Genomic DNA, 44,445 nt, shown 5'->3' with positions numbered 1-44,445 from the left:
ACTGGCGCAGCCAGTTGGACAGACCGCGAACGCAGTAAGCGGGCTGCCCCGCAGGGGCGAGCGAAGCGAGTCAATCCCCCCCTCACCGCCATATTTTAAGAAGAGCTCGTACGAAAGTACGGGCTTTTTTTTCGCATGTGGCACCGCCCCCCTTCCCGGGGTCGGCATAAATGCCTCGCCCGGGCTACCCATCCCACAGGCCGCACCATTAGCCAGTAGCCCGGCCAAGCGCAGCGCCGCCGGGAATCACGCAAGCCGCACCACCAGTACCCCGTCCAGGCGCAGCGTCGCCGGGAAAAAACGAAGCTAATCCTCTTCCATCCGCTGATACTCTTCGCTGAGATAATCCACCAGCGCTCTGACGGAAGGTAATAAACCGCGCCGCGAGGCGAACACCGCATGAATGACTTCCCGACGCGGTTGCCACTCATCAAGCACGATTTCCAGCTCCCCTGATGCCAACTGATCGCGCACCATTAATAAAGGAAGTTGAACCACGCCAACGCCCGCCATGGCCGCCTCGCGCAGCGCCAGCATATCGCTGGTCACCATCCGCGGGGTGAAATAAACCTCGGCTCGCGCCCCCTCCGGACCGGTCAGCTGCCATTTATGCTGATGTTTTCCGGCGCCAATACTTAGCCCCGGCCAGGTACTCAATTCCGCCGGCGCCTGTGGGCGCCCAAGCCGAGCGATCAGCGCCGGACTCGCCACCAGGCGATGACCGCGATCGGCCAACACCCGCATGACCAGGTCGCTATCTTCAAATGGCCTTGGCCGCACGCGGATGGCCACGTCAACCCCCTCGCCCACCACATCCACCCGCCGATTGGTGGCTTCCAGATGCAGCGTTACCCCAGGGTATCGCACCATAAAGCGTGCCAGCATCGGGCCAACATGGGCATGCAGCAGGGTTACCGGGCAGGTGAGCTTGACGCTGCCGCGCGGTTCAGATTGCAGCGTTTCTACCGCCTGATGCGCCGCTTCGGCTTCTATCAACATCGCCTTGCAATGTTGGTAGAAAGTTTGGCCGACTTCCGTGACGGCGAACTGTCGGGTGGTTCGTTGAATCAGGCGCACGCCCAAGCGTTCTTCCAGTTGCGCAATGCGGCGGCTGAGTTTGGATTTAGGCTGGTCGAGCGCCCGACCAGCAGCGGCAAAACCGCCATGGTCTACCACCTGAACAAACCAGGCCAGGTCGTTGAGATCCTGCATCCTTTTCTCCATCGTTCCATTTTTAGAACAGTATAGGTCATTTTCGCTATCTACCGGAATATTAGCCCCAGATATAAGCTTATTCACATCAGATACAGACACGCAGGAGATAACCATGAAACAGATTACTGGCGTTTACACCGCCCCTTCGCAGCACTGGGTGGGCGACGGTTTCCCGGTTCGCTCAATGTTTTCTTACCAGACCCACGGCGAACAACTGAGCCCATTTTTACTGCTCGACTATGCCGGTCCGCATACTTTTCCGGCGGGAAACGGTAAACGCGGCGTCGGCGAGCATCCGCATCGCGGATTCGAAACCGTCACCATTGTCTACTCCGGTGAAGTAGAGCATCGCGACTCAACCGGCAGAGGCGGCGTTATCGGCCCTGGCGACGTGCAGTGGATGACGGCTGGCGCCGGGATCCTGCATGAAGAGTTCCACTCGGAAGCGTTCACCCGCTCCGGCGGTGAACTGAAAATGATGCAGCTGTGGGTCAACCTGCCGGCGAAAGACAAGATGACGACTCCGGGCTATCAGAGCATTACCGCAGACGTCATTCCGCAAGCGACGCTGGAAGACGATGCCGGGAGCGTCAGAGTGATTGCCGGGCGTTACGGCGATGTCGCCGGCCCAGCGCATACGTTCTCACCGTTGAACGTGTGGGATATGCAGCTCAAACAAAGTCACGATGTGACATTGCATCAGCCGGAAGGCTGGAGCACCGCGTTGGTTGTACTCGAGGGCGAAGTCACCGTCAACGGTACCGAAAACGCACGGGAAGGACAGCTGGTAGTGCTGAGCCAAAAAGGTGAAGCCTTCCATCTGGAAGCGGGCTCCAACGCGAAGGTTCTGCTGATGGCCGGCGAGCCGCTCCAGGAGCCGATCGTGGGCTACGGCCCGTTTGTGATGAATACCAAAACGCAAATTGCCGAAGCAATTCGCGATTTTAACAGCGGCCGTTTTGGCCAAATCTAACGAAATTGAGGTGAAGAATATGTCTACTCCAGCTAACTTTAACGGTTCTCGTCCGGTGATTGATGTTAACGATACCGCGATGCTGTTGATTGACCACCAAAGCGGCCTGTTTCAGACCGTCGGCGATATGCCGATGCCGGAACTGCGCGCTCGCGCCGCCGCGCTGGCGAAAATGGCATCGCTTGCCGGGATCCCGGTGATCACCACCGCTTCCGTGCCGCAGGGCCCGAACGGCCCGTTGATTCCGGAAATTCATGAAAATGCGCCGCATGCGAAGTATATTGCGCGTAAAGGCGAGATCAACGCCTGGGATAACCCGGAGTTTGTCGCCGCGGTGAAAGCCACCGGGCGTAAAACCTTAATCATTGCCGGTACTATTACCAGCGTCTGCATGGCTTTCCCGGCGATTGCCGCCGTCGCCGACGGTTATAAGGTGTTTGCCGTTATCGACGCCTCGGGTACCTATAGCAAAATGGCGCAGGAGATCACCCTGGCCCGCGTAGTCCAGGCCGGCGTAGTACCAATGGATACTGCCGCGGTAGCCTCTGAACTGCAGCGCACCTGGAACCGTCCGGATGCCGCCGAGTGGGCTGAGGTGTACACCAAAGTCTTCCCGGCGTATCAGTTGCTGATTGAAAGCTACAGCAAGGCGCAGGACGTCGTGAAGAATAACGAAAAGCTGGACTCCCAGCGTTAAAATAGCTGCCCCGTCGATGAATCGACGGGGCAGTGTTCATTGCTTAACCGAACGGTAAAGAAAGAAAAAAATATGCTTGACCGTTTTAGCTCAACTCCCTATAGTAGCGCCCCGTTGCCCACCCAAGGTGAGCAGCAAGACAATATGGTGAGGTGTCCGAGTGGCTGAAGGAGCACGCCTGGAAAGTGTGTATACGGCAACGTATCGGGGGTTCGAATCCCCCCCTCACCGCCATATTTTAAGAAGAGCTCGTACGAAAGTACGGGCTTTTTTTTCGCATGTGGCCCTCGCAGGGGGATGAGAATCCCCGACCGGGGTTCGACAACTGGCGCAGACAGTTGGACAGACCGCGAACGCAGTAAGCGGGCTGCCCCGCAGGAGCGAGCGAAGCGAGTCAATCCCCCCCTCACCGCCATATTTTAAGAAGAGCTCGTACGAAAGTACGGGCTTTTTTTTCGCATGTGGCACTCGCAGGGGGGATGAGAATCCCCGACCGGGGTTCGACAACTGGCGCAGCCAGTTGGACAGACCGCGAACGCAGTAAGCGGGCTGCCCCGCAGGGGCGAGCGAAGCGAGTCAATCCCCCCCTCACCGCCATATTTTAAGAAGAGCTCGTACGAAAGTACGGGCTTTTTTTTCGCATGTGGCACCGCCGCCCTTCCCGGGGTCGGCATAAATACCTCGCCCGGGCTACCCATCCCACAGGCCGCACCATTAGCCAGTAGCCCGGCCAAGCGCAGCGCCGCCGGGGAAATACTGCAAAAGCAACAAAGCCCGGGATATCCCGGGCTTTGCACACTCACTAGCGTTTAGTAATAGGCTTTCAACGTTCGCTGGCAGAGCGTTGAACGCACGCAGTCATCGGTGGTAAAGCGTACGATGCCAATCATGTCGTCTTCTTCAAAACGCGACAACGCATCGCTCAGACCCGATTTTACGCCAGAGGGCAAATCACACTGGGTAATATCGCCGTTGACGATAACCGTGACGTTCTCCCCGAGGCGGGTCAAAAACATCTTCATTTGCGCCGCGGTCACGTTCTGGGCCTCGTCCAGAATCACCACCGCATTTTCAAAAGTGCGTCCGCGCATATAGGCGAACGGCGCGATTTCTACCTTGCCGATTTCCGGACGCAGGCAGTATTGCATAAAAGAAGCGCCCAACCGCTTCACCAGCACGTCATATACCGGTCGGAAATAGGGAGCGAATTTTTCGGCGATATCTCCCGGTAAGAAGCCGAGATCTTCGTCGGCCTGCAGAACGGGACGGGTAACAATAATTCTGTCCACATCCTTATGGATCAGGGCTTCAGCTGCTTTAGCCGCGCTGATCCAGGTCTTCCCGCACCCGGCTTCGCCGGTGGCGAAAATCAGCTGTTTATTGTCGATGGCATTCAAATAATGCGCCTGAGCTTCATTACGCGCCTCAATCGGTGAAAGATCGCGGCTATCCCGCGCCATGCCGATTGCTTCTACGCCACTCATTTGCACAAGCGATGTGACCGATTCTTCTTCACGTTGTTTATGGCTACGCGAATCCCGTCTCAGCACACGTTTTGCCTCACGACGAGCTTTGATCACTGCTTTTTGTCTTCCCATGGATAGCACCTTGCGTTGTTGGTTTACATCACGCGCGTCAAGAGCAACGCGATTATGCGCACGAACGATTGAGGTTTGGCTTCCTTGTAAGCCATTGCTTGCCGATTGAATGGACAACGAGTCGCGGCTACGCGCACCGCGTACCCTGCCAGAGTTAGCCTGATTAGTAGTGGAAGAGATTGGGGTTACAGAGTGAAAATCGCTGCCGGAAGCTGGGCCTCCGTGCTGGAAAGTACGGTATGTGGTTTTACGTTGTCCGCTACAGGACCTTACCATTCGCGATCTCCATAGTGAGCGACATCACTGCCGGGAACTACCGCGTATGTAATAAGTACATCAAAAATTATTCTTAATGCAACTTATTTTTTACATTGACGCAACAATGGTTTCTAAAATCATTGTAGAAAACTATCCGTCATTTGTATTACAGAAATATAACACATGGCAGGAAATATATTGAATCCGAGAAAAACAGCAGAAAACGCCCTGCCTTCGCCGGCAGGACGTCTATCAGGCTTGCAACAGCGATTGTCCAAGATAATGCTGGTTATTCATCACGCCGGGCAATACAAAGAAGTATCCGCCGCCAATCGGTTTAACGTACTCCTCCAGGGCCTCGCCGTTCAGCCGTTTCTGCACCGTCAGGAATCCCTTTTCCAGATCGTGCTGATAGCAGACGAACAATAACCCCATATCCAGTTGCCCCGAGTTGGTGACTCCCAACGAATAGCTGTAACCGCGGCGCATCATCAGGCTGGACTGCGTTTCCGGCGTACGCGGGTTCGCAAGGCGAATATGGCTATCAAGGGCAATCACTTCGCCGTTCGGATCGCGACTATAGTCCGGAACATCATGTTCATGCTGCATCCCTAACGGCGCGCCAGAATGTTTATCGCGGCCAAAAATAGTCTGCTGCTCTTTCAGCGGCGTACGATCCCAGAACTCAACGTGGAACTGAATGATACGCGCAGCCTGATAACTACCGCCGATCGCCCAGGCCGGTTCGCCCTGGTCGGCAGTAACCCACACCACATTATCCATTAGCGCTTTATCCTGGCTCGACGGATTAGCGGTACCGTCTTTAAAGCCCAGCAGGTTAATAGGCGTTTCTTTGCCTTTGCTACGGGCCGCGCTATCAGAAATAAACCCTTCCCGCTTCCAGCGCACGCTCAGCAGATCGGGCGTGTGCTTGATAATGTCACGTAGTGCGTGAATGACCGTATCCTGGGTATTGGCACAAATCTGCAGTAGCAGATCGCCATGGCACAGCGCGGCATCCAGCGAATCATTCGGGAAACGCGTCATTGCCTGCAGTTTTTTAGGCGCTTTATCCGCTAATCCAAAGCGTTCATCGAACAGCGAATGGCCGACCGAGACGGTGATAGTCAGGTTATCCGGCGCAATCCACGGCCCTAAAATCCCGGAATCCATCGGCGGCAATCGGGGATTCGGGGTATCCGGCGCCGGACCGCCTGCGGTTAAAAAGGCGATCCGCTGGGTCAACAAGCGGAACAGGCGTTCGAGGTCGGCTTTATCCGCCGCCAGCACATCAAACGCCACCAGCATCATCGAGGCCTGCTGCGGCGTCAGGATGCCCGCCTGATGCGGGCCATAAAATGGCTGTTTTTCCTGACGCGCATCCGGTGCAAGCGTACCGGGAGAGCTTTCCGCTTTCGCCGCCTGCGCCATCGGGCAGCCCCCGCTGATGGCCAGCGCGCCGCCAAGCGCGCCGATCCCCTTCAGTAAGCGGCGACGTGACGGTTCATTCACGTCGCGTGGTTTTTGTTGTGTCATCGAATTAATCCAGGCCCAAAATCCCGCGCAGCTGTGCCAGATCTTCTGCCAGCGTCGTGATCGGCCCTTTCAGCGCATTACGGTCAGCGGTGGTGAGCTTGTCATAGGTCTCGAAACCGTCTTTCGTGCGGTATTTAGCGAGGATGGCATCAACTTTTTTAAAGTTGGCGTCAACCTTAGCCAGCAGCGCGCTATTATCTTTTTGCAGCTGCGGGCGCAGCAGGTCAACGATTTTTTGCGCGCCGTCGATGTTAGCCTGGAAGTCCCACAGGTCGGTATGGCTGTAACGATCTTCTTCGCCGCTAATTTTGCTGGCCGCCACTTCTTCGATCAGCCCAGCCGCGCCGCCTACCACTTTCGACGGCGGGAAAGCCAGCTCGCTAATGCGTTTTTGCAGTTCCAGCACATCGCTGTTCAACTGTTCGGCATAGTTTTCCATTCCCTTCACGCTGTTATCGCCAAACAGCGCTTTTTCCAGGCGGTGGAAACCGGTGAATTTCGGATCCTCAGCTTTTTTCTCAAAATCATCTTCACGGGCGTCAATGCTGCCGTCGAGGTCAGAGAACAGCTCAGCAATCGGCTCGATGCGCTCGTAGTGCTGACGGGTCGGGGCGTACAGCGCCTTCGCTTTCTCGATATCACCGGCTTTTACAGCATCGGTAAAGGCTTTAGTGCCGCTAACCAGCTGCGCGGTTTCCGCGGTAACGTAAGCTTTATAGGCAGTAATCGCCTCGCCAAGACTCAGCACCGCATTGGCTTTCGCCGCATCTTTGCTGGTTTCACCGGTGACAATAAGCTTACCTTTCGGGTTAGTCAGCAGGCCGCAGGTCATATCGTATTCGCCCGGCTGCAGGTTGGCCGTCAATTTTTGCGTAAATCCTGGCGCGATGTTTTCACGCTCCTCGACCACCATTACTCCTTTCAGGATCTCCCACTCCAGCGCTTTTTGGCTGTGGTTCTGGATGATGAACTGGGTTTTACCCGCCTTCACCGTCACATTCATCGGTTCGCACTGCTTGTCGTTGACGGTGACCTTCACCTGCGGGATATCCGCAGCCTGAGCGTAAAATGCGGAACTAAACAGCGCGGCGACGGTTAACTGCAGCGCAGTACGGCGAAAATGAATTATCATGACCATCCCTTTCGAAAAGTATGTTGTAACTATATTAATCAGCGGCGCCTGAATTACGCGGCTCGCGATGCTGTCGTTTTGCTGCCCGGCGGCAAGGCAAAGCACACCAGCGCCGGGATCAAATAGAGGAGATAAACCGCCACTTCACTGACGGTTGGCGTCTCCTGATAACCAAAGATGCCTTCCAGCAACGTGCCGAACAGCGTATGCGTCGATACCACGTTGCTAAGATCAAAGGCGACGTTCTGGAAATAATTCCACAGTCCCGCCTCATGGAAAGCGCGAATCGCCCCGGCGGCCAGACCGGCCGCCACCAGCAGGATAAACAGACTGGTCCATTTGAAGAACACGCCGAGATTAAGGCGGATACCGCCCCAGTAAAGCAGGAAACCTAATACCACCGCCGTGGCCAGGCCGAGCATCGCCCCCAGCGGCGGCCAGATGCCGACATCCTGCTGGAATGCCGCCAGCAGGAAAAAGACCGACTCCAGGCCTTCGCGGGCAACCGCAAAAAACACCATCATCACCAGCGCCCAGCCGTGGTTATTCCCGCGCTGCAGCGCGTTATCCACCGCCTGTTCCAGCTGTTGTTTGACGTTGCGCGACACTTTACGCATCCAGAACACCATCCAGGTGAGGATAAATACCGCTATCACCGCCACGATGCCTTCAAACAGCTCCTGTTCGCGCTGCGGAAATTCTCCGGTGGTCTCGTTAATAAAAATCCCCAGTCCGAGACAGAGCGCCGCCGCGAGGAATACGCCAATCCACATGACGCCGATCCAGCTGCCGCGCTGGGTTCGTTTTAAATAGCTGGCAATCAGGCTGACAATCAGCGCGGCTTCCAGCCCTTCGCGTAACATGATGAGAAATGGAACAAACATGCCGAAACCCTTAAATGTGAACCGCAGTCAACGGATGCAAAGATAGGTAAATATTTCTGATAGTGATTATCATTACAACAATGAGAAACACAAGCGAAATGTTCAGGGAATGATGACTAGTTGTAAATTAATCGCTACAAAATAGTCACTTGCGAAAATATCTCACCAGCTAAGCATTAAAATGGCATATAGCATGATTTTTTATGTCGCATATTTACCGGGCTTGAGCGCTGTGGCTAAATGGCGGTCCTGATTTATCTGCGAAATAAATAACATGACTCAAATTTTGCACTTCCTGCTGGCGCTGGCGGTTATTCTTGGCCTTGCCTGGCTTGCCAGCTATGACCGACAAAAAATCCGCATTCGCTATATTCTGCAGTTAATTATTATTGAAATCGCCCTGGCTTTCTTTTTCCTTCACGCCGAAAGCGGTTTATGGATAGTGAAAAATATCTCTGGCTTTTTTGCTTCGTTACTCGGGTTCGCCGCTGAAGGGACCAACTTCGTATTTGGCGGAATGGGTGAGAAAGGGCTGGCCTTTATTTTCCTCGGCGTACTGTGTCCGATCGTCTTTATTTCCGCGCTGATAGGTATTCTGCAACACTGGCGTATTCTGCCGATCTTTATTCGTCTTATCGGCACCCTACTGTCGAAGGTGAACGGCATGGGCAAGCTGGAATCCTTCAACGCCGTCAGCTCGCTGATCCTCGGCCAGTCGGAAAACTTTATTGCTTACAAAGGCGTACTCGGGGACCTCTCTTCGCGTCGCCTGTTCACGATGGCGGCGACCGCCATGTCAACGGTATCACTGTCGATCGTCGGCGCGTATATGACCATGCTTGATGCGAAATACGTGGTGGCGGCGTTGATTCTTAATATGTTCAGCACCTTTATTGTGCTGTCGATTATTAATCCTACGCGCCCCGGTAGCGAAGCAGAAATAAAGCTTGAAAAGATGCATGAATCGCAGAGCTTCTTTGAAATGCTGGGCGAATATATCCTGGCAGGCTTTAAGGTGGCGATGATTATTCTGGCGATGCTAATCGGCTTTATCGCCCTGATTAGCGCCGTTAATGCGTTATTTGCGACCGTTTTCGGCCTAAGCTTCCAGCAAATCCTCGGTTACGTCTTTTATCCGCTGGCGTGGCTGGTGGGTATTCCTTTAAGCGACGCGTTAAATGCCGGCAGTATTATGGCTACCAAGCTGGTTGCCAATGAATTCGTGGCGATGATCGAGCTGCAGAAAATTGCCGCCAGCATGACGCCGCGCGGGCTAGGGATCCTTTCGGTGTTCCTCGTCTCGTTTGCCAACTTCGCCTCCATTGGCATCATTGCCGGGGCGATTAAAGGGCTTAACGAGCAACAAGGCAACACCGTTTCCCGCTTCGGCCTGCGTCTGGTCTATGGCGCGACGCTGGTGAGCCTGCTGTCAGCCAGTTTTGCCGGACTGGTGCTGTAACTCATCGGGCGGGGGAGCTCCCCGCCCTGCGTTTCAGAAGTGTACGCAGACCGGCTGATCAACGCGCATAACGGACTCCTGGGCGAACCGCGCCTTATAAGTATTACGCAGCGCTTCAATCCCCTGCTCGCTTTTCGCATCTTTGCTATGAATCAGCATGAGCGCCTTGCTGGACTCGCGGGCGACTGCGCCATTGTTGCCTAACCACTGGCCGCGGGCGTCAAAAACCGTCAGGCCATCGCGAAAACGCGGCGTCACATCGCGGTCGACAAACTGCTGCCACTCCTGGGCAGTAATATCTTTCCCCGCCGGCCGGCTAAGGCCGAAATAAAGGGTGGTTTGCATCATCCTGTTATCCGCCGGGCAGGCGTTATTATCAACGTGCGCGGCGCTTTTTTCGGATGGCGCCACGCATCCTGCCAATAGTGCGGCAACGATCAGCGCCGCAGCGCCCTGGGGTAATTTCATTTGCTATCCTCATGGTTTTTTGTACACAGATATCAGCGTATTTTCAGTGAATTAGCAAGAGATGCGCGAACATTACTCTCTGGCGATACGGCGTATTTTCTTTTGTTCTACACTGATAAACACAGCCTGGGCGAAATTCTTTTTTAAATTATTTCCTGCGTTTTTTATTTCAAAGACTTCTCTATAGTTGAGCGTTTTTAACTGGCCTGGCGGCCGCGTAAAATAACAACTGGAATAATTCATGATAGAAAATAATGAGTTAGCTAATATTGAGAAAAGAATTGTCACCCGCTTTCTCGATATGTTTATTAAGTTCGGCTTGATACTGGCGCTGGCCTCCTTCTGCTTTACCGTCTTCTCGCCGTTCCTGAACATGATGCTGTGGGCGCTGATTCTGGCCGTCACCCTCTATCCTTTACATCAACACATCGCGCGACGCATAGGCGGGCGGCAGGGGCTGGCATCGACCATATTAGTATTATTCGGCCTGCTGATTATCGTCATCCCGACCATTTTCATGGTGACCTCGCTTGGCGAAAGCGCCGGTAGCCTGATTGATAAAGTCAGCGGAAGCGATCTGACGCTGCCGCCGCCATCGGCTAACGTCGCCTCCATTCCCCTCGTCGGCGGTAAGCTGTATGCGTTCTGGCTGAAGGCCTCGGCGGACCTGCCGGCGGTACTGAGCAGTTATCACACGCAAATTGGCGAGGCGGCGAAACTGGTGCTCGGCGTGCTGGCAAGTATGGGCGGCGGGCTGCTGGGCTTTGTTCTCTCCTTTATTGTTGCCGGCGCCATCATGACCTGGGGCGCGGCGGGCGCCAACAGCGCCAAACGTATCGCCATCCGTATCACCGATGAAAATAAAGGTCTTGCCCTGAGTCGCCTGTGCACCGGCACCATTCGCGCCGTGGCGCAGGGGGTTATTGGCGTGGCGCTGATTCAGGCCTTGCTGACGGGAATTATCATTGCGTTGGCGGGGATCCCGGCCGCCGGCATCTTCTTCGTGCTGGCGCTGGTGCTCGGCATCGCGCAAATCCCGGTGATTCTGGTTACCGCCCCGGCGATTGCCATTATGTGGATGACCGGCGACCACGGCACCGCGGTGAATGTCGTGTTTACCGTCCTGCTGATTGTCGCCGGGATGGTCGATAACGTCCTCAAACCGCTGATGTTGGGCCGCGGCGTAGATGCGCCGATGCCGATCGTTCTGCTCGGCGCGTTGGGCGGCATGGCCACCGATGGCATTCTCGGGATGTTTATTGGCGCCACCCTGCTCTCCATCGGGTATCTGATCTTCATGAACTGGGTAAACGAAGGCGCGGCGAAGTAACCGCCTTGCCGCCAGTCGCTTTCCGCCGGGCCTTACAGGCGGCGAAAAAAAACGGCTCCCTGATGGGAGCCGTTGCGGTTTCTGATGCTCGCTACTTTTATTCAGCGGTAGCACGTACCGGCGGCGCGGAATGGTAATGCGCGTCCGCTTCGGCAAAACGCTGTTGCATCGCCGCCGATGGCGCTTTGCCCAGCAGGCTGAAGACCACAATCCCGATACTGCCGAACAGGAAGCCAGGGATGATTTCATACAGTCCCAGCCAGCCGAACTGTTTCCAGACGATAACCGTGACCGCGCCAATAATCATTCCGGCCAGCGCGCCGTTACGGGTCATACGCGACCACATCACCGAGAACAGCACGACCGGGCCAAATGCGGCGCCAAAGCCTGCCCATGCGTAGCTGACCAGACCCAGTACGCGGTTTTCCGGGTTAGCGGCCAGCGCAATCGCAATCAGCGCCACCACCAGCACCATAAAGCGGCCGATCCAGACTAACTCTTTCTGACCGGCGTTTTTACGCAGGAAGGCTTTATACAGATCTTCGGTAATAGCGCTGGAGCAGACCAGCAGCTGGCAGCTCAGGGTCGACATGACCGCCGCCAGAATAGCCGACAGCAGGATCCCGGCAATCCACGGGTTAAACAGGATTTGCGCCAGCTCGATAAATACCCGTTCGGCGTTCTGGTTAACCGCGCCCGCCAGGCTCGGGTTGTTATTAAAGTAGGCGATACCGAAGAAACCAACCGATACCGCGCCCGCCAGGCACAGGATCATCCAGGTCATACTAATACGACGCGCATGAACAATGCTGTGATGAGAATCCGCCGCCATAAAGCGCGCCAGAATATGCGGCTGACCGAAATAACCGAGACCCCAACCCATCAGCGAAATAATCGCCACGAAGTTCAGTCCCTTGAGCATATCGATATTTTCGATGCTTTTTTGCTTAATCACTTCCAGCGAATCGCCGAAACCGCCGACCGAGATAATCACCATCACCGGCGTTAAAATCAGCGCGAAGATCATCAGGCTGGCCTGCACGGTATCGGTCCAGCTTACCGCCAGGAAACCGCCCACGAAGGTATAAATGATTGTCGCCGCGGCGCCGGCCCACAGCGCGGTTTCATAGCTCATACCAAAGGTGCTTTCAAACAGACGCGCGCCGGCAACAATCCCGGAAGCACAATAAATAGTGAAGAACAGTAGGATAACCAGCGCGGAGATAATACGCAGCACGCGGCTTTTATCTTCGAAACGGCCGGTAAAATAGTCCGGCAGCGTCAGGGCGTTGTTGTTGACTTCGGTATGCACGCGCAGACGCCCGGCCACCAGTTTCCAGTTAATCCACGCCCCCAGGGTCAGGCCGATGGCGATCCAGCTTTCGGAAATCCCGGAGAGAAAAATCGCTCCCGGTAGCCCCATCAGCAGCCAGCCGCTCATATCCGATGCACCGGCAGAGAGCGCGGTCACAAATGGCCCAAGGCTGCGGCCGCCGAGAATATAATCGTCAAAGTTTTTGGTTGAGCGCCAGGCAATAAAACCTATCAGTACCATGCCAAAAATATAAACAATAAACGTCACCAACATGGGTGTGCTAATAGCCATGCAAATCTCCAGAATTTATTTCGACAACGTCCAACTTTGTCGTTTTAGCCACTACCGGAACGGGGTAATGGCGTATTGGTTGTATTGGGCGAGCGTATCCTGACGGATGCGTCGGTATTTCACAAACGATTTAACACAGCATTTACACGAAAGTTGTCTCAGGAAAAATAGCAATTTTCTATAGGTTGCACTCCCTCACGTTTTTACGGGTTGCACCTGAAAAAACTGTTAAGCAACGCAGATAAATACGTTATTTGAATGAGGCTATTTATTGGAAAATCTTATCAACACTATTAACAATTCATTCATTTCTCAGCTTGCTAGCCAGGTCACAATTAACAAGGTTGCACAAAGTTGCAACATAGGTGATATTTCTACGCAACCGATAAAAGGGCATTACATAGCTAACAGGAGTTCCCGCAATGGGCACCACCACCATGGGTGTAAAACTTGACGACGCCACGCGCGAACGCATTAAGTCCGCCGCGAGCCGTATTGACCGCACGCCGCACTGGCTGATTAAGCAAGCCATTTTCAACTATCTGGAAAAGCTGGAAAACGACGAGACGCTGCCGGAACTGCCGGCGCTCCTCTCCGGCGCCGCCAATGAAAGTGATGAAGCAGGCGCTCCGGCGGACGAGCCGTATCAGCCGTTCCTCGAATTCGCCGAACAAATCCTGCCGCAGTCGGTCAGCCGCGCGGCGATCACCGCGGCCTGGCGTCGCCCGGAAACCGATGCGGTACCGATGTTGCTGGAACAGGCCCGTCTGCCGCAGCCGTTAGGCGAACAGGCGCACAAGCTGGCTTACCAACTGGCGGAAAAACTGCGTAATCAGAAAACCGCCAGCGGCCGCGCCGGGATGGTGCAAAGCTTGCTGCAGGAATTCTCACTCTCCTCACAAGAAGGCGTGGCGCTGATGTGCCTGGCCGAAGCGCTGCTGCGTATTCCGGATAAAGCCACCCGTGATGCGCTAATCCGCGACAAAATCAGCAACGGCAACTGGCAATCGCATATCGGCCGTAGCCCGTCGCTGTTCGTCAACGCCGCCACCTGGGGCTTGTTGTTTACCGGGAAACTGGTGTCGACCCATAACGAGACCAGCCTCTCCCGCTCGCTGAACCGCATTATTGGCAAGAGCGGCGAACCGCTGATCCGCAAAGGCGTCGATATGGCGATGCGCCTGATGGGCGAGCAGTTCGTCACCGGGGAAACCATCGCCGAAGCGCTGGCCAACGCCCGCAAGCTGGAAGAGAAAGGGTTCCGTTACTCCTACGATATGCTCGGCGAAGCCGCGCTGACCGCCGCCGATGCGCAGGCCTACATGGTCTCTTATCAGCAGGCGATCCACGCCATCGGTAAAGCCTCCAACGGCCGCGGCATTTATGAAGGTCCGGGTATCTCGATTAAACTCTCCGCGCTGCACCCGCGCTACAGCCGCGCGCAGTATGACCGGGTCATGGAAGAGCTCTATCCGCGCCTTAAATCGCTGACGCTGCTGGCGCGCCAGTACGACATCGGTATTAACATCGACGCCGAAGAGGCCGATCGTCTGGAGATCTCCCTCGATCTGCTGGAAAAACTGTGCTTTGAACCGGAATTGGCCGGCTGGAACGGAATCGGCTTTGTTATTCAGGCCTACCAGAAACGCTGCCCGTTTGTGATTGATTCGCTGATCGACATGGCGACCCGCAGCCGTCGTCGCCTGATGATCCGCCTGGTGAAAGGCGCCTATTGGGATAGCGAAATCAAACGCGCGCAGATGGAAGGCCTCGAAGGCTATCCGGTTTATACCCGTAAGGTCTACACCGACGTTTCTTATCTCGCCTGCGCCAAAAAGCTGCTGGCGGTACCGAACCTGATTTATCCGCAATTTGCTACCCATAACGCCCACACGCTGGCGGCTATCTACCAACTGGCTGGACAAAACTACTATCCTGGCCAGTATGAATTCCAGTGCCTGCACGGCATGGGCGAACCGCTGTATGAGCAGGTCGTGGGCAAAGTCGCCGACGGCAAACTAAACCGTCCGTGCCGTATCTACGCGCCGGTCGGTACCCATGAAACGCTGCTGGCTTATCTGGTACGTCGTTTGTTGGAAAACGGCGCCAATACCTCCTTCGTTAACCGTATCGCGGATAATACCCTGCCGCTGGACGAACTGGTGGCCGATCCGGTCAGCGCGGTAGAAAAACTGGCGCAGCAGGAAGGCCAGGCCGGCCTGCCGCATCCGAAAATTCCGTTGCCGCGCGATCTCTACGGTAACGGCCGCAGCAACTCCGCCGGTCTGGATCTGGCTAACGAACACCGACTGGCCTCCCTCTCCTCTTCGCTGCTTAACAGCGCGCTGCACAAGTGGCAGGCGCTACCGATGCTGGAGCAGCCGGTGGCCGAAGGCGAAATGCAGCCGGTCATCAACCCGGCAGAACCGAAAGATATCGTCGGCTACGTGCGCGAAACCAGCGATGCCGAAGTGCAGCAGGCGCTAACCAGTGCTATCAATAACGCGCCAATCTGGTTCGCCACCCCGCCGCAGGAACGCGCCGCCATTCTTGAGCGCGCCGCCGTGTTGATGGAAAGCCAGATGCCGACCCTGATGGGGATCCTGGTACGCGAAGCTGGCAAAACCTTCAGCAACGCCATTGCTGAAGTGCGCGAAGCCGTCGACTTCCTGCACTATTATGCCGGTCAGGTGCGTGACGATTTCGATAATGAAACCCACCGCCCGTTAGGTCCGGTCGTCTGTATCAGCCCGTGGAACTTCCCGCTGGCGATCTTCACCGGCCAGATTGCCGCGGCGCTGGCGGCAGGCAACAGCGTGCTGGCCAAACCGGCCGAGCAGACGCCGCTTATCGCCGCGCAAGGCGTGGCGATTCTGCTGGAAGCCGGCGTGCCGCCGGGCGTGATTCAACTGCTGCCGGGCCGCGGGGAAACCGTCGGCGCCGCGCTAACCTCAGATGAACGCGTACGCGGCGTAATGTTTACCGGTTCGACCGAAGTAGCGACGCTGCTGCAGCGCAACATCGCTAACCGCCTTGATGCGCAGGGCCGTCCGACACCGCTTATCGCGGAAACCGGCGGTATGAACGCGATGATCGTCGACTCGTCGGCGCTCACCGAGCAGGTGGTGATCGACGTACTGGCCTCGGCTTTCGACAGCGCCGGCCAACGCTGTTCTGCCCTGCGCGTGCTGTGCCTGCAGGAAGAAGTCGCCGACCATACGTTAACCATGCTGCGCGGCGCAATGAGCGAATGCCGGATGGGTAATCCGGGTCGCCTGACCACCGATATCGGCCCGGTAATCGACGCGGAAGCCAAAGAGAATATCGAACGCCATATTCAGGCGCTGCGCGCGAAAGGCCGCAATGTCTTCCAGGCGGTACGTGAAAATAGCGAAGATGCCCACGAATGGAATCACGGTACGTTCGTCGCGCCGACACTTATCGAACTCGAGAGCTTCGACGAACTGAAAAAAGAGGTCTTTGGCCCGGTTCTGCACGTGGTGCGCTATAACCGTAACGAACTGGATAAGCTGGTCGAGCAGATTAACGCCTCCGGCTACGGTCTGACCCTCGGCGTGCATACCCGCATCGACGAAACCATCGCTCAGGTCACCGGCAGCGCGAAAGTCGGCAACCTGTATGTTAACCGCAATATGGTTGGCGCGGTGGTCGGCGTACAGCCGTTCGGCGGCGAAGGGTTATCGGGTACCGGCCCGAAAGCCGGCGGCCCGCTGTACCTGTATCGCCTGCTGTCCAGTCGCCCGCAGGGCGCGGTCGGCGTCACTTTCGCCCGCCAGGATGCGGAGCGTCCGCTGGACGCCCAGTTGAAAACGCTGCTGGAAAAACCGCTGCAGGCGCTGCAGCAGTGGGCGGCAGGCCGTCCTGAACTGCAGGCGCTGTGTCAGCAATACAGCGAGCTGGCGCAAAGCGGCACCCAACGTCTGCTGCCAGGACCAACCGGCGAGCGTAATACCCTGACGCTGATGCCGCGCGAACGCGTATTGTGCGTGGCGGATAACGAGCAGGACGCGCTGATTCAGCTGGCGGCGGCGATGGCGGTTGGCTGTGAAGTGCTGTGGCCGGATAGCGCCCTGCAGCGCGAACTGGCGAAGAAACTGCCGCGTGAGGTCAGCGAGCGGATTCATTTTGCGAAAGCGGATCAGTTGACCAGCCAGGCTTTCGACGCGGTCATTTATCACGGTGATTCCGATCAGTTGCGCGAGCTGTGTGAGCAGGTGGCGGCGCGCGACGGGGCGATTGTATCGGTGCAGGGCTTTGCCCGCGGCGAAACCAATCTGCTGCTGGAGCGCCTGTATATCGAGCGTTCGTTGAGCGTCAACACCGCCGCGGCAGGCGGTAACGCCAGCCTCATGACCATCGGCTAAAACGGGCTCCCCGGTGGCGCTACGCTTACCGGGGCTACATAACCCCGCCAAAGGGTAGCCCGGATGAGGCGCTGTGCGCCGTCTTCCGGGAAATCTACGGCGTGTTCAACTAATGACAGCCGACGTCAGCTGTGCTTAATTAAGGCTCCCGGATGGGAGCTTTTTTTATGGGAGTAGAACGATGAAACGCACTTTAATTGCCGTGGCTGCCCTATTAGCCAGCGGTGCGGCGTGGGCGGATGACTGCAGCAACGCCAACACGCAAACCGAAATGAATCAGTGTGCCGCCGCACAATATCAGGCGGCCGATAAAAAGCTGAATGAGACCTGGCAGCAGGCGCTGAAACGCGCCTCCGGCCAACAGCTGGAATTGCTGAAAAAAGCCCAGCAGGCGTGGATTTCCCTGCGTGACGCCGATTGCGCGTTTCTCGCTTCCGGCGCGGAAGGCGGCAGTATGCAACCGATGCTGATAAGCCAGTGTATGACCGATAAGAGCGTCGAGCGCGAAGCCTTCCTCGCCTCGCTGCTTCAGTGCGAAGACGGCGACCAAAACTGCCCGCTGCCGCCGGCCAATTAACGTACGCGGATCCCTTCGATAATCATCCGCTGCACGTTATCCACGGTTTGCTGGAAAAACAACTCATCCTGCAGCGTTGCGCCGGTCACCGCCTCCACCTGAGTGGCGAAATCGGCGTAATGCTGCGTCGTCGCCCAGATCATAAAGATAAGGTGCTGCGGATCGACCGCCGCCAGCTTGCCGCTATCAATCCATGACGAGATTATCGCCGACTTTTCATCTATCAACGCCTTTAGATCGCCGGTCAGTTCGCCCATCAGCAGCGGCGCCCCCTGCAGCATCTCCAGACAGAACAGCCTGGAGGCCTGAGGATGATCGCGCGATACCTCAAGCTTGAGGCGAATATATTCGCGGATCGCCACCAGCGGACTGATATCTTCGCGAAATGCCCGCAGCGGCGCCAGCCAGATGGCGAGGATCCGCTGCAGCACGGCAACGTACAGCGCCTCTTTTGACGGGTAGTAATAGAGTAAATTGGTTTTCGACACCCCGGCCAGTTCAGCGACCTGCTCCAGCCGCGTACCGTGAATGCCGAACTGCGAGAAGGTCTCCAGCGCAGCGGCCAGAATGGCCTCTTTTTTGGCGCTCACCGCCTGTGAACGCTTGCCGGTTTTTTTCACGGCGCCCTGTGCCATACGTCTTCTCCTTCAGTAGTCGTCTTCAGCATAGCAAAAGCCCCTCGCCGACACGACCCTGCGCACTCCGATCGCGCATGACTGCCGTTTTTTCGTGCACTGATTTTGACCATTCAGTCCACATTTTTACCTTCAAATCCAGCAACCATTACGCAACACATTAATAACAAAACCTTTTTTAAAACTGGCATTACCTTTGCTTTATTTCCACTGCGAGGTGGTTCGGGGAGAGGCAGGATGCCGCACCGCGCGATTTCATCTTCCATGACGACAGAGAGGTAGTTATGAAAATCGGTGTTTTCGTTCCCATTGGTAATAACGGCTGGTTAATCTCCACCCATGCGCCGCAGTATATGCCGTCCTTCGAACTGAATAAGGCGATTGTGCAGAAGGCCGAGCGCTACCATTTCGACTTCGCGCTCTCCATGATCAAACTGCGCGGCTTTGGAGGAAAAACGGAATTCTGGGATCATAACCTGGAATCGTTCACCCTGATGGCCGGTCTGGCGGCGGTGACGTCGAAGATAGAGATTTATGCCACCGCCGCGACGCTGACGCTCCCTCCGGCCATCGTCGCCCGCATGGCGTCCACTATCGACTCTATCTCCGGCGGACGTTTTGGCGTGAATCTGGTGACCGGCTGGCAAAAACCGGAATATGACCAGATGGGGATCTGGCCCGGCGATGAATACTTCGCCAGTCGCTATGACTACCTGACTGAATACGTTACGGTTCTGCGCGACCTGTGGGGCACCGGGCGCAGCGATTTTAAAGGTGATTACTTCACCATGAACGACTGCCGGGTCAGCCCGCGGCCCTCGCAGCCGATGAAGGTTATCTGCGCCGGGCAAAGCGACGCCGGCATGGCGTTCTCCGCCCAACACGCCGACTACAACTTTTGCTTTGGCAAAGGGGTTAATACCCCCGCCGCCTTCGCGCCCACCGCCGCACGTATGATGCAGGCGGCGGAAAAAACCGGTCGCGACGTCGGCTCCTACGTGCTGTTTATGGTGATCGCCGACGAAACCGACGAAGCGGCCCGCGCTAAATGGGAACACTACAAGGCCGGCGCGGATGACGAGGCGCTGGCATGGCTGACCGAACAGAGCCAGAAAGATACCCGCTCCGGCAGCGATACCAACGTCCGCCAGATGGCCGACCCCACCTCCGCGGTCAACATCAATATGGGCACCCTCGTCGGCTCTTATGCCAACGTCGCCCGTATGCTCGATGAGGTGGCAGCGGTCCCCGGTACCGACGGCGTACTACTGACCTTCGATGATTTCCTGCAGGGCATTGACGCCTTCGGCGAACGTATTCAGCCGCTGATGCGCTGCCGTGACCACATTGCTCCCATTAACCGCGAGGTGGCCTGATGATGATTACCCTTCCCGCTCGCCCGGAATCGCTGACCTTGTCGCCGCAGCACAGCGCGCTGATCGTGGTCGATATGCAAAACGCCTATGCAAGCCACGGCGGATACCTGGATCTCGCCGGTTTTGACGTCTCCGCCACCCGGCCGGTTATCGATAATATTAATCTCGCGGTGGCCGCCGCCCGCGCCGCCGGCATGTTAATCATCTGGTTCCAGAATGGCTGGGACGAACAGTATGTGGAAGCCGGCGGTCCCGGCTCGCCGAATTACCATAAATCCAACGCGCTGAAGACCATGCGCCAACGTCCCGAACTGCAGGGTAAATTACTGGCGAAAGGCGGTTGGGATTATCAACTGGTTGATGAATTGCGGCCGCAGGAGGGCGATATCGTCCTGCCGAAACCGCGCTACAGCGGTTTCTTCAATACCCCGCTCGACAGCATTTTACGCAGCCGCGGTATTCGCCACCTGGTGTTCACCGGCATCGCCACCAACGTCTGCGTCGAATCGACGCTGCGCGATGGCTTCTTCCTCGAATACTTCGGCGTGGTGCTGGAAGATGCTACCCATCAGGCAGGCCCCGCCTTCGCGCAACAGGCGGCGTTGTTCAACATTGAAACCTTTTTCGGCTGGGTCAGCGATGTCGGTAGCTTCTGTCGTGCCATAGAAGGCGCCGCCCCGCTCGCTTTTTGCGAGGAGAAACGCTATGCCTAAACAGGTGATTATTCCCCCCGGCACCGCTACGCCGATTGCCCCCTTTGTTCCTGGGACGCTCGCCGACGGGGTGGTATATGTATCCGGCACTCTGCCGTTTGATAAGCAAAACGATGTGCTCTACCCCGGTGACCCAAAGGCGCAAACCCGTCACGTGCTGGAGACCATCAAATGCGTTATCGAAACGGCGGGGGGCAGTATGGCGGATGTGACCTTCAACAGTATCTTTATCACCGACTGGCAAAATTACGCCGCGATTAACGAGGTTTACGCTGAGTTTTTCCCCGGTGATAAACCGGCGCGTTTCTGTATTCAGTGCGGGCTGGTGAAACCCGATGCGCTGGTGGAGATTGCCAGCGTCGCCCATATCGGTACTCCAATATGATGAGGCTCAATATTGCCCCACCGCCGTGGCCCGGCGCGCCGGTGGTGGTGCTGAGCGCCGGTCTTGGCGGCGGTGGCGCGTACTGGCTGGCGCAGCGGGCGGCGCTGGCACAGCATTATCAACTGGTGTTCTATGACCATAACGGTACCGGGGAGAACAACGGCCCGTTGCCGGAAAATTACAGCATGGCGTCGATGGCGCAGGAGCTTTTCCTCGCTCTGCAGGCGGCCGGTCTCATGCGCTTCGCGCTGGTTGGCCACGCGCTGGGGGCGCTGATTGGGATGCAGCTTGCGCTCGACTATCCGCGCGCGGTCCGCGCGCTGGTGCTGGTTAACGGTTGGCTAACCCTTTCCCCGCATACCCGCCGCTGCTTTCAGGTTCGCGAACGCCTGCTGCATGCCGGCGGCGCTCAGGCGTGGGTCGAGGCTCAACCGCTGTTTCTCTATCCGGCGGAGTGGATGGCGGCCCGCCTGCCGCGTCTCGAAGCTGAAGACGCGTTGGCCATTAGCCATTTCCAGGGCAAGGAGAATTTACTGAAACGGCTGCAGGCTCTGAAACAGGCGGATTTTTCGCGCCGCGCGGCGGCTATCGCCTGCCCGACGCTTATCATCAGCGCCGCCGACGACCTGTTGGTACCCGCCTCCTGCTCGCGAATGCTGCAGGCGTCTATCCCCGATAGCCGACTCGTGGAAATGGCCTGGGGCGGCCATGCCTGTAACGTTACCGACAGCGACACTTTTAACCCCCTTTTATGCGACGGACTGGCGGCCCTGCTGCCGGTCGCCGAGGAGAATATATGAGCGAAGCAATCAACCAAAAGGCTTGCGAGACGCTATTCACCCACGCCCGAACCTACAACGGCTGGCGCGAACAGGCGGTTAGCGATCGGCAACTGCAGGAGATTTACGACTTGATGAAAATGGGGCCGACCTCGGCCAACTGTTCACCGGCGCGAATCGTTTTTGTGCGCAGCGCCGAGGGCAAAGCGAAACTCCGCCCAACGCTCTCCAGCGGCAATATGGAAAAAACCATGCAGGCGCCGGTCACCGCCATCGTGGCCTGGGATAGCGCGTTTTACGACCGCTTGCCCGCGCTGTTTCCCCACGGCGACGCCCGGAGCTGGTTTACTTCCAGCCCGCAGCTGGCCGAGGAAACCGCCTTTCGCAACAGCTCGCTGCAGGCGGCGTATCTAATTTTCGCCTGCCGCGCGCTGGGCCTCGACACCGGTCCGATGTCGGGGTTCGACCGCGAGAAAGTCGATGCGGCGTTTTTCGCCGACAGCGGCTGGAAAAGCAATCTGCTGGTGAATATCGGCTATGGCAACCCCGACAAACTGTACGACCGGCTGCCGCGCCCGAGCTTTGATGAAGCCTGCCTGCTGGCATAAGGAGACAGTAATGAACGTAGCGGATCAACACAGTTTTCGTGACGCCATGGCTCATGTCGGCGCGGCGGTCAACATCATCACCACCGAAGGGCCTGCCGGGCGCGCCGGTTTTACCGCCAGCGCAGTATGCAGCGTAACCGATACCCCGCCGACGCTGCTGGTATGTCTCAACCGTTCGGCGTCAGTCTGGCCGGTATTCAGCGAACATCAAACCCTTTGCGTCAATACCCTCTCGGCAGGGCAGGAGACATTATCGAATACTTTTGGCGGCAAAACCCCGATGGCGGAACGTTTCGCCGCCGCCGACTGGCAAACCGGCGCGACCGGCTGCCCGCGGCTGAAAGAGGCGCTGGTCAGTTTCGACTGCCGCATCGACCAGCGGCTGCAGGTCGGCACCCATGACATTCTGTTTTGCCAGGTCGTGGCCATCACCCGCCAACAGGATCCGCGAGGTTTGATGTGGTTTGACCGCAGCTACCACACGCTTATGCGGCCCGTTTGTTAACCTCTCACCCGGGATATCATCATGGCACTCTTCAATTTTCCTCGCTGGCAGTTGACCTCCCCCGCCACGGATGCCGGCGTTGTCGCCCCGGATGAACGTCTATCCGCCGGGCAAACGCTGATCATGGGCGTTCAGCACGCCGTGGCAATGTTTGGCGCAACCGTATTAATGCCTTTATTGATGGGGCTTGATCCGAACCTGGCTATCCTGATGTCGGGAGTGGGCACTCTGCTGTTCTTTGTCGTCACCGGCGGCCGGGTACCGAGCTATCTTGGCTCCAGCGCCGCCTTCGTCGGCGTGGTCATCACCGTGACCGGCTTTACCGGTCAGGGGTTGAATCCTCATCTCAGCATCGCCCTCGGCGGTATTATCGCCTGCGGGCTGCTCTATACCCTGATCGGTCTGGTGGTGATGAAAATCGGCACCGGCTGGATAGAGCGTCTGATGCCGCCGGCGGTAACCGGCGCGGTGGTGATGGCGATCGGTCTTAACCTGGCGCCGATTGCCGTGCACAGCGTTTCCGCCAATGCCTTCGACAGCTGGATGGCGATGCTGACGGTGCTGTGTATCGGCGCCGTCGCGGTGTTTACCCGAGGACTGCTGCAGCGTCTGCTGATCCTGATGGGGCTTATTATCGCCTGTGCGCTCTATGCGCTGCTGGCCAACGGATTCGGTCTTGGCAAACCGCTGGATTTTGCCCCTGTCGCTCAGGCGGCATGGTTTGGGGTCCCGCACTTTACTTCGCCCACCTTTGACACCCAGGCGATGCTGCTGATTGCGCCGGTGGCGATTATTCTGGTGGCGGAAAACCTGGGGCATTTGAAGGCCGTCGCGGGAATGACCGGGCGTAATCTGGATCCCTGGATGGGGCGCGCGTTTGTCGGCGACGGGCTGGCGACCCTGCTTTCCGGCGCCTGCGGCGGTAGTGGCGTCACCACCTATGCGGAGAATATCGGCGTCATGGCGGTAACCAAAGTCTATTCAACGCTGGTGTTTGTCGCCGCGGCGCTGATCGCCATCCTGCTCGGCTTTTCGCCCAAGTTCGGCGCCCTGATTCATACGATCCCAGGCCCGGTAATAGGCGGCGCGTCAATCGTGGTTTTTGGTTTGATTGCGGTCACCGGGGCGCGGATATGGGTGCAGAATCGGGTCGATCTCAGCCAGAATGCGAATTTAATCATGGTGGCGGTGACGCTGGTTCTGGGCGCAGGCGATTTTACCTTGTCGTTGGGGGGCTTTCGCCTGGGCGGGATTGGCACGGCGACTTTCGGCGCTATTCTACTGCATGCGTTGCTTAACCGCCGCCAGCATCAGGAAAAGGTGGCGAAAGCCACTACGGTATAACGTGAGTATTGGTTCGCCCCGGCGGCGCGGCTGCCGGGGCGAAAATTAGGGCTCGCGCCGATCCGCGAGCTCTGGTGCTTCCTCCGCCACGATCTGCGGCCGCGATTTTTTCTTCCACTTCAGCTCGCTGACCAGCACCCCGGCGAGAATAAACAGACAGCCCACCAGCGCCAGCAGCGGCAGACGCTCGCCGGCGATACGACCAAACACGCCAGCCCAAACCGGCTCGCCGGTGTAAATCAGCGTCGCCCGCGTCGGCGATACGCTACGCTGCGCCCAGTTCATGGTGACCTGAATAATGGCGCTGAAAATCCCCAGTCCCAGCGCGACGGCCAGCAGTTCCGGGCGCATCGGCGGGATAGACTCCCCTGCCGGGCCCATCGCGGCAAAAGCCACCAGCGAGGCAGTCGCCAACTGTACCACCGTCACCCGGCGCACATCGACCTGACGCGCCCACGCGCTGATTAAAATGATCTCGGCAGCGATAGCCACCGCGCTTGCCAGGGTAATCATTTCGCCAATCCCCAAAGCCAGCAGGTTGTTTTCCGGCCCCGCCAGCAGGATCAGCCCGATAAACGCCAGCACGATGCCCACGCAAGACATGACGCCGGGCATGCGCCCCAGACAGAGCCACTGCAACAGCGGCACCAGCGGCACATACATGGCGGTAATAAACGCCGATTTACTGCTGGAGATAGACTGTAAGCCCCAGGTTTGCAGGCTGTATCCGAGCGCAATCGCTACGCCAATCGCCACACCGGCCTTAACCTCAAGCCAGGTCAGGCCGCGTAGCGTACGCAGCGACAGTAGCGCCACCGCCAGCGCGGCGGTGGCGAAGCGCAGGCCGACGAAGAAAAACGGCCCGCTAAAGCTCACGGCGTATTGTACGGCAAGAAAGGTACCGCCCCAGAACATGGTGATCACAATCAGGATCAGTTCCTGCGGCGTTATCGAGAGTTTGAGCGAAGACATGAGGCGACCAATAGCAAAATATAGCTAATCAGTTTCGCAGGCGCTTCAGGCTAAAAGCAACACTCATTAACAAAAAAACCGCCGACATACGTCGGCGGCGAGGGTGATGCGGCAGGGTCGGGGGAGATTAACACCGCATCATTAAAGACAGTCCCGGCTAGCTATTGCGATTACCGTGACTATTTTTACCCCCTTTTTTGCCAGCTTCCGAGGCGCGTTGAGGATCGTTTTTAAAGTTCCCCCCGCTGTGCTGGCCACCTTTACGACCTGCTTCTGATGCTCTGGCACGATCTTCGGCAAAGTTGCCGGAACCGCCACGATGGTTTGCCATTACTGACCTCCATTGGGTTTGACATCATATTGCATTAGGTGAGTTCAGGGCCTAAGCCCCCGCGACATATGGCATGGCCATTATGCATCGCGTGCTTATAAGCGTAGTAAATGAAACTCATTCCCTGGAAAAATAGTCACATCCCGCAACATTTAATCGTTAAAACCAGACGCCAGCCGCCAGCGCAACCGCTAAGCATTTCTTCTCACAGCTGAAATCAGCCCTGCGTAAAATGTATCTATTTGCTACGAGGTATGTTGCAAATTAATCTTTGCCATTTTGTTATAAATCAAACAAATGTTTGTTGGATTTGCACTCTGCGCCACAGGTCTTATCTTTATAGATAGCCAGTCGTTTGGCTGGACAATTACGCAACCGAGGAGTGATGCAAATGGCTAAAATTCTGGTGCTTTATTATTCCATGTATGGACACATCGAAACCATGGCTCATGCCGTTGCCGAAGGGGCAAATAAAGTTGACGGCGTTGAGGTGGTTGTGAAGCGCGTGCCGGAAACTATGCAGGCTGAAGCGTTTGCCAAAGCAGGCGGGAAAACACAAAATGCGCCCGTCGCCACGCCGCAGGAACTGGCGGAGTATGATGCCATCATCTTTGGTACCCCTACCCGTTTCGGCAATATGTCGGGACAGATGCGCACCTTCCTGGATCAGACCGGCGGCCTGTGGGTGTCTGGCGCGCTGTATGGCAAAGTCGCCAGCGTCTTTAGTTCAACCGGTACCGGCGGCGGCCAGGAGCAGACAATTACCTCAACCTGGACTACCCTTGCCCATCATGGGATGATCATTGTGCCGATTGGCTACGGCGCGCAGGAGCTGTTTGATGTCTCCCAGGTGCGCGGCGGCACGCCGTATGGCGCAACCACCATCGCAGGCGGCGACGGCTCCCGTCAACCAAGCCAGGAAGAGCTGGCTATCGCTCGCTATCAGGGTGAACACGTCGCCAATGTGGCTGTGAAATTACACGGCTAACCTTTAACAGGAGGAGTTGCATGCCGAACCAAGAAGCGAAGGCCCACCACGTGGGCGAATGGGCAAGCTTACGTAATACCTCTTTGGAAATCGCCGAAGCCATTTTCGAACTCGCGAATTACGATGAAAAGCTGGCGGAGAAAATTTGGGAAGAAGGCAGCGATGAGGTGCTGTCGCGAGCTTTCGCCAAAACCGACAAAGACAGCCTCTTCTGGGGCGAACAGACCATCGAACGTAAAAACGTCTGATAGCTCAATTGCGCGGGCATAGCGCCCGCGCTAATTCATCACCCGGATTGCTCCGGGTTTTTTGTTCTATTTTGCCGCCTCGTTCATGACCTTTTTGAACGTCTCCAGCGGGCAGAATCCCTGATCATCTACCGGACAACCGTTAAGCGCCAGCGTGACCCGCTGCGGCGGGGATTGCAGGCTCAAGGCGTCCGCGTTGCGCAGCTGTTCAGTGCTTTGATAGACATACTCAATCTTCATTAAATCGCGATTGCTGCCGCTATCGTGCCAGCGCTGGAACAGCAGCTTGCCGCCGATGGGGGTGCGCTCATACTGGCCCGGTAACTGGTAGGGTTTAAAGTCCAGCGCCGTCAGCAGCGAAGCGATATTGGAATCATGCCCGACCAGCAGCGTTACCTTCGCCTTACCGGCGCCATCGCCCACTAGCGCATTATCAATATATTTGACCAGCGGCTTAGCGACGTTGCGCGCCACTTCCGCGGAAGTAAACAGGCTGTCCTGATAGCCGTTTTTCAGCTTCGACAACACCTGCCACTGCTTATCGCTGGCAATTTCGCCCCACGCCACCTGATCCTTCGGAAAACCTTCGTAGTACTGCAAGGTGAAGGCGTCGACCAGCGAGTTGCCGACCTTCAGCGGCCCGGAGACGCCCGGCTCCTGCTGATATTTGGCGCTAAAGGTATCTTTACCGTCGCTAAGCGAGCAGACATGCTTTTCTTTACAGGATGGCGAATTGCGATAGTCGGTCATCTCTTCCAGCAGTTTGTAGCTCTCAGCGAGCTGCATCCCCTGACGCTCTTTCTCCATCGCCTGCACCGCTTTTTGCGCGAATTCGGCTGAATCGTCGGTAATGACCGGGTTGAAAGTGGGATCCATGGTTCCCATCTGCGGCTGATGATGCACAGGCACCCCGCAGCCCGGGAAAGCGCCGGTGATAAAGAACTGCGCGGTTGCGACGGTCCGCTGCAGGCTATTGGCGTAGGCGTAAACCGCATTCTCCGGCGGGCACTCGCCGCTGGTCACCAGCTTCTGCTGCGCCAGCCACTCACGCATATAGTGGCCCATATAGACTTCCAGCACGCCGCCTTTGGTGGTCAACTGGCCGCCAGGCACATCCCACTGCGGCCAGGATTTTGGCGTCGACTGCTCGAGTACGCTGCCATTATTGGCCAGCGGAGCGCGCAGGTTGTGGCGGCTCATGATCAACACCTGTTGCAGCTGATACCCCTCTGGCGCAGCGGCGTCCTGCGCCTGGGCGCCGGCGGATAACAATACGGCCCCGGCCACCGCGGCGGCAAGTAGACTTTTTTTCATCCCTTCATCCTTAGTCATTTATTATCATCGCCATCATTGTGACGGATTTATGACATTTTTGCGGGCAATGGCTCACAAACTGAGGCGTCGGTCGCTTTTTTAGCGCTTCAGCCGGTCGCCATAATCGCGCATCCATTCCGCCAGCGGTTGCAACGCGCTGCGCATCGACAGGCCCAGCGGCGTTATCTGGTACTCCACACGTGGCGGTATTTCAGCGTACACCTCGCGGGAGACCAACCCGCGCTGTTCGAACAAGCGGAGCTGCCGGGTCAACTCTTTTTGAGTGATTGGGGCCGCCGCCCGCAACAGTTCGCCAAATCGCACCGGTTCATTAAGCACGATCAGCCGATATAAAATCGGAATCGCCCATTTCCCGGCGATCAGATTAACGAAATCCGTCATCGGACAAGGTTGTGGATCAAATTTTTTTTGCGCCGCCCGCGCAGTCTTTACCGTCATTGCACACCTCTTTGCGCATTAGTATCCATTTGGTACCTGGTATCCTTTGGATACTAAATTTTTTATAGTGCCTTTTCCACCCCGCACGTTGGAGTTTCACAGATGGCACGTTTAGCAGGTAAATATACGCTGATTACCGGCGGTACCAGCGGTATTGGGTTAGCCACCGCGCAAGCGTTTATCGCCGAAGGGGCGAAAGTGGCAATCACCGGTCGCAATCCTGACGCCCTTGCACAGGCACAGGCGCAATTAGGGGAAAACGGCTGGGCCATCGCAGCGGATGCCGGCGATATTGTCGGACAGCGGCACCTGGCACAAGTAATTAGCCAACGCTGGCCACAGCTGGATGCGGTATTTATCAATGCAGGGGACGTTACCCATGGCGCGATTAGCGACTGGACGCCCGCGCAGTGGGATCAACTGATGAACATCAACCTGAAAGGACCGTTCTTCCTGCTGCAGGCACTGCTGCCGCTGCTGGCGAATCCGTCATCGGTCATCCTTTGCGGATCGGTAAGCGCCCATATCGGGCTGCCCGCCAGCAGCGTGTACGCCGCCAGTAAAGCTGGAATATTATCGCTGGCGCGCACGCTGTCAGCGGAGCTGCTGTCGCGGGGAATTCGCGTCAACGGCCTGAGTCCCGGCCCGGTTCGAACTCCGGCGCTGAACAAACTTGGGCTCGGCGCAGATGCGCTGCAGGCGTTACAGGAAGAGATTAAAGCACTGGTACCCCTGGGCCGGATGGGCACGCCAGAAGAGCTGGCGAAAGCGGCGCTGTACCTGGCGTCGGATGAATCAAGCTACGTGGTAGGAACCGAGCTGCTGGTTGATGGCGGCACCGGCAACTTGTAAATCCGGAAGGCGGCGCTTATTCCGGTAAGGGTACCGCCGCCAGCGTACAAATCGCTTCATGTTCGCCGCCCCGGCGATCGACCATAACGACTTTATCGCCGGCTTTTTTTCCTTCACAGGGTTTTAGCACCTGCTCGACAATTCGTTCGCGAACCTGTTGGCTTTCCGACTGTGCCCAACAGGCAAAAGTCGTCAGCATTAGCGCCGAAGCAAACAGGCCAGCGGTACTGTTTTTAAACATGCATTACTCTCAGAAAATTCTCATTCAACGATTAGCGTACCAGCCGCAATCCCGTCCGTCTGTAAAATGACTTAACGGAGTGTTACGTCAGACGCTAAGGCGCTCACAGAGCGCCATCAACACATTAACACCATCAATACTTTAACATAATGAGCCATGGCTGATGCCTTTGGCACTTTTAGGTCATCTTTCGGAAACATCCCGATGTTATCGTCTTCGTGAGGCGTTATTTTTTCTTCTGTTTAAACAAATCATTAGGTTAATTTATGTCGGGTTTTGTGCTCTTTATCGTGGCGATTGCTCTACTGGGAGTCGCCGTTTACAGTCTGGTGTCCTATATCAAAGAACGTCGCGCCGCTCAGCTGCCAACCGATAAAAAAAAGAAATAATTCCCCTTTGCCAATCTTTACACCTGGGCTGCGTAACAAACAGAGAAGGCAGGCTTAGCGCCTGCCTTCTCTCCTGCTATCACTAAAAGTTAAGACTCCCAAGCCTGTTCCGCCTTTGTTGCATCAAACTGCGGCGGCGGTTTACGGAAACGGCGGGTCAGGTAAGTGAGATAAAGCAATCCCAACGCCGCCCAAACCAGGCCCAGCGTCAATGAGGTCGCCTCAAGGTTCAACCACAGCACCCCCACGGTTAATGCGCCTACCATCGGCAACAGCAGATAATGGAAGCGATCTTTCCAGGTTTTGTTATAACCCTTGCGCCGCCAGAAGTGGTTGTATACCGAGAGATTAACGAAGGTAAAGGCCACCAGCGCGCCGAAGTTGATTAGCGCCGTCGCGGTCACCAGGTCGAAGAACAGCGCCGACAGCGCGACGATGCCCACCATAATCACGTTGAGCGCAGGGGTTCGCCATTTCGGATGCACATAGCCGAAAATGCGCTCCGGGAAGACGTTATCGCGGCCCATCACGTACAGCAAGCGCGACACGCTGGCGTGCGACGCCAGGCCCGATGCCAGGGTATTAACAAAAGTGGTGCACAGGAAAATCGACTGGAACAGCTTGCCGCCGACGTAGAGCGCAATTTCCGGCAGCGCGGCGTCCGGATCTTTAAAGCGATGGATATCCGGGAAGAACAGCTGCATAAAGAACGAGGCGACGATAAAAATAATGCCGCCGTACATTGCGGTAAGGAAGATGGCCTTCGGGATCACCCGCGCGGCATTCGGGGTTTCTTCTGAAAGCGTGGTAACGGCGTCAAAGCCGAGGAAAGAGAAGCAGACAATCGTCGCGCCGGTAATAATCGGAATCAGATGCGCATTCTCGCTGATGAACGGCTGCAGCGACCAGACGGTACCCACACCCTCGCCTTTATGCAGCCCTTGTACCACCAGAACCACAAACACCACCATGATGGAGATCTGCACCAGCACGAACAAAGTATTGAAGTTGGCCACCAGGTTGACGCTTTTCAGATTCGCCGCGGTCAGAATGGCGACAAAGGTCACCACCCACACCCACGGCGGCACTTCCGGAAACAGCGCGGAGAGGTAGATCTTCGCCAGCAGGACGTTAATCATCGGCAGGAACAGATAGTCCAGCAGTGAGGACCAGCCGACCATAAAACCGATGTGCGGGCTAATTGATTTTTGCGCATAGGTGTAGGCCGAACCCGCTTCCGGGAACTGGCGCACCAGCTTGCCGTAGCTGATGGCGGTGAATAGCACCCCAGCCAGCGCCAGCAGATAAGAGGCTGGAACGTGGCCATTACTGATGCCGGAAACGATGCCGAAGGTATCAAACACCGTCATGGGGGTCAGATAAGCCAGCCCCATCATCACCACTTGCCACAGTTTGAGCGATTTACGCAGACGCGGTTTTCCCGCCTGAGCGGCGTTTTCTGCAGGAAGATTAGCAGCCATGACGCATTCCCCCCATGCCGACGACAGTTTGCGGGCACAAAGACCGGGTAACAAACCTGCTTAGCAAGGGGGTAAGACGTAAATAAAAGGGTAAGACGGACCGATGAACGGCGGTAAGTTGGCATCCAATGCGGCCAAAGAGGCCCCCTTCTCCCTGCGGATATTTGAACATCTGCATCATCTCATTTCCTCGTCACACACTGTGTCGTTAACTGAAGCCCCGTTGCCGCCTGCGCTCCTTAACGCGACATCCGGGAAATGGCTGGGCTCCCAGCAAAAAGGACGACCAGGCTCCGCTCAGGCCGTATGATGCTACTGATTAAACTAATGCGCCCCTTACGGGGCGAACATCAGGCGTTTTTCAACATCCACTCAATTTCTGTTTCTGTGATAAGACGCTCAAACTGCAGTAACTCATCATTCTTACAGGCGTGGTAAACGTGGCAGAAACGCTCGCCAAGACGCTCCCGCAGATGATCGTTTTGCATAAACTCCCACAGCGCGTCGCTCTGGCGGATCGGGAACGGCAAGCCTTCTTGTTCCAGACCGTTACCTTCCACCTCTTCCTGCAGCGGCAGCGGATTATCCAGGCCGTGCAGGATGCCGGCGAAAATCGCCGCCATCACCAGATACGGGTTGGCGTCCGCCCCGGCTACGCGGTATTCAACGCGGTGGTTATGTCGATCGCCGCACGGGATACGCAGCGCTACCGTACGGTTGTTATGCCCCCATGACGCCTGCGTCGGCACATACATGCCCGCCTGGAAGCGACGATACGAGTTTACGTTCGGCGCCAGCAGCGCCATCGACGCCGGCATCAGGTCAATCATCCCGGCCAGCACGCGTTTCAGCAGGGCTGAATCCTCGCCGTCCGCATCCGCCAGCACGTTTTCACCCTTATTGTTTTGCATGCTGATATGGATATGCATCCCGCTACCCGCATGCTCTTCATAAGGTTTCGCCATAAAAGTGGCGTGCATCTTATGCTTCTCCGCCATTAAACGCACGAGACGTTTTAATGCCAGCGCATCATCGCACGCATCCAGCACGTTATCGGTGTGGTGGAGGTTGATTTCGAACTGCCCCGGAGAGGCTTCAGCCACCGCGCCATCCGCCGGGATCAGCTGTAACTGGGCCAGCTCATCAATATCATTCAGTACATCGGCAAAATGGTTGAGGTTATCAACGGAATAGACCTGGCTTTGGGTATTGCGGTCGTCGGTGCCGGGCGCGCACGGCGGCTGCAGGTAGCCTTCGGCATCGCGTTTGCGATCGAGTAAATAGAACTCCAGCTCTACCGCTACCACGGGGAACAATCCGCGCTGGCGGAGCTGCTGCCAGAGGCGGTTGAGTACGTTCCGCGGCTCAACGTCAAAGGGAGCGCCATCTTCATCAACCATGGTCAACAAGACCTGGCCGATGTATTCCGGATCGGCGGCCGAAGGGGTCAACGTACCTAATACCGGGACGCAGCTGCGGTCCGGTTCGCCCATATCCTGGCCAAGCCCGGCCTCTTCCACCACGTTGCCGAGAATATCCATCGCGAAAACGGACGCCGGGAAGTAGCAGCCTTTCTCGAGTTTGCTGAGGCTGGCGACCGGAATGCGTTTGCCGCGGAAGCAGCCGTTAAGGTCTGTGAGGAGTACATCGACGTACTGAGTGTTGGGGTAGGTTTCGAGGTAGCGCTTCACTTCTTTAGCGAACGCGCTTACCCGTCTCTCTTCCGTCTGCTGAACAAAATTCTCAACTTCTACGATATTGGTTTCCATGATTCACCGCCGTTGTTTTAGTTTTCGGACCCTGACTGAAAACGTCAAATATAATGTCCACCCTTCGAATGTGTATGCAAACAAAATGTTTGTCAAATGTTAAATTAAGTTTGCAAACGGCTATTTCCACTGCTAGATTGAGAAAATATTGAACGATATGGCCGTTTATCAGTCACTGGCGGTCATAATTTAGTCCACTTTGTGAGGGCGATCATGGAAAATATAATGTACAAGCCAGTTATTGGCGTCGTGATGTGTAGAAACAGGCTTAAGGGTCACCAGACCCAGACTCTGCAAGAAAAGTACCTGAATGCCATTGTTAACGCTGGCGGACTGCCGATTGCCCTGCCGCACGCGCTGGCCGAGCCGGAACTACTGGATGCGTTAGTCGATAAACTGGACGGGATCTACCTGCCAGGCAGCCCCAGCAACGTGCAGCCGCACCTTTATGGTGAAAACGGCGATGAGCCTGACGCCGACCCCGGGCGTGATCTTCTGAGCATGGCGCTAATTAACGCCGCGCTCGAAAGGCGCATCCCCATTTTCGCCATCTGCCGAGGGCTGCAGGAACTGGTTGTCGCCACTGGCGGGACTCTGTATCGTCGTCTGTTTGAACAGCCGGAACTGCTGGAGCATCGCGAAGATCCTGAACTACCGGTGGAGCAGCAGTATGCGCCGTCCCACCAGGTGGAGGTGCAGGAAGGAGGTTTACTTTCTCAGTTAATACCGGGCTGCAACACGTTTTGGGTAAACTCGCTACACGGCCAGGGCGCAAAAACGCTGGGTTCGCGTCTGCGCGTGGAGGCCCGTTCACCGGATGGGCTGGTTGAGGCGGTCAGCGTCAACGACCACCCTTTCGCGCTGGGCGTACAATGGCATCCTGAATGGAACAGTAGCGAATACGCCCTGTCGCGTATGTTGTTTGATGGTTTTATCACCGCCTGTCAGAGCCATGTCGCCGAAAAGCGGCGGCTCTGACCACTACAGTTAAGGAAATGCAAATATGAGCGATGACGGACTGGCGCCAGGGAAACGTCTGTCAGAGATCCGCCAACAGCTGGGTCTTTCACAGCGTCGTGCCGCCGAACTGTCTGGGTTAACACATAGTGCCATCAGCACCATAGAGCAGGACAAAGTCAGTCCTGCCATCAGTACGCTGCAAAAGCTGCTGAAAGTATATGGGCTGTCGCTCTCGGAATTCTTTTCTGAACCCGAAAAGCCGGATGAACCGCAGGTCGTCATTAATCAGGACGACCTTATCGAAATGGGGAGTCAGGGCGTTTCAATGAAACTGGTTCATAACGGAAATCCGAACCGTACGCTGGCGATGATTTTTGAAACTTACCAGCCTGGGACCACAACCGGGGAGAGAATAAAGCATCAGGGTGAGGAGATAGGCACCATACTGGAAGGTGAAATCGTGCTGACGATTAACGGTCAGTCGTACCACCTGGTGGCTGGACAGAGCTATGCCATTAATACCGGCATCCCTCATAGCTTCAGCAACACCTCGGCAGGTATCTGCCGCATTATCAGTGCCCACACCCCCACCACATTCTAATTTCTTAGCCTGAGCAGGTTTCAGGCTTTCTTCAGGCCTGTCGCGGCGGATGTAATATTTCCGCCGCGGCGAAGAACTCGCAGTAATAATACCTGCGCAGCGCGGAAATCTTATTTCCTGCTGGCCCAAAGATAATTAACGCCAGTGAATGGCGAAGAGACGGTTTTCTACCCCGGGGACGCCCTGCGCCCTGAGCAGCCTGAAAACGCCGAACCCTATATTTTGCCGATGATGTTTTTAAGGAGTCATGATGAATTTTCAGCACCTGGCTTACTGGCAGGAAAAAGCGAAAAACCTGGCCATTGAAACGCGCTTATTTATTAACGGCGAATATTGCGCCGCGGCCGATAATACCACCTTCGAGACTATCGACCCTGCCGCGCAGCAGACATTAGCGCAGGTCGCCCGCGGTAAAAAAGCCGACGTCGAACGGGCAGTGAAAGCCGCGCGCCAGGCCTTTGATAACGGCGACTGGTCGCAGGCCTCCCCGGCCCGGCGTAAAGCGGTTCTCACGAAATTTGCCGACCTGATGGAAACCCATCGTGAAGAGCTGGCGCTGCTGGAAACGCTCGATACCGGCAAACCGATCCGCCACAGCCTGCGCGACGATATTCCCGGCGCCGCCCGCGCCATTCGCTGGTACGCCGAAGCGCTGGATAAAGTCTATGGCGAAGTGGCGCCCACCGGCGGCAACGAGCTGGCAATGATCGTTCGTGAACCGATTGGCGTGATTGCCGCGGTGGTGCCGTGGAACTTCCCGCTGCTGCTGGCCTGCTGGAAACTCGGCCCAGCGCTGGCGGCTGGTAATAGCGTAATCCTCAAACCCTCGGAAAAATCGCCGCTCACCGCCCTGCGTCTGGCAGGGCTTGCGAAAGAAGCCGGACTTCCGGACGGGGTGTTAAACGTGGTCAGCGGCTTTGGCCACGAGGCCGGGCAGGCGCTGGCGCTGCATCCTGACGTTGAAGTCATTACCTTCACCGGATCCACACGTACCGGCAAACAGCTGCTAAAAGATGCCGGCGACAGCAATATGAAGCGCGTGTGGCTGGAAGCCGGCGGCAAGAGCGCCAATATCGTCTTCGCCGACTGTCCGGATCTGCAAAAAGCGGTCAACGCCACCGCCGGCGGTATCTTCTATAACCAGGGGCAGGTCTGCATCGCCGGCACCCGCCTGCTGCTGGAAGAGAGCATCGCTGATGAGTTCCTGACGTTGTTGAAAGCGCAGGCGCAAAACTGGCAGCCGGGTAATCCGCTCGATCCTGAAACCACCATGGGGATGTTAATTGATAACGCCCATGCCGACAGCGTGCACAGCTTTATCCGCGGCGGCGAGGCCAAAAGCACGCTATTCCTCGACGGGCGGAAAAATCCGTGGCCAGCCGCCGTCGGCCCGACCATTTTCGTCGATGTCGACCCGTCCTCAACCCTCAGCCGCGAAGAGATCTTCGGCCCGGTGCTGGTCGTCACGCGATTCAAAAGCGAAGAACAGGCGCTGCAGCTGGCCAACGACAGCGACTACGGTCTCGGCGCCGCGGTGTGGACCCGCGATCTGTCGCGCGCCCACCGCATGAGTCGCCGCCTGAAGGCCGGCTCGGTCTTCGTCAACAACTACAACGATGGTGATATGACCGTCCCGTTCGGCGGCTATAAGCAGAGCGGCAACGGGCGCGATAAATCGCTGCACGCGCTGGAAAAATTCACCGAACTGAAAACCATCTGGATTGCTCTGGAGTCTTGATCATGACTGAACATACCACTAGTTACTACGCCGCCAGCGCCAACAAGTATGAACCGTTCCCGACGCTGGAGGAATCAATCAACTGTGACGTCTGCGTCGTCGGCGGCGGTTACACCGGCCTCTCCTCGGCCCTGCATCTGGCCGAAATGGGCTACGATGTAGTAGTGCTGGAAGGCGCGCGTATCGGCTTCGGCGCCAGCGGCCGCAACGGCGGACAGCTGGTTAACTCCTATAGCCGCGATATCGACGTTATTGAGAAGAACTACGGCCCGGATGCGGCCAAAATGCTCGGCAGCATGATGTTCGAAGGCGGCGATATTATTCGCGAGCGCATCCAGCGTTACCAGATCCAGTGCGATTACCGCCCAGGCGGCCTGTTTGTGGCCATGAACCATAAGCAAATGGAAATGCTGGAAGAGCAAAAAGCCAACTGGGAGCGCTACGGCAATACCCAACTGGAACTGCTCGACAGCCATGCCATTCGTCGCGAAGTAGACAGCGACCGCTACGTCGGCGCCCTGCTCGACCACAGCGGCGGCCATATTCACCCGCTGAACCTTGCCATCGGCGAAGCGGACGCCATTCGTCTTAACGGCGGCCGGGTGTATGAGCAGTCTCCGGTGACCCGAATTCAGCACACCAGCCCGGCGGTAGTCAGTACCGCTCGCGGCCAGGTAACCGCGCGCTACGTGATCGTCGCCGGTAACGCCTATCTCGGCGACAAGCTTGAACCGGAGCTGGCAAAACGCAGCATGCCGTGCGGCACTCAGGTCGTGACGACCGCTCCGCTGTCGGAGGACTTAGCCCGCTCGCTGATCCCGAAAAACTACTGCGTGGAAGATTGTAACTACCTGCTGGACTACTACCGCCTCACCGGCGATAACCGCCTGCTGTACGGCGGCGGCGTGGTCTACGGCGCACGCGATCCGGACGACGTTGAGCGCCTGATCATGCCGAAACTGCTGAAAACCTTCCCGCAGCTGCAGGGGGTAAAAATTGACTACCGCTGGACCGGCAACTTCCTGCTGACCCTGTCGCGTATGCCGCAGTTCGGCCGTCTCGATAACAATATTTACTACATGCAGGGCTACAGCGGCCACGGAGTGACCTGTACCCATCTGGCCGGACGCTTGATTTCAGAACTGCTACGCGGCGATGCCGAGCGCTTCGATGCCTTCGCCAAACTGCCCCACTACCCGTTCCCGGGCGGGCGCAGCCTGCGAATTCCTTTTACCGCCATGGGCGCCGCCTACTACAGCCTGCGCGACCGCCTTGGGGTCTGATTTGCCGTTCGGTTCCGTGATTAACTTTTGCTAAAGGGTGTTTATTATGAGCAACAATGAATTCCATCAGCGTCGTCTTTCCGCTACCCCGCGCGGGGTGGGCGTTATGTGCAACTTCTTTGCCCAGAGCGCGCAAAACGCCACCTTGACCGATGTCGAAGGCAATGAATATATCGATTTCGCCGCCGGCATCGCGGTGCTGAATACCGGTCATCGTCATCCGCGGATGGTCGCCGCGGTTGAACAGCAGCTGCAGCAATTTACCCATACCGCCTATCAGATCGTGCCTTATGAAAGCTATGTGTCGCTGGCTGAGAAGCTCAACGAACTGGCGCCGGTCAAAGGCCCGGCAAAGACCGCCTTCTTCTCTACCGGCGCGGAAGCGGTCGAAAACGCGGTGAAGATCGCCCGTGCCCATACCGGACGCCCGGGCGTTATCGCCTTCGGCGGCGGTTTCCATGGCCGTACCTATATGACGATGGCGCTAACCGGTAAGGTCGCGCCGTACAAGCTAGGCTTCGGGCCGTTCCCCGGCTCGGTATACCACGTGCCGTATCCGTCAGCGCTGCACGGTATCAGCACCGCCGATTCAATTACCGCCCTTGAACGCCTGTTCAAAGCCGATATCGAAGCCAAACAGGTGGCGGCGATTATTTTCGAACCGGTACAGGGCGAAGGCGGTTTTAACGTCGCGCCGAAAGAGCTGGTTGCCGCAGTACGCCGCCTCTGCGATGAGCACGGCATCGTGATGATTGCCGATGAAGTACAGAGCGGCTTCGCCCGCACCGGTAAATTGTTCGCCATGGATCACTATGCCGATAAACCGGATCTGATGACGATGGCTAAAAGCCTGGCGGGCGGCATGCCGCTTTCCGGCGTGGTCGGCAACGCGCAGATCATGGATGCCCCGGCGCCGGGCGGCTTAGGCGGCACCTACGCCGGCAACCCGCTGGCGGTGGCGGCCGCGCATGCGGTGCTGGATATCATTGATAACGAAGCGCTGTGCGAGCGCGCGCAGTTCCTCGGCGAGCGCCTGCTGGCGACGCTACAGGAAGTGAAGGGCTGGTGTCCGGCGCTGGTGGAAGCACGCGGCGTGGGTTCGATGATCGCCGCCGAGTTTTTCGACCCGGCGACCGGCGAACCGTCGGCGGCGATTGCGCAGAAAATCCAGCAGCAGGCGCTGGAGCAGGGCCTGCTGCTGTTGACCTGCGGCCAGTATGGCAACGTTATTCGCTTCCTCTATCCGTTGACCATCCCGGATGCTCAATTCTCCCGCGCGCTGACGATCCTGCAGAGCGTCACGCGTCTGTAACGCCCTCCGCCGGCGGCGCTGGTCGCCGGCTGTTTTCCTCGCTGCTGACGATACATTGCTGGGGATAGTGCTGCTGAAAATAGTGGCGTAGAAACTCCACGGTGGTGCGGATTTTGGCTGAGGTCGCCAGCCGCGACACGTAGACCGCCCAGACGTTGGCGGGCTGAAAGTAGTCAGGCAGCACGTGCACCAGATGGCCGCTGGCGATATTTTCACTGACATCCCACCAGGAACGTAACGCAATCCCCTGCCCATCCAGACACCACTGATGCACGATCTCACCATGGTTGGAGGAGAGCGGCCCGGTCACCTTGATCGCGTGCTGACCCTCTTTGCTGTGCAACTGCCAGACGCCAAACGGATGGTCGCGCTCTTTGATCACCAGGCAGGGTAAGGTAGCCAGATCGCTAAGCTGCTTCGGTTGCGGATGGCGGGCAAGAAACTGCGGCGACGCGCAGAGAATACGATGGTTGGTCGCCAGCTTGCGGGCAATCAGATTCGGCGCGATATCGTCGCCGACGCGAATATCGAGATCCACCCCTTCATTGACTAAATCCACCAGCCGGTCCTGGACATCGAAGCGCAGCTCAAGTTGCGGGTACTGGCGCGCCAGCGCCGACAGCGCGGGGGCCACCACCCGACGGCCAAAGCCAAAGCTGCTAATAATACGCAGCGTTCCCTGCGGTACCTGACGCACGTCGGAAAGCTCGTCCATCATCTCATCCACATCCTGCAGAATGCGCTGCGCCCATTCGTAGATCCGCTCCCCTTCTTCGGTAATGGTGACCCGACGGGTGGTACGGTGCAGCAACATCACATTCAGGGTTTGCTCCAGCAGCGAAACCCGCTTGCTGACGAACGCCGGCGATACGCCAAGCTCCTCGGCGGCGGCGGCAAAACCGGCCCGGCGAGCGACCAGCATGAACACGCGTAAATCATTTAGCAGCGGCAGATTATTCATGATCTGTGTTTTATGTTTCACCAGTTAGCGTGATTAATTATGAACCAGTCAATTATAGGATAGGCAGGTGGTCAAACATCATCGCTAAAAAGTGAGAACCGGAATGAAAAAAACCTGTCGTATTGCCGCCATCCCCGGTGACGGAATTGGTAAAGAAGTTCTGCCTGAAGGTATTCGCGTGCTGCAAGCCGCCGCGCAGCGTTGGGATCTGTCGCTGAGCTTCGAACAGATGGAGTGGGCAAGCTGCGAATATTACGCCCATCACGGCAAGATGATGCCGGACGACTGGCGCGAGCAATTGCAGGGCTTCGATGCTATCTATTTCGGCGCCGTCGGCTGGCCGGATACCGTCCCCGACCATATCTCCCTGTGGGGTTCGCTGCTGAAGTTCCGCCGTGAGTTCGATCAGTACGTCAACCTGCGTCCGGTGCGCCTGTTCCCCGGCGTCCCCTGCCCGCTGGCGGGTAAAAAGGCCGGCGATATCGATTTTTACGTGGTGCGCGAAAATACCGAAGGTGAATATTCCGCCCTCGGCGGTCGCGCCAATGAAGGCACCGAGCATGAAGTGGTGATTCAGGAGTCGGTCTTCACCCGCCGCGGCGTTGACCGGATCCTGCGCTACGCCTTTGAGCTGGCGCAAAGCCGCCCGCGCAAAACGCTGACCTCCGCAACCAAATCTAACGGTCTTGCGATCAGCATGCCCTACTGGGATGAGCGCGTGGAAGAGATGGCCAAAAGCTATCCCGAGATTCGCTGGGACAAGCAGCATATCGATATTCTCTGCGCCCGCTTCGTGCTGCAGCCGGAACGTTTCGACGTGGTCGTCGGCTCCAATCTGTTTGGCGATATTCTGTCGGATCTCGGCCCGGCCTGTACCGGCACTATCGGTATTGCGCCGTCGGCTAACCTCAATCCCGAGCGCGCCTTCCCGTCGCTGTTCGAACCGGTTCACGGGTCGGCGCCGGATATCTACGGTAAAAATATCGCCAACCCGATCGCTACCGTTTGGGCCGGGGCGATGATGCTCGATTTCCTCGGCAACGGCGATGAGCGCTACCACGCCGCGCATAACGGTATTCTGGCGGCGATAGAACAGGTGATCGCTAGCGGTCCGAAAACTCCGGACATGAAAGGCACCGCCTCAACGCAGCAGGTCAGCGACGCTATCTGCAAGGCCATTTTGGCGTAATTACCCCGGCCGCTCCCCGGTCGCGCTGCGCTTACCGGGGCTACAATGGCACGAGAATATCGCCCGATCGCGTAGCCCGGGTAAGGCGTAGCCGCTACCCGGGAAAACTCGCGCCAACTCCCCTCTCTCCTCTGCATGCAGAATCCCCCACGATTGACAAGTGAACCGCATCACAGCGGCGAACTTTATTCATTCCCGGAAGGAAAGAACCTGCGCCAATTCACCTTTTATTATTTCCGTTCCGTGTTTTATTGCTTCACGAATCGGCCAATTGTTTAATTCATGTAACGAAGAAATAATCCAATTGTTAATAGCATTTTGCTACGAACCCTGACCCTACAGCGTGATAACAACGACAGGCTAAAGCCACCGACGGGCAACCGTGCCCAGGAGATCACTCATGTTGAGCAACGTAAAGAAAAAAGATGTGCCGCTGATTGTCATCAGCCTGGCGGCCATTGTTTTCATCGCCGCTACATTAAGTCTCTTCCCCCAGCAAACCGCCCAGGCGGCTAATTCGATTTTTAACGGCGTTACCCGCCTGCTGGGTTCCGCGGTACAAGTGCTGGTGCTGCTGGCGCTGGGGCTGGTGTTGTATCTGGCCACCAGCAAATACGGCAATATCCGGCTCGGCGAAGGCAAAGCCGAGTACAGCACTCTCTCATGGCTGTTTATGTTTATCTGCGCCGGGCTCGGCTCCTCTACGCTGTACTGGGGTGTTGCCGAGTGGGCTTATTACTACCAGACCCCTGGCCTGAATATTGCGCCGCATTCAGCAAAAGCGCTGGAATACAGCATCCCGTACTCTTTCTTCCACTGGGGCATTAGCGCGTGGGCGACCTACACCCTCGCCTCGCTGATCATGGCCTATCACTTCCACGTGCGGAAAAACAAAGGGCTCAGCCTCTCCGGGATCATTTCGGCGATCACCGGCGTCAATCCGCAGGGCTTCTGGGGTCGTCTGGTTGACCTGATGTTCCTGATAGCCACCGTCGGCGCGTTAACCATTTCGCTGGTGGTCACTGCCGCCACCTTCACCCGCGGCCTGTCAGCACTCACCGGACTGCCGGATAACTTCACCGTCCAGGCGTTTGTGATCCTGCTCTCCGGCGGTATTTTCTGCATGAGTTCGTGGATTGGCATCAACAACGGCCTTCAGCGTCTGAGCAAAATGGTCGGCTGGGGGGCGTTCCTGCTGCCGTTGGTGGTATTACTGGTTGGCCCGACTGAATTCATCACCAATAACATCATCAACGCCATCGGTCTGACGACCCAAAACTTCCTGCAGATGAGCCTGTTTACCGACCCGCTCGGCGACGGCGCCTTTACCCGCAACTGGACCGTCTTCTACTGGCTGTGGTGGATCTCCTATACCCCAGGCGTGGCGATGTTCGTCACTCGCGTCTCCCGCGGACGCAAAATCAAAGAGGTCATTTGGGGACTGATTCTCGGCAGCACCGCCGGCTGCTGGTTCTTCTTCGGGGTGATGGAAAGCTATGCCATGCATCAGTTCGTCAACGGCGTGATTAACGTGCCGCAGGTGATGCAGTCCCTCGGCGGCGAAACCGCCGTCCAACAAGTGCTGATGTCGCTGCCGGCGGGCAAGCTGTTCCTCGCCGCCTATCTGTTCGTGATGATCGTTTTCCTCGCCTCGCATATGGATGCGGTGGCCTACACCATGGCGGCGACCAGTACCCGTAACCTGCGCGAAGGCGAAGATCCGGATCGCGGCATGCGCCTGTTCTGGTGCGTGGTGATCACCCTCATCCCGCTATCGATTCTGTTTACCGGCGCCTCGCTGGAAACCATGAAAACCACCGTGGTGCTGACCGCCTTACCGTTCCTTGCCATTTTACTGATCAAGACCGGCGGCTTTGTACGCTGGCTAAAACAGGACTACGCCCACGTGCCTGTGCATCAGATAGAAACCCATACGCCCGAGCCGATCGTTAAAGCCGAGACGCTGCCGGTTGGCGCGGTACTCAAAGGCGACGGCCAGTCGCTGTAAAAAACGCTTACTGACAATAATCACAAGGTGACCCTACATGAGCAATTTAAGCCCTGACTTTACCCTGCCGGTTAACTTTTGCGCCAATCCGCAGGACGCCTGGACCATTCCGGCCCGTTTTTACACCGACAGCCAGGCGTTTGAGCACGAGAAAGAGCGTATCTTCGCCAATAGCTGGATTTGCGTCGCCCACGGCAGCGAAGTCGCCAGGCCGAACGATTACATTACCCGGGAGATCATCGGCGAAAATATCGTTATCGTCCGCGGGCGCGACAACATTCTGCGCGCCTTCTATAACGTCTGCCCGCACCGCGGCCACCAGTTGCTGAGCGGCGAAGGTAAAGCCAAAAACGTGATTACCTGCCCCTATCACGCCTGGGCCTTCAAGCTGGACGGCAATCTCGCCCACGCCCGCAACTGCGAAAACGTGGAGAATTTCGATAGCGATAAGGCTACGCTTGTGCCGGTTCGCCTTGAAGAGTATGCCGGCTTTGTGTTTATCAATATGAACCCACAAGCGGAGAGCGTGGAAACGCAGCTACCGGGGCTGCAGGACAAAGTGCTGGAAGCCTGCCCGGATGTGCATGAGCTGAAACTGGCGGCGCGCTTTACTACTCTTACCCCGGCGAACTGGAAAAATATCGTCGATAACTATCTGGAATGTTACCACTGCGGCCCGGCGCACCCGGGCTTCTCGGATTCCGTGCAGGTTGACCGTTACTGGCACACCATGCACGGCAAATGGACGCTGCAGTATGGCTTCGCCAAGCCGTCCGAGCAGTCGTTTAAATTCGAAGAAGGCACCGACGCCGCGTTCCACGGTTTCTGGCTGTGGCCGTGCACCATGCTCAACGTCACGCCGATCAAGGGCATGATGACCGTCATT

Annotated in this window: 41 protein-coding genes and 1 tRNA gene (1 of these 42 only partly in view); 26 read left to right on the top strand and 16 right to left on the bottom strand. The window is 56.9% G+C overall.

The window, feature by feature from the left end:
- Window positions 1-306: 306 nt before the first annotated feature.
- Window positions 307-1,212 carry a LysR family transcriptional regulator gene (locus PGR79_RS21315; RefSeq protein ID WP_015367227.1) on the bottom strand — a complete coding sequence of 302 codons (906 nt, stop codon included), beginning with the start codon at window positions 1,210-1,212 and terminating at the stop codon, window positions 307-309.
- A gap of 115 nt (window positions 1,213-1,327) precedes the next feature.
- Between PGR79_RS21315 and PGR79_RS21310 the strand changes: the two genes are divergently transcribed.
- The 3 genes from PGR79_RS21310 (at window position 1,328) to PGR79_RS21300 (ending at window position 3,119) form a co-directional block, all read left to right on the top strand.
- The gene (locus PGR79_RS21310; RefSeq protein WP_087858027.1) at window positions 1,328-2,188 is read left to right on the top strand and encodes a pirin family protein; all 861 of its coding nucleotides are present in this window, start codon (window positions 1,328-1,330) and stop codon (window positions 2,186-2,188) included.
- A 19-nt stretch (window positions 2,189-2,207) separates the two neighbouring features.
- The gene (locus PGR79_RS21305) at window positions 2,208-2,885 is read left to right on the top strand and encodes an isochorismatase family protein (protein ID WP_015367229.1); all 678 of its coding nucleotides are present in this window, start codon (window positions 2,208-2,210) and stop codon (window positions 2,883-2,885) included.
- 146 nt (window positions 2,886-3,031) lie between these two features.
- Window positions 3,032-3,119 (top strand) — tRNA-Ser (locus PGR79_RS21300).
- Window positions 3,120-3,694: 575 nt separating this feature from the next.
- On the opposite strand, the gene phoH is transcribed toward PGR79_RS21300, so the two are convergent.
- The 4 genes from phoH to efeU all read right to left on the bottom strand — a co-directional run bounded on the left by phoH (window position 3,695) and on the right by efeU (window position 8,293).
- Entirely contained in the window at window positions 3,695-4,483 is a 789-nt protein-coding gene (gene phoH, locus PGR79_RS21295) for a phosphate starvation-inducible protein PhoH (RefSeq protein ID WP_015367231.1), read from the bottom strand.
- A 510-nt stretch (window positions 4,484-4,993) separates the two neighbouring features.
- Window positions 4,994-6,277, bottom strand: a complete 1,284-nt coding sequence (gene efeB, locus PGR79_RS21290; protein ID WP_430922467.1) for an iron uptake transporter deferrochelatase/peroxidase subunit — start codon at window positions 6,275-6,277, stop codon at window positions 4,994-4,996.
- 4 nt (window positions 6,278-6,281) lie between these two features.
- Window positions 6,282-7,409, bottom strand: a complete 1,128-nt coding sequence (gene efeO, locus PGR79_RS21285; protein WP_087858030.1) for an iron uptake system protein EfeO — start codon at window positions 7,407-7,409, stop codon at window positions 6,282-6,284.
- Window positions 7,410-7,462: 53 nt separating this feature from the next.
- Window positions 7,463-8,293 (bottom strand): iron uptake transporter permease EfeU, encoded by an 831-nt coding sequence (gene efeU, locus PGR79_RS21280; RefSeq protein WP_047043553.1) that lies wholly within the window; start codon window positions 8,291-8,293, stop codon window positions 7,463-7,465.
- A gap of 274 nt (window positions 8,294-8,567) precedes the next feature.
- Between efeU and PGR79_RS21275 the strand changes: the two genes are divergently transcribed.
- The gene (locus tag PGR79_RS21275; protein ID WP_113374216.1) at window positions 8,568-9,752 is read left to right on the top strand and encodes a NupC/NupG family nucleoside CNT transporter; all 1,185 of its coding nucleotides are present in this window, start codon (window positions 8,568-8,570) and stop codon (window positions 9,750-9,752) included.
- A 33-nt stretch (window positions 9,753-9,785) separates the two neighbouring features.
- On the opposite strand, the gene PGR79_RS21270 is transcribed toward PGR79_RS21275, so the two are convergent.
- Window positions 9,786-10,220, bottom strand: coding sequence for a DUF3574 domain-containing protein (locus PGR79_RS21270; protein ID WP_430915014.1), 435 nt, complete (start codon window positions 10,218-10,220; stop codon window positions 9,786-9,788).
- A 241-nt stretch (window positions 10,221-10,461) separates the two neighbouring features.
- Here PGR79_RS21270 and PGR79_RS21265 point away from each other — a divergent pair, with 241 nt between their 5' ends.
- Window positions 10,462-11,550, top strand: coding sequence for an AI-2E family transporter (locus PGR79_RS21265; protein WP_020079160.1), 1,089 nt, complete (start codon window positions 10,462-10,464; stop codon window positions 11,548-11,550).
- Between the two features lie 97 nt (window positions 11,551-11,647).
- On the opposite strand, the gene putP is transcribed toward PGR79_RS21265, so the two are convergent.
- A complete protein-coding gene (gene putP, locus PGR79_RS21260; RefSeq protein WP_045365591.1) occupies window positions 11,648-13,156 on the bottom strand; it encodes a sodium/proline symporter PutP in 1,509 nt (502 codons plus the stop codon).
- A 422-nt stretch (window positions 13,157-13,578) separates the two neighbouring features.
- On the opposite strand from putP, the gene putA reads away from it, so the two are divergent.
- Together putA and PGR79_RS21250 are read left to right on the top strand one after the other, a co-directional pair.
- Window positions 13,579-17,541 (top strand): trifunctional transcriptional regulator/proline dehydrogenase/L-glutamate gamma-semialdehyde dehydrogenase, encoded by a 3,963-nt coding sequence (putA, locus tag PGR79_RS21255; protein WP_113374218.1) that lies wholly within the window; start codon window positions 13,579-13,581, stop codon window positions 17,539-17,541.
- A gap of 181 nt (window positions 17,542-17,722) precedes the next feature.
- Complete coding sequence (locus PGR79_RS21250; protein WP_087858034.1) at window positions 17,723-18,118, top strand: lysozyme inhibitor LprI family protein; 396 nt, start codon at window positions 17,723-17,725, stop codon at window positions 18,116-18,118.
- On the opposite strand, the gene rutR is transcribed toward PGR79_RS21250, so the two are convergent.
- On the bottom strand, window positions 18,115-18,753 hold the full coding sequence (gene rutR, locus PGR79_RS21245) for an HTH-type transcriptional regulator RutR (protein WP_015367241.1): 639 nt from the start codon (window positions 18,751-18,753) through the stop codon (window positions 18,115-18,117). The genes PGR79_RS21250 and rutR overlap by 4 nt on opposite strands.
- Window positions 18,754-19,037: 284 nt before the next feature.
- Here rutR and rutA point away from each other — a divergent pair, with 284 nt between their 5' ends.
- The 7 genes from rutA to rutG are packed head-to-tail and all read left to right on the top strand — an operon-like array spanning window position 19,038 to window position 24,463.
- Window positions 19,038-20,129: a pyrimidine utilization protein A gene (gene rutA / locus PGR79_RS21240; RefSeq protein WP_113374219.1), complete on the top strand. Its 1,092-nt coding sequence runs from the start codon at window positions 19,038-19,040 to the stop codon at window positions 20,127-20,129.
- 2 nt (window positions 20,130-20,131) lie between these two features.
- Complete coding sequence (rutB, locus tag PGR79_RS21235; protein WP_113374299.1) at window positions 20,132-20,842, top strand: pyrimidine utilization protein B; 711 nt, start codon at window positions 20,132-20,134, stop codon at window positions 20,840-20,842.
- Window positions 20,835-21,227, top strand: coding sequence for a pyrimidine utilization protein C (gene rutC / locus PGR79_RS21230; RefSeq protein WP_113374220.1), 393 nt, complete (start codon window positions 20,835-20,837; stop codon window positions 21,225-21,227). The genes rutB and rutC overlap by 8 nt, the downstream gene beginning before the upstream one ends.
- Window positions 21,224-22,027 carry a pyrimidine utilization protein D gene (rutD, locus tag PGR79_RS21225; protein WP_113374221.1) on the top strand — a complete coding sequence of 268 codons (804 nt, stop codon included), beginning with the start codon at window positions 21,224-21,226 and terminating at the stop codon, window positions 22,025-22,027. Before rutC ends, rutD begins: the two co-directional genes overlap by 4 nt.
- Complete coding sequence (locus PGR79_RS21220; RefSeq protein ID WP_113374222.1) at window positions 22,024-22,614, top strand: malonic semialdehyde reductase; 591 nt, start codon at window positions 22,024-22,026, stop codon at window positions 22,612-22,614. The genes rutD and PGR79_RS21220 overlap by 4 nt, the downstream gene beginning before the upstream one ends.
- Before the next feature lie 10 nt (window positions 22,615-22,624).
- Window positions 22,625-23,119 carry an NADH-dependent FMN reductase RutF gene (rutF, locus tag PGR79_RS21215; protein ID WP_113374223.1) on the top strand — a complete coding sequence of 165 codons (495 nt, stop codon included), beginning with the start codon at window positions 22,625-22,627 and terminating at the stop codon, window positions 23,117-23,119.
- A 21-nt stretch (window positions 23,120-23,140) separates the two neighbouring features.
- Window positions 23,141-24,463 (top strand): pyrimidine utilization transport protein G, encoded by a 1,323-nt coding sequence (rutG, locus tag PGR79_RS21210; protein ID WP_113374224.1) that lies wholly within the window; start codon window positions 23,141-23,143, stop codon window positions 24,461-24,463.
- Between the two features lie 45 nt (window positions 24,464-24,508).
- Here the strand turns inward: rutG and PGR79_RS21205 are convergent, their stop codons facing one another.
- Both PGR79_RS21205 and PGR79_RS21200 read right to left on the bottom strand, forming a co-directional pair.
- Window positions 24,509-25,435 (bottom strand): DMT family transporter, encoded by a 927-nt coding sequence (locus tag PGR79_RS21205; RefSeq protein WP_113374225.1) that lies wholly within the window; start codon window positions 25,433-25,435, stop codon window positions 24,509-24,511.
- Window positions 25,436-25,592: 157 nt separating this feature from the next.
- The gene (locus PGR79_RS21200) at window positions 25,593-25,766 is read right to left on the bottom strand and encodes a general stress protein (protein ID WP_015367250.1); all 174 of its coding nucleotides are present in this window, start codon (window positions 25,764-25,766) and stop codon (window positions 25,593-25,595) included.
- Window positions 25,767-26,157: 391 nt separating this feature from the next.
- Here PGR79_RS21200 and wrbA point away from each other — a divergent pair, with 391 nt between their 5' ends.
- Together wrbA and PGR79_RS21190 are read left to right on the top strand one after the other, a co-directional pair.
- Window positions 26,158-26,754: an NAD(P)H:quinone oxidoreductase gene (gene wrbA / locus PGR79_RS21195; protein ID WP_430922464.1), complete on the top strand. Its 597-nt coding sequence runs from the start codon at window positions 26,158-26,160 to the stop codon at window positions 26,752-26,754.
- Window positions 26,755-26,774: 20 nt separating this feature from the next.
- Window positions 26,775-27,002, top strand: coding sequence for a YccJ family protein (locus tag PGR79_RS21190; RefSeq protein WP_015367252.1), 228 nt, complete (start codon window positions 26,775-26,777; stop codon window positions 27,000-27,002).
- 66 nt (window positions 27,003-27,068) lie between these two features.
- On the opposite strand, the gene agp is transcribed toward PGR79_RS21190, so the two are convergent.
- Both agp and PGR79_RS21180 read right to left on the bottom strand, forming a co-directional pair.
- On the bottom strand, window positions 27,069-28,316 hold the full coding sequence (gene agp / locus PGR79_RS21185; protein WP_113374226.1) for a bifunctional glucose-1-phosphatase/inositol phosphatase: 1,248 nt from the start codon (window positions 28,314-28,316) through the stop codon (window positions 27,069-27,071).
- Between the two features lie 99 nt (window positions 28,317-28,415).
- On the bottom strand, window positions 28,416-28,775 hold the full coding sequence (locus PGR79_RS21180; protein WP_087858043.1) for a winged helix-turn-helix transcriptional regulator: 360 nt from the start codon (window positions 28,773-28,775) through the stop codon (window positions 28,416-28,418).
- Between the two features lie 102 nt (window positions 28,776-28,877).
- Here PGR79_RS21180 and PGR79_RS21175 point away from each other — a divergent pair, with 102 nt between their 5' ends.
- A complete protein-coding gene (locus tag PGR79_RS21175) occupies window positions 28,878-29,627 on the top strand; it encodes an SDR family oxidoreductase (RefSeq protein WP_087858044.1) in 750 nt (249 codons plus the stop codon).
- Between the two features lie 16 nt (window positions 29,628-29,643).
- On the opposite strand, the gene PGR79_RS21170 is transcribed toward PGR79_RS21175, so the two are convergent.
- Complete coding sequence (locus tag PGR79_RS21170) at window positions 29,644-29,868, bottom strand: hypothetical protein (protein ID WP_087858045.1); 225 nt, start codon at window positions 29,866-29,868, stop codon at window positions 29,644-29,646.
- A 266-nt stretch (window positions 29,869-30,134) separates the two neighbouring features.
- Here PGR79_RS21170 and PGR79_RS21165 point away from each other — a divergent pair, with 266 nt between their 5' ends.
- Window positions 30,135-30,257, top strand: coding sequence for a small membrane protein (locus PGR79_RS21165; RefSeq protein WP_072251592.1), 123 nt, complete (start codon window positions 30,135-30,137; stop codon window positions 30,255-30,257).
- An 89-nt stretch (window positions 30,258-30,346) separates the two neighbouring features.
- Here the strand turns inward: PGR79_RS21165 and PGR79_RS21160 are convergent, their stop codons facing one another.
- Window positions 30,347-31,738, bottom strand: coding sequence for an APC family permease (locus tag PGR79_RS21160; protein WP_087858046.1), 1,392 nt, complete (start codon window positions 31,736-31,738; stop codon window positions 30,347-30,349).
- Between the two features lie 350 nt (window positions 31,739-32,088).
- On the bottom strand, window positions 32,089-33,507 hold the full coding sequence (locus tag PGR79_RS21155; protein WP_045396993.1) for a glutamine synthetase family protein: 1,419 nt from the start codon (window positions 33,505-33,507) through the stop codon (window positions 32,089-32,091).
- A gap of 225 nt (window positions 33,508-33,732) precedes the next feature.
- On the opposite strand from PGR79_RS21155, the gene puuD reads away from it, so the two are divergent.
- The 5 genes from puuD (at window position 33,733) to puuE (ending at window position 39,401) form a co-directional block, all read left to right on the top strand.
- On the top strand, window positions 33,733-34,485 hold the full coding sequence (gene puuD, locus PGR79_RS21150; RefSeq protein ID WP_161798760.1) for a gamma-glutamyl-gamma-aminobutyrate hydrolase: 753 nt from the start codon (window positions 33,733-33,735) through the stop codon (window positions 34,483-34,485).
- A 25-nt stretch (window positions 34,486-34,510) separates the two neighbouring features.
- A complete protein-coding gene (gene puuR / locus PGR79_RS21145; protein WP_002898590.1) occupies window positions 34,511-35,068 on the top strand; it encodes an HTH-type transcriptional regulator PuuR in 558 nt (185 codons plus the stop codon).
- A 250-nt stretch (window positions 35,069-35,318) separates the two neighbouring features.
- Entirely contained in the window at window positions 35,319-36,806 is a 1,488-nt protein-coding gene (puuC, locus tag PGR79_RS21140) for an aldehyde dehydrogenase PuuC (RefSeq protein WP_113374227.1), read from the top strand.
- A 2-nt stretch (window positions 36,807-36,808) separates the two neighbouring features.
- A complete protein-coding gene (locus PGR79_RS21135) occupies window positions 36,809-38,089 on the top strand; it encodes an NAD(P)/FAD-dependent oxidoreductase (protein ID WP_430922461.1) in 1,281 nt (426 codons plus the stop codon).
- A 46-nt stretch (window positions 38,090-38,135) separates the two neighbouring features.
- Window positions 38,136-39,401: a 4-aminobutyrate transaminase gene (gene puuE, locus PGR79_RS21130; protein WP_045386357.1), complete on the top strand. Its 1,266-nt coding sequence runs from the start codon at window positions 38,136-38,138 to the stop codon at window positions 39,399-39,401.
- On the opposite strand, the gene PGR79_RS21125 is transcribed toward puuE, so the two are convergent.
- The gene (locus tag PGR79_RS21125; RefSeq protein ID WP_430922459.1) at window positions 39,388-40,383 is read right to left on the bottom strand and encodes a LysR substrate-binding domain-containing protein; all 996 of its coding nucleotides are present in this window, start codon (window positions 40,381-40,383) and stop codon (window positions 39,388-39,390) included. The two genes, puuE and PGR79_RS21125, sit on opposite strands and share 14 nt — an antisense overlap.
- 82 nt (window positions 40,384-40,465) lie before the next feature.
- Here PGR79_RS21125 and PGR79_RS21120 point away from each other — a divergent pair, with 82 nt between their 5' ends.
- From PGR79_RS21120 to yeaW, 3 genes are all read left to right on the top strand, one after another.
- The gene (locus PGR79_RS21120; protein WP_087858052.1) at window positions 40,466-41,551 is read left to right on the top strand and encodes a tartrate dehydrogenase; all 1,086 of its coding nucleotides are present in this window, start codon (window positions 40,466-40,468) and stop codon (window positions 41,549-41,551) included.
- Between the two features lie 400 nt (window positions 41,552-41,951).
- Window positions 41,952-43,559, top strand: a complete 1,608-nt coding sequence (locus PGR79_RS21115) for a BCCT family transporter (RefSeq protein WP_047050562.1) — start codon at window positions 41,952-41,954, stop codon at window positions 43,557-43,559.
- Window positions 43,560-43,596: 37 nt separating this feature from the next.
- Window positions 43,597-44,445: the 5' portion of a carnitine monooxygenase, oxygenase subunit YeaW gene (gene yeaW / locus PGR79_RS21110; protein ID WP_113374229.1), read on the top strand. Its footprint extends 276 nt past the window's final position; 849 of the gene's 1,125 nt are visible here — the first part of the coding sequence; the start codon lies at window positions 43,597-43,599; its stop codon lies beyond the right edge, outside the window.

This window comes from Klebsiella sp. 141161 (assembly GCF_050600815.1).
Lineage (GTDB): Bacteria > Pseudomonadota > Gammaproteobacteria > Enterobacterales > Enterobacteriaceae > Klebsiella > Klebsiella aerogenes.
Note: the sequence above shows the minus strand (reverse complement) of the source record. Positions and strands in the feature narration are given on the sequence as shown.

Coding starts and splice junctions, on each gene's coding strand:
- PGR79_RS21160 (WP_087858046.1), bottom strand. CDS start 31,738: ATGGCTGCTAATCTTCCTGCAGAAAACGCCGCTCAGGCGGGAAAACCG.
- PGR79_RS21180 (WP_087858043.1), bottom strand. CDS start 28,775: ATGACGGTAAAGACTGCGCGGGCGGCGCAAAAAAAATTTGATCCACAA.
- putP (WP_045365591.1), bottom strand. CDS start 13,156: ATGGCTATTAGCACACCCATGTTGGTGACGTTTATTGTTTATATTTTT.
- PGR79_RS21115 (WP_047050562.1), top strand. CDS start 41,952: ATGTTGAGCAACGTAAAGAAAAAAGATGTGCCGCTGATTGTCATCAGC.
- PGR79_RS21250 (WP_087858034.1), top strand. CDS start 17,723: ATGAAACGCACTTTAATTGCCGTGGCTGCCCTATTAGCCAGCGGTGCG.
- PGR79_RS21165 (WP_072251592.1), top strand. CDS start 30,135: ATGTCGGGTTTTGTGCTCTTTATCGTGGCGATTGCTCTACTGGGAGTC.
- PGR79_RS21190 (WP_015367252.1), top strand. CDS start 26,775: ATGCCGAACCAAGAAGCGAAGGCCCACCACGTGGGCGAATGGGCAAGC.
- PGR79_RS21270 (WP_430915014.1), bottom strand. CDS start 10,220: ATGAAATTACCCCAGGGCGCTGCGGCGCTGATCGTTGCCGCACTATTG.
- PGR79_RS21265 (WP_020079160.1), top strand. CDS start 10,462: ATGATAGAAAATAATGAGTTAGCTAATATTGAGAAAAGAATTGTCACC.
- wrbA (WP_430922464.1), top strand. CDS start 26,158: ATGGCTAAAATTCTGGTGCTTTATTATTCCATGTATGGACACATCGAA.
- puuD (WP_161798760.1), top strand. CDS start 33,733: ATGTACAAGCCAGTTATTGGCGTCGTGATGTGTAGAAACAGGCTTAAG.
- PGR79_RS21175 (WP_087858044.1), top strand. CDS start 28,878: ATGGCACGTTTAGCAGGTAAATATACGCTGATTACCGGCGGTACCAGC.
- rutR (WP_015367241.1), bottom strand. CDS start 18,753: ATGGCACAGGGCGCCGTGAAAAAAACCGGCAAGCGTTCACAGGCGGTG.
- efeU (WP_047043553.1), bottom strand. CDS start 8,293: ATGTTTGTTCCATTTCTCATCATGTTACGCGAAGGGCTGGAAGCCGCG.
- PGR79_RS21275 (WP_113374216.1), top strand. CDS start 8,568: ATGACTCAAATTTTGCACTTCCTGCTGGCGCTGGCGGTTATTCTTGGC.
- efeB (WP_430922467.1), bottom strand. CDS start 6,277: ATGACACAACAAAAACCACGCGACGTGAATGAACCGTCACGTCGCCGC.
- PGR79_RS21120 (WP_087858052.1), top strand. CDS start 40,466: ATGAAAAAAACCTGTCGTATTGCCGCCATCCCCGGTGACGGAATTGGT.
- PGR79_RS21205 (WP_113374225.1), bottom strand. CDS start 25,435: ATGTCTTCGCTCAAACTCTCGATAACGCCGCAGGAACTGATCCTGATT.
- rutA (WP_113374219.1), top strand. CDS start 19,038: ATGAAAATCGGTGTTTTCGTTCCCATTGGTAATAACGGCTGGTTAATC.
- PGR79_RS21135 (WP_430922461.1), top strand. CDS start 36,809: ATGACTGAACATACCACTAGTTACTACGCCGCCAGCGCCAACAAGTAT.
- puuC (WP_113374227.1), top strand. CDS start 35,319: ATGAATTTTCAGCACCTGGCTTACTGGCAGGAAAAAGCGAAAAACCTG.
- PGR79_RS21220 (WP_113374222.1), top strand. CDS start 22,024: ATGAGCGAAGCAATCAACCAAAAGGCTTGCGAGACGCTATTCACCCAC.
- puuR (WP_002898590.1), top strand. CDS start 34,511: ATGAGCGATGACGGACTGGCGCCAGGGAAACGTCTGTCAGAGATCCGC.
- PGR79_RS21200 (WP_015367250.1), bottom strand. CDS start 25,766: ATGGCAAACCATCGTGGCGGTTCCGGCAACTTTGCCGAAGATCGTGCC.
- PGR79_RS21155 (WP_045396993.1), bottom strand. CDS start 33,507: ATGGAAACCAATATCGTAGAAGTTGAGAATTTTGTTCAGCAGACGGAA.
- puuE (WP_045386357.1), top strand. CDS start 38,136: ATGAGCAACAATGAATTCCATCAGCGTCGTCTTTCCGCTACCCCGCGC.
- rutF (WP_113374223.1), top strand. CDS start 22,625: ATGAACGTAGCGGATCAACACAGTTTTCGTGACGCCATGGCTCATGTC.
- putA (WP_113374218.1), top strand. CDS start 13,579: ATGGGCACCACCACCATGGGTGTAAAACTTGACGACGCCACGCGCGAA.
- agp (WP_113374226.1), bottom strand. CDS start 28,316: ATGAAAAAAAGTCTACTTGCCGCCGCGGTGGCCGGGGCCGTATTGTTA.
- efeO (WP_087858030.1), bottom strand. CDS start 7,409: ATGATAATTCATTTTCGCCGTACTGCGCTGCAGTTAACCGTCGCCGCG.
- PGR79_RS21315 (WP_015367227.1), bottom strand. CDS start 1,212: ATGCAGGATCTCAACGACCTGGCCTGGTTTGTTCAGGTGGTAGACCAT.
- phoH (WP_015367231.1), bottom strand. CDS start 4,483: ATGGGAAGACAAAAAGCAGTGATCAAAGCTCGTCGTGAGGCAAAACGT.
- PGR79_RS21170 (WP_087858045.1), bottom strand. CDS start 29,868: ATGTTTAAAAACAGTACCGCTGGCCTGTTTGCTTCGGCGCTAATGCTG.
- PGR79_RS21310 (WP_087858027.1), top strand. CDS start 1,328: ATGAAACAGATTACTGGCGTTTACACCGCCCCTTCGCAGCACTGGGTG.
- rutD (WP_113374221.1), top strand. CDS start 21,224: ATGATGAGGCTCAATATTGCCCCACCGCCGTGGCCCGGCGCGCCGGTG.
- PGR79_RS21305 (WP_015367229.1), top strand. CDS start 2,208: ATGTCTACTCCAGCTAACTTTAACGGTTCTCGTCCGGTGATTGATGTT.
- rutG (WP_113374224.1), top strand. CDS start 23,141: ATGGCACTCTTCAATTTTCCTCGCTGGCAGTTGACCTCCCCCGCCACG.
- rutC (WP_113374220.1), top strand. CDS start 20,835: ATGCCTAAACAGGTGATTATTCCCCCCGGCACCGCTACGCCGATTGCC.
- rutB (WP_113374299.1), top strand. CDS start 20,132: ATGATTACCCTTCCCGCTCGCCCGGAATCGCTGACCTTGTCGCCGCAG.